The sequence below is a fragment of the Legionella drancourtii LLAP12 genome (genome assembly GCF_000162755.2).
Taxonomy (GTDB): Bacteria; Pseudomonadota; Gammaproteobacteria; order Legionellales; family Legionellaceae; genus Legionella; species Legionella drancourtii.
Map to the genome: position 1 here is coordinate 20,633 of NZ_JH413832.1, position 50,609 is coordinate 71,241.

A 50,609-nucleotide genomic window follows, 5' to 3' on the forward strand; every position below is an offset into this window, starting at 1 on the left:
AAAATTATAGAACTCGTGTTAGGGTGCTCTGTTGTTAACTGGTGAGTGCCCCCGTAATTGGGAAAGACCCAATTATAGAACTCGTGTTAGGGTGCTCTGTTGTTAACTGGTGAGTGCCCCCGTAATTGGGAAAGACCCACATTTTGGCTCTATTGATTTTGGAGCGCCACCATATAATTCATTGATTTACATGGTGGCCAGAGACGGAATCGAACCGCCGACACGAGGATTTTCAATCCTCTGCTCTACCGACTGAGCTATCTGGCCCCAATGGGGTGGTATTAAACTCCTATATGCGTTTTGAGTCAAGCATTGATTGCATTTTTTTTTAAAATACTTGAATTTACTTGATAAATTGGTTGCTTAATTGTCAAAACGGTTTAATTTGGAGTATATCCAGAGGGTTTTTCTGAGCCTTCGCCGAAAAAAAACTTTTGCATTTCTTCTTTTAAAAATTCTCGCGACTTGGGTTCGAGTAAATTTAGACGGTATTCATTAATCAGCATGGTCTGATGGGATAACCACATTTCCCAGGCTTGTTGAGATACTTCATTAAAAATGCGTTCACCTAAGGCTCCGGGGAAGGGTTGTCTTGCCATGCCCTCGGCATCTTGTTTTAATTTACAACAATGTACTATTCTGCTCATCGATTACCTCTTTAGTGCGTGCATCAAAAATAGTACATAGTTTACGAGTTATTTAGCAATTATGTAACCATGTCTCAGACATTAGTCAGAGCGAGTTTTTACCTGGCCCAATAAAATATGCTGGGAAAGGATTTGTTCTTGTTCATCGGTCAAACCGTTAAAGGCAACTGCCGTACGGTAATGATGTTCGCTTTGATATTGGCTATAAACTACAGTCGCTTCCAAAATAATGGGGATCATTTTAGGTTTGGTATAAATGACCATTTTTAAATTGGTTTTTTCCTTAATAAGCTCCATTGTTTTAAATGCCATGCCGCCTAAACTAATATTTACCTTGCGCATTTGAATGGTATTGGTCATGAGCATTTGTCGCGACAAATAGTCTATTTTGGTGTTGAGCAAATTTAAGTAATGCGCTAAAGCGGGATCTTTTAGAGCTATGGCTTGAGTTAGCTCGGCTAATTCATAGTCAATGTTTTGAAAATAGTGTGATGCTTCTAGATATCGTTGGCCATTTTTTCCCAGTAATTCATCCACTACTGCTCTATCAGAGCACATTTCTCCTGGTTCCATAACGCGATAATTAAAATATAAATAATCTTCGATACGAAAATGTTGGCGTCTTTCATGTATTGGCATAATAACTCCGTTTATCTAATTATCTTCCCGTTGCACACCCGGGGTAGCTATTGGTTACAGTTATCCCTTCTTGTAGCGGCTCAAGTGCCATTACGGTGGTTGGGGGCGGTACAGTTCTAGTTACTTCTGCTTGATCTATCAGCGCATTATATTCCTCTGACCACTCATCTTCCAGCTCGGCTAATAGATTAATCAAACTTAATCTATCTTCTTGAGCGTGTAGTACACGTAATTGAACAGGTATGGGGGCAATTTTAAATTGACGCTGCGTTTCTTTTAGATAGCGTTTTATAATCGGCTTCTTTTGTGCTAGGTCCATTAGCCATTCCTCAAAAAAAAACAACTAAACTTATGTTTAAATATAGACAAATTTTGTACTAGTGGGAAGAAAAATAAATGTGAAGAAGGCATATTTGAGAAATAATTGGCACATTTATTTAATGATAGAAGCCCATCCTTGAGCTTTTTCATTTATTTCAAGGGACTCGGAGTCTTTGATGTTTTTTGTTGCTCTTGTTTCATTGATGGTGGGGTTGCAAAAAAACTTGCCCCATGTTCTCCCTTATTAATCAGGTCATGGAGAATGCCTACCTCTCCTATACGCCATGAACCATATCTTACGCCTTTTTTCATTGGCTTCTCTTCAGGGAATTGCGGACCATTCTTCTTGGCTTCTGCAAAGAATTTTTGTGCGCTTTGAGCAATTTTAGACGCCTTATTAATTTTCTTATTCTTGGCAAAAGTGGCTGGTGTTTTCGGAGTTTCATCGTCTTGCTCGGTAGTCTTATAAACTACAGTACCTGAGGGCGATTCTGAAACCTTATCTTTTTTAATTACTACAGTACCTGAGGGGGATTCCGAATCTTCATCTTTTTTGATATAAACTACGGAGCCAGTCGGTGACTCGGAATCTTTATCGGCTCCTGTATAAACTACAGAACCACTAGGTGATTCGGAATCGGTTTTAGTTTGAACACTTTTTGTTTCGTCTTTTGTCCTATCTTCCGGAGATTGTTGAAATTTCTCGGGGGTGATCTCTTCTAAATGAACGTTTAGAAATTCAGTTAAATGCTCTAATTTAACTGGGCCAAAGCTTTCCATTTCGAGCGGTGCCAAGAAATCAAGTTGGTGAAAATGAGATAAAAATTCTGGTTCTTTAAAATCTACAATTTTTAGTTCGGAAGCGTCAGTTACCTGAGCAACATTAAAAAAACTAAAGGATAAATAATAAGCTAATTTTCTGTACCAGGGGGCTTTTGCCCAATTTTGATTTGCTAGCTCCTGTTCCATTTTGTCGGTAAATCGTGTCCAATATTCCTTGGAGCATTCGTTATAACATTTGCTGGCTAGTTTTTCAGCAAACCAAGCCAACCGCGGTTCTTGCGGAACTCGAGTGGATATGGACATAAACATAGGATTTGCTTTAGCTAGAAAATCAGCACCTTTGAGTCCTTGTTCGTTCCTAATGAGGGCTTGGACTTGCTCTATTTCTGTATTAATTTCAGGCGATATGGGGTGAAGCTCCTGAAGTTTGGTGTAGAAATTAGGGGGCGATTGAATAATATACGGAATTAATTGTTGGAATTTTTCGATTGAAAGTCGTTTTCCTTCTTCTTCATGGGTCATTTCACGAATGATTAACGCAATATTGGTAACTTGAGCTGAAGGCTTTTTAGTAAAGGAGGAAATATTAGCATGAGGATGCCAATATTCTTCTTTCTTTTCATCAAATAGGCTTAGGAGCATGAATTCTTTTAGAGCCATACCAATTTCATAAGCCATGAATTGTTCCATGTCAAAGCGAACCTTCCCGGCTATTGGCAAATAGCCATCCTGCTCCTCGTTGAGGCAATCTTTATATTGTGGTGGCGCATAATGCGGCGTTGAACGGATTTTGCTGGCCAAAGGATTAGGATCATGAAGAAAGGTTTTGCGATCGCAAACTAATATTTTTTCCTTATCAACTAAGAAATTACTTAATTTCATATCTGGATGGTAGGCCCCTGCTTTTTTTAATTTAATACAAAAATCATTAATTTGCTTAAAGTAATGTTTCAGAGCACCGACAATTTTATCTTCAGGGCTTCCTTTTAAGCTTCGGGCAACACTACGTAAATCACCTTGCCTTGCAAGTTGACCTAAAACAAGGGGTTTATAGACAACATCGCCATCTTTTTCTTCTTTGAATTCTATCATAAAGACAATGGCATCATCACTAAAATAGTCATGCGCTACTTCATGGGCATGGAGTTTTTGTTCCTCACTTAAGTCACCGCGATCTTCGACGCGAACAACGAGTTTCTCTTCGAGTCCCTTCATTTTAAATGTAAAGTTAAAATTATTGATATGCTTTTTACCTAAACGTTCTGTTAAGTAGGCAGATGTTTTTTCATCAGTATAGCCCTTGAGCGCATTAATTTTACGGCGTGCTAAATTTAAAATCTTTTCATGTCGTTCGATAATATCTTTATATCTCTTGTGTGTTGCTGCGATCTGGCTTATTTCATGAGATATCGCAAGGTATTGTTTTTGAGCCAGAGCTAATTCTGTTTGCTCCTCTTTAAAACTAACTGTTTTTTCGAGTAGCTCATCACGCTGCTGCATTAACAGATAGATGCGTTTCTCATCTTCTTGTGGTTCTTTTTCAGGAAGGAGCTCATCTTGCGATTTATCGGATTTCAGTTCATCTGCGGGTAGCGGCTTATCGTGTACATGCTTTGCCACGGCCTTGGCAAATTGTACGCCTTTTAAAAAGAATGATGCATCAGGATTAATACCATAATAGGCTAAAAGTGATTGCCAGCTTCCTTTTTTGTCTGCTTTTGATTGGATCCAATTAAATAGGAATGTATCGTAGGTGGTTTGGTTTAACGCGTAATTGATTTTTTGCAGATAAAATAATCGGTTCGCGTGATCCTCTTCAGCGCAGCTATTAAATCGATCAATAAGTGTTTTAAGCTTAGAGCGATTATATACCGGAAAAGGATTGTTAAGTAATGCCATGGGGTGCTCCAATACAAACTGAAAGGATATTAAAATTAGTTACAAAATGTTTTTAAATTGAACCAATGAAAAAATTGGGTAAAAATAACACATGGTGGTTTATTTTTCAAGCTATTTACCCTGTCTTTGGGTTGATTAATCGCACATAATGTTAAATTATTCACTATTGAGTTAATTTAGATAATAACGAACCAAATACTATCTTCATTGGTCTGTTTTATGCTTTAATACCCTACATCTTCCTTGTCTAAAATTGAAAGGTTTATCATGACTTTTGTAGTAACAGAAAGTTGTATTCGTTGTAAATACACAGATTGCGTTGAAGTATGTCCCGTAGATTGTTTTTATGAAGGACCTAATTTTTTAGTTATTCATCCTGACGAGTGCATTGATTGCGCTTTATGCGAACCGGAGTGCCCGGTAAATGCAATTGTCTCTGAAGATGATTTAACCGACGAGCAGCAGCAATTTAAGGAATTAAATGCTGAACTTGCTCAAAAATGGTCTAATATCACGGCTAAAAAAGATGCGCCACCTGATGCGAAAGATTGGGAAGACGTGAAGGACAAACTCCAATATTTGCAGAAAGAGTGGTAGAAATCACCGCACTAGCAGAATCATGTCGACGTATTCTTAGTGAAAAAGGCCGGCTCTCTACTGCTATTCCTGGATTTGCTCCACGTGCGCCCCAATCAGATTTAGCTGAAGCAATTGCTACAGCAATTGAGGAAAAATCAACCTTAGTTGCGGAAGCAGGGACTGGCACCGGTAAGACTTTTGCTTATTTGTTGCCTTGCCTTTTAAGCGGAAAGAAGGCACTGATTTCCACCGCCACAAAAACATTGCAAGATCAACTTTATCAAAAAGATTTACCTACCTTAGTACGTGCTTTAGGTTTGTCGGCGCGTATACAAAATTTAAAAGGCCGGGCTAATTATATTTGCCAGCATCGCGTGGAATTACATGCTGAAGAAGGTCAATTTCAAAGTCCTCAATGTGCCCATGAAGTGGCGCATGTCCGTAGCAAATTATCACAAATGAAATCAGGTGATCGCTCCGAATTACCGGAACTTAGTGAAGACTCTCAGGTTTGGCCTTATGTGACCTCAACAGTTGATAATTGCCTGGGAGCTGAGTGTCCAAGTTACGAAACCTGCTTTTTAGTTAAAGCACGTAAGCGCGCGATGGAGGCGGATGTGGTGGTGATTAACCATCATTTGTTCTTTGCTGATTCACGCTTGAAAGAAGAAGGGTTTGGCGAGTTATTGCCGGGTGTGGATGTGGTTATTTTTGATGAGGCACACCAACTTGCGGAAATAGCGACTCATTTTAATGGCGATCGGGTGAGCACGCGCCAATTTCGTGATTTGGTTGATGACATCATTAATGAATGGCCTAGTCTGGATTTGGCCAATCAGCCTTTAAAAGCCTTAAGTCATAAAGCGGATAAGCTTATGGATGAATTATTGAATAGTTTATCTCTCTTTGATGAGCGAATTAGCTGGGATGAGGTGCGTCGTAATAAAACGTTCATGAAAATTTGGGATGATTGGCTGAATTTACACGATGAACTTGTACAATGTTTTGCTGAAGAACATCTTGCTGAAGTTCCTGGTCTTTTACGTTGTAAGGAGCGTTTGGATGAATTTGCTAAAAACCTCTTATTTTTCACTCAAGATAATAATGAAACTATTCGTTGGTTAGAACGCTTTAAACATACTTTGATTTTTCACGCGACGCCTTATGTTGTTGCTGAATCGTTTAGTGAGCTGCTAAAACGACAAGCCAGCGCTTATGTCTTTACGTCAGCAACCTTGACCATGGCTGATTCGTTTGATTGTTTTTGTAAACCTTTAGGACTTAATGAGGCCAAGACTTTGCTGTTGCCTAGTCCTTTCGATTACCAACAACAAGCTTTACTTTATTTGCCGCGTGGCTTACCCGACCCCAAGGATCAGGCTTATTATGAATTATTGCTAAAGCGAGTCGTGCCAATAATCGAAGCGTTTGGTGGACGTTGCTTCTTTCTTTTTACCAGTCATAAAGCGTTGAAACAGGTTGCCCAAATGATGGGGGCTATTTTAAACTACCCCTTATTAATTCAAGGAAGTGAAGCCAAACCCATCCTGCTGGAGCGTTTCCGGCAATTAGGTAATGCGGTTTTATTAGGTACGGCGACCTTTTGGGAAGGGGTGGATGTTAAAGGGGAGGCACTTTCTTGCGTTATTATTGATAAATTGCCTTTTTCCAGTCCAGCTGATCCGGTAACACGTGGTAAAATGGCTTATTTAAAGGAAAAAGGTTTATCAGGTTTTGATGAATTATCTTTACCTAATGCCGTAATTGCCTTAAAACAAGGGGTAGGGCGCTTAATTCGTGATAATACGGATAAAGGCGTATTGATTATCGCAGATCCTCGTCTTACCAGTAGAGAATATGGCCAACGTATATTGGCCAGTTTACCGAAATTACCAAAAACCCGTGATGAAGGGACTGTTTTAAAATTTATTAGAGAGTTGGCACTGGATTATGAACCTGTTAGCGATTGATACATCTACTGAACTAGCCAGTGTGGCTTTATTGCGTGGCGAAGAACTGTTTTGTAAAGAACAGGGAAGCCAAAGAACGCACGCACAATTTTTGTTGCCAATGATTGATGCGTTAATGCTAGAAGCAAGCATGCCGATGAATCAACTTGATGCGGTTGTTTTTGGTTGTGGTCCAGGAAGCTTTACCGGATTACGTATTGCCTGCAGTGTTGCCAAAGGTTTGGCTTATGCTCATGATTTAGATTTGATTCCTGTAAGTAGCCTGTCTGCCATCGCTTGGGCCGCTCGAAAGCAGGCAGCGAGTGCTGATTTACCATTATTGGCTGTATTGGATGCGCGCATGCATGAAATGTATTGGGCTTATTATCCACCGGGGCAATTTAGTGCTGAAGAACGCGTTAATGCGGTAGCCGATATTTCTTTAGCGAATACTCAACCGATAATACTTGCTGGCGCTGGTATCGAGGAGTATTGGGCTGATTTTCCTGAGGCAATAAAATCACAAATAAGTATTCAGTTACCTATCTATCCCAGCGCAGTGGCAATGATTGAACTCGCGAGAGTCACCGGAATACAACCCGTTTCAGTTGCAGACGCACAGCCGGTATATGTGCGTAATCAAGTAACATATGATAAAAAGTTATAATTGAGCTTCAGGAGATTTTTGTGGATAAACGATTATTGGAACTATTGGTGTGTCCTTTATGTAAAGGAAAATTAATCATTAAAAAGCAAGAGCTTATCTGTAAATTTGATCGCTTGGCTTTTCCGATACATGATGGTATTCCGGTGATGCTAGAGCATGAAGCTCGGGTTATTTCTTTGGAAGAAAAGGATAAATTGTAGTTTTAAGGGATCTTTAGTTTGAGTCTATGTTGAGAATGAAATGAAGTAGGGGAGCTGTGCAGGAAGGTACGAAATTTCCCATGCCCCCTTACAGACTCGATTGCAGCTTCTAAATTTATACTGCTAGTCGTGTAATCATCGTAATATTTTCACCCCAGCTTTTCTTTAAAGCATAATGTTAGCGATCTAAATTTTGGTCATCTATGGAACTGATCTTGCCTCGAAATTCCGGATACCAATCACTCAAATTCATCTGCTGTCTCATATCCCAGAGCTGAATGTAGCCGCTGACGATTATAAAACACGTCAATGTAATCGAATACAAGCACTTGAGTTTCTGCTCTGGTGGGCTTTAAAGGGGGGCGATAATGCGCGAATTCTTTGTTTCTTGCCCTGCTTTCTTGTGTTTTTCATTCTTAAGTGATTTAATTGCCGCCTTATTTTTTGAGTGTTCTTTGGGCATAATTAAAGATTTATTTTAGATTATACCCTGTGATTTCAACAGGAAATTATAAAGAGGCATCAGATTCAATTGCAGTACAAGGAATTTTGTATATGGGAAAAGAAGTGCTACGAAGCACAGTGTTAATGGTTGCCTCAATTACAACAGCACATGCTCTTGAAGGAGATTTTAAAGGATTTAAATACGCATTCCATGGTTTTATAAGTGCAACGGGATATACACAAACGACACCGGGATTTGTACTTAATGGTCAGGGCCCTCTGATCCTTTTGTTTACCCCAAGTACAAGTAGCACTACTACCGGTTTTGATGTTCGACAAACACGTTTAACTTTTTCCGCCAGTGGGCCATCAGTCATGGGAGGAGCAACTCCCAAGGGCTTAATTGAAATTGATTTTTTTGGTTTGAATTCGCCTGGAGGATATGGAGAGGTTTCAGTTTATCCCCGTTTACGTCTTGCTTATACTGAATTAGATTGGTATGGCAGAAACAAAATTAGAGCAGGCCAAGATTGGGAACTGCTAATGGTTGACTTACCTACTTCTCTTTCTCATCTAGCCTATCCTGTCACCTATTTTGCGGGTCTAGTCGGTTGGCGAGAGCCTGGAGTTAGTTTTTTTCATACCGATACTATGGAAAACTCCAATCTTGAATTTGCTTTACAAGTATTAAAATCTGATTGGCAAAATCCTCTGGATTTTGGGCAATCAACAGTGCAGAATCTGAATGTTGATGCAGGACAACTTTCAGGTCTTCCTGGAATTGAAATGCGTACGAAATGGACATCTGCAAATCAAGATTATGCGGTATATGTGGTTGGACATGTAAGTAAAGTCGATGGTACTCGGGTTCGCAATTTACCCATCTCGGGAGGAATATTTGTAACAACGCCAACAAGAAATTGGACCGTAGCAGTTGCAAAGATTGGGGGTAAAGCTAAAGTATCAGCATTTACTCTCAAAGGTGAAGTATATACAGGAAAAAACACAGGGCCACTGATAGGTGAGCAACTACAATTTATCACAGCAAATGATGTTCATGAGTCTGGTGGATGGATTCAACTTGGATATGATCTTCCTAATAATTTTAGTATTTATGGCACTTATGGAATAGCAGCTGATAATAAATCAGACGTCGTTTCAGGAGGTGGTGTTCGGTACCAAAACCAAGTTTATGGCGGAATGATTCAGTATCGCTCTAAGACCTTTGCTGTAGGTCCAGAAATATATCATGTAACAACAAGCACTGTTTCAGGTTCTCCTTTACAAGGGATTACTTATCTTTTAAGTGCGAATTATGGCTTTTAACTAGGCAATATTCTTCGACTAAATGGTTATATGATGAGCATGATGTGGTCAAGAAAGTAGTTAAGGTCCCGTTGCAAAACGAGCGATAGTTTATACTTTAATCTAAAACTATTAAATAACGAATAACAGCATGTGTTCAACGGTTTAAATGGCATCATTTTTATGGCGAAGTGATGTGCGTTGGTATTGTAAATACAGCATTGGTTATAGATGTTTGGAGTAAATGATGATTGAGTGTGGGCTAAAAATAGAGCATACCACTCTGTATCGCTGGGTTCTGCAGTACGTACCAGAATTAAAAAAACGATGATTAGGAAACATCAAGGCCGGATTTTGAACAGACGCAACTGTCTTAAATTTTTAACTTAAGACAGCGGCTATGTTGGTACTACTACTGGTTTGTAATTCGTCGTTTACGCCAATACAGTAAGATCGCGGGGAGTAGCATCAAGAATATTCCTAAGGAAAATACCAGCCGAAAATGTGATGCACTACCAAAATTCATGAATTCAACGGGCGGGATAAAACCGACAATTAAGGTCATAGTACAGCCACATAAACCCAAGAAACAGGTGAAGTAATAACCTATTTTACCGCCCGGTATGGCAAAAGGCCGTTTTAAGTGTGCAAATTTTCCTTTTAGATTCCATGCGGCAATAAACATCAATACATACATCATGATGTACAGTTCAGTACTTAAATCAGTAAATAACCAATAAATGGCATTAACACTGGGAAATAAAAGAAAGCCACTGCACAACACAGTAACGAGAAGCGCTTGGGTAATGAGAATTCGTGAAGCAACACCATGTTTGTTTAGTCGACACATGGATTGAGGCAGAAAATTATGATTAGCTGCCATCAGCAGGCCTTTAGCAGGAGAAATAATCCAGTTAATCATACTTCCCAAGCTGCCTAATAGTAATAAGACAATCAATACGGGCATTAACCAGGTGAGATGGTAGGCTTGGAAAAAGTTACTAAAGGCTTGCATCACGCCATCGACCAGACTAATTTGCTCTTTAGGCAAGACAAAGGCAATGGCTAAAGAACCCAGGATCATGGTCGTTAGGATCAATAATACTGAGAAAAACATTGCCCGCGGAAAATTAGTTTGTGGATTTTTTACATTACGCACATGCACTGCTGCCAGTTCCATGCCCAGAAATGAAGTCATAATTGCGGTTAATGATACCCAGGATTGACTGTCTTTCCAATGCGGCAATAGTTGGGAAGGGCTTAAATCAATAGCAATAGGATTGCCTTTTATTACCCAGATAATCGCTAGGAAAATAATGAACCCCATCGGAATGATCATGCCGAAGATGGCGCAAAGACCAGCAAATTTAGCCGATGTGCGCAATCCTGAGAGGCCAACTAGCGTTAATGACCAGAAAATCGTAAGAATTACCGTAATTAAATAATATTTATTTTGTGCTAGTTCAGGGTTTACCAGATAGGCTAAGGCCCCAGCAATAAATGATAAAATGGTTGGATACCAAACTAAGGTATTAATCCATTGCAGCCAAATGGTAAAAAAGGCGACATTCTCGCCATAGGCATGGTTAACCCAACTGTATATGCCCCCTTCTTCTTCGGACCAGGTTGAGGACAATTCGGCTGAAACCAGGGCTACAGGGATTAAGAAAACAATCGCTGAAAAAATAAAAAAGAATATTAATGACGAGCCGAATAAGGCGGTGCCGGGCAAATTTCTAATACTGTCAATTGCTCCCGTAATAAGCAAAATTAAAGCAAAGACAGATATTTTTTCGGAAGACCAATGGTTCATTAATTCATTCGATTTGTTAAAAGGATAAGCATTATATAGGAAGTTGCCGTTCAGCGTTAATATTTTATTTATCAAGAGCAGATACAGGGGCCGATACTGGTATGAATTTAGGTTGCGCCTCATGGGCGTCAACCTACTTATTACCTGTTTTTATAGCCATCGCGACAAGAAGGGGACTGTAAAACTGTTTTATTTTTTTCCCACTCATCGGGTGTATATAAATGCATGCTTAAGGCATGTAAGCTAAGTTCAAATTCTTTACTGAGGAAATGATTTAATAATCGGTGGCGGGCTATGCGGGTTAAATCAATAAATCGTGAAGACACGGCGGTAATTTTAAAGTGTGTTTCTGCTCCTTGCGGAACATGATGATTCCCTGATTCATCTTCAATATTTAAATAAACAGGAGCTAATTCTTGATTTAGTAGTTGTGCTATACGTTCTTTACGGGACATATTGTTGTTCTCTTCAATTAGGGTCTGTTAAGTCTGGATTTAAAACAAAAAAAGCCGCTAAAAAAGCGGCTTTTAAAAGGATAGCATTATATTCTGCAGTTTGCAGGGACGTAGCGGTCATTGTTGGCATCACTTACGGCACAAGTCCAGGTAATCGGCTCGGTTGGTGGTGTACCTGCAACAAGTGCCTTTTGACTTGATTGAGGCGTCATCGTGAGCACAATGCCTTGCGCAAGCGCGGTGTACGTAATGGTTATTACGCCGCTACCGGCAGCAACGGCAACACTTTGTACAATGGATGTTGATGCTGGCGGTGTCCAGCCCAAGCTCAAGTCAGCATTTCCTGTCATGGCATTTTCAGAAATAGTGGTTTGTGCTGAAGAAGCAAGACTTAAACCTTCGGTAACGCGTGCTCTAATAATGTAATCCTGATAAGCAGGGATAGCAATTGCAGCAAGAACGCCAATAATTGCGACAACAATCATTAATTCGATTAATGTAAAGCCCTTCTGTTTCATGCTTTGCTCCTAATATTTTTAAGTTACCCTGAAATTTATGCAAGTAAAATGCCAAATTATCAATGGGGTTAGGTAGAGCGATAGCGATATCTCTCTACCAAAATGCCAATAAATTCTGAGTATTAAACCACTTTTTGCCGGCAATTTTTGTCAATTAAAGTTTTTTATCCACTAATTGATTTTTTAAGCGAACATAATCAGGTAAACCATTCACATATTCAGGATAAGCTTCACCTTGAATTAAGGGGGCTAAATAGCGTTTGCAGGCATCTGTAATTCCCATGCCGTCTGCCGCAATATATTCTGCAGGCATTGGTTTTTCTTGATTCGCTACATCAGCTAAAGGCACATGGCTTATAGACCATTGATAAGGTTCATCTTGTTCACGTACAATAATAGGCATAATGGCATTATGACCTTTTACAGCATATTCTACAGCTGCTTTACCTAAGGCATAGGCTTGTTCTACGTCAACTTTTGAAGCAATGTGGCGTGCCGCACGTTGGAGGTAATCGGCTACTGCCCAGTGGTATTTATAGCCTAGCTCAGATTTAACTAATTGTGCAATAACGGGGGCAACACCACCTAATTGCGCATGGCCAAAGGCATCGCGTAATCCAGCATCACTTAAAAATTTGCCTTCACTAGTGCGAATACCTTCTGAAACAACCACAACACAATAACCATGTGTTTTAACACACGAGTCTACTTTGCTGATAAATTTAGCCTGTTCAAATGCTACTTCAGGCAATAAAATAATGTGCGGTGGTTCGCTTTCATTTTGACTCGCTAATCCGCTGGCTGCAGCAATCCAGCCCGCATGACGTCCCATGACTTCAAGAATAAATACTTTCGTTGACGAGGCGGCCATGGAGGCAACATCAAATCCTGCTTCTTTTGTAGAAACAGCGACATATTTGGCAACTGAACCAAATCCAGGACAAGCATCAGTAAAGGGTAGATCATTATCAACGGTTTTGGGGATGCCTATACAGGTAATGGGATAACCCATAGTCGCGCCTAATTGAGATACTTTATGGGCTGTATCTTGGGAATCACCACCGCCATTATAGAAAAAATAACCAATGTTGTGGGCTTTAAATACTTCAATTAAGCGTTTGTATTCATCACCATCGCTTTTTAATTTATAGCGGCAAGAACCAAATGCACCAGAAGGCGTTTGCATTAATTTGGCAATGTCGGCATCGCTTTCAAGGGATGTATCAATTAATTCTTCATTCAGTGCCCCTATAATTCCATTTTTAGCGGCATAGACTTTTCCTATGTGTTCTGGAAATAACTTAGCAGTTTGGATTACTGCACAAGCTGAAGCGTTAATTACGGCAGTTACTCCACCTGATTGGGCATATATTGCATTTTTTACGGTCATTTTTACTCCTGCTCTTTTTTTGGAGCTGTTAACAGCTCCTAATTATTTTTTTCAAGTTGATTTTCATACTCGCTAATTACTGCATCAATGCTTTGAATTAACTCGGCAAACGGAATTGTCAACTCCTCTGCTGAGGCAGAACGAGCAGCCATTTTTTCCACTTGGATTACATTCTTCTGTAAGGTGGGCACGCCAGTAAAACAACAGGCGCCATGTAGTCTATGCGCTGATTCACCTAGTTTTTGTATATCTTTTTGATGCATTAAGTGGATGAATTCTTCACGATTTTTATGTAGCTCCTCCACGAATTGCCTCAAAAAATCCTCTGCAAGTTCTTGATTTCCCGAAACTTTCTGGACACATAATTGCCAGTCGATTGCCGCATGTTTTGCCTTATTTGCAATGCGTAGTATGTGCATCAGCAATTGTTTTTCATCGATTGGCTTTTGCAGACAAAAATCAACACCTGAATTTTTGAGATCAATGTTGTTTACATCACCACTATTTGCACTGATTAAAACAATGGGGGTATGTCTATTTAGTTGCGATTTTTGGCGAATCATACGTGCAGCTTCCAGGCCGTTTAATTTGGGCATTTGCAGATCAAGCAGAATAATATCATATTTACGCTCATTGCATGCAGATACGGCCATCTCGCCATCATCTACGGCACTAATTGTCGCATGTGTACCAAGCAGTGAATCTAAGAGCATTTTATTGACAGGATTGTCTTCGGCAATCAGTAGATCCGGATGCATAAAACGTAATTGCTCGCGTAACCCATCCAGCTCATGATTGTCATATTTTTCGCTGTTCTGTTCATTACTGAGTAATTCAATGATGTCTTGGAGTTTTTGGATACTGATTGGCTTGAATAAAAATCCACGTGCTCCAAGAGCTGCATAATCGTTAATATGCCATTTAGAAATAAGTACGTATGGAAAATAATTATGCGCGGATATGATTTTTGCAATCTGTTGTTCACAGCCTTGGTTGACATTAATAAATGCCATTTTGCAATCCTGATTCTCTTCTAGGATTTGCGGTAACTGATGAAAAGAATTAACCGCAACACATTTTATTCCCCAATAGCCTAAGCCATTGCACAAGGCTTCCAAATGCAATGGGTTATCGTCAAAACACAGCATTTTTAAATGAGCAAAACGGTGTGTTTGATTTTTTTCTATTTCATAGGCTGCTAATTTTTCAACTTTTACATGGGCGGTAAATGCCGAGCCTTTATTTAATTCACTCGTCATGCTCAGGCGACCACTCATGGCTTCACATAGTTTTTTACAAATAACCAAGCCTAAGCCTGACCCGCCATAACGACGGGTAATGCTAGTGTCTGCCTGATTAAAGGCAGTAAACAATTTGTTTTGATCTTCAGGTGAAATGCCAAGACCGGTGTCTGAAATGGTGATGCATAAGGTGTAATCTTTATCTGTTTCCTGTTCAACTTTAGTCCGTACCAAAACATAGCCATGATCCGTAAATTTGATGGCATTTGTTACCAAGTTACTAATAAATTGTTTAATGCGAAATGAATCACCTAAAACAGTCTTCGGAACATTAATGTCTGTAATAGGAATTAAATCGATGCCTTTTTTATGTGCATTAGGTGCGGCAAGGGTCAATACTTCATCAATGCAATTACGAATATTGAGTGGAATGCAATCCAGATGTAGTTTTCCGGCATCAATTTTGGAGAAATCAAGAATATCATTAATGATACCTAATAAATCTTGAGCGGACGTTTTAATGGTTTTTACATAATCTAACTGTAGAGGATCCAGCTTGCTTTCTAACAATACGTTAGTAAAACCAATCACTCCGTTCATTGGTGTGCGGATTTCATGACTCATGTTGGCAATAAATTCAGATTTTTGCCTGCTTTTTTCTTCAGTTTTTTTCTTGTCTAAAGACAGCTCAATATTTTTTTCTTCTAAAAGCTCCAGGCTTTGCTGTAAGTCAGCCGTGGCAACTTCTATATGTTGATTGAGTTCTTTGATGGTATCTAAGTAGCGCTTTTGTAAATGGTTACATCCTTTTTCGATGATGCCTAATTCGCCTTTACTGGTCATTTTTATTTCTGTTTCAAATTCATTTCGTAAAATTTGTTTCATGCTGCGGCGTAAACGAGAAATAGGTAAATAAATACGCTTGGAGAGAAAATAATGACAACTTAATCCAACAAGTAAACCAAATAAGGTGATGAAAATAGTCACAATCAACATTTGATAGCGCTTAATCAACATTGAACGTGTATCGATGTCAATCGAAAGCCAACCAAGGATATCATCGGCTTGGTATAGGGTAGGATTTGTTATATTGCTGCTGAATGTTGTATTGGAATAAAGATTAAATTTAGGAATAGTAACTGGGGCTATGAAGTTAATAGTGAAGGGATTAATTTGTTTGCTTTCAATGTAATCACCAGTGAAATCAGGGGGGGTAAATGGTTTATGAATCGAATGTTTCCCACCGCGATAAGCAATCAGTTGTCCTTCACTATTATAAAATGCCAAGGCTTTTACTTCTGGGTTAATAGTTGAAGCATTGATTAAGCCTTGTAATGTACGGTTATCACGACGGAGCATCGCATATTGTGCCGCAGGTATTAATTGACGAATATAGGCTTCTCCAAGGCGCGACATATGTTGTTTCAAGTCATTACCAAAGAGGCCATTATAAAAAACCGCAAATAGTAGCGCGACGAGAAAGGCAGGAATAAGGGTCGTAATTCTTAGTTGATATTTAATACCAATACTTTTCAAGATGACTCCGGGAGTAGACTAAGTAGCGTTATAAACAAAGTCTTATCTTTGCGTTGTAGCTAAAGTCGGCTATTATAGCCCGATTATTTTATTCCTTACAACGGAAGAGATTATGACTGTTAGAACACGATTTGCACCCAGTCCAACTGGGTTTTTACATGTGGGTGGTGTGCGCACTGCTTTATTTTCATGGCTTTATGCAAAACGGCATCAAGGCCAGTTTATTTTAAGAATCGAAGATACTGATAGGGAGCGCTCTACTCAAGAATCAGTGCAAGCTATATTAGATGGCATGGCTTGGCTCGGATTAGATTATAATGAAGGACCATTTTATCAAACAGACCGTTATGAACGTTACAAACAAGTTGCACAGCAATTTTTAGATGAAGACAAAGCATACCGTTGCGAATGCAGTAAAGAGCGTTTAGAAGCTTTGCGTGAGGCGCAACTAGCCGCTAAAGAAAAACCTCGCTACGATGGGCATTGTCGTAATAAAAACTTAGCATTAACGGATAAGCCTTATGTTATTCGCTTTAAAAATCCTGAACAGGGCACGGTCTCTTTTACTGATGAGGTTTATGGCGAAATCCATGTTGATAATGGTGAATTGGATGATTTGATTCTCGTACGTTCAGATGGTCATCCTACATATAATTTTGCTGTAGTTATTGATGATTTGGATATGAAGATTACCCATGTGATTCGTGGTGATGATCATATCAATAATACGCCAAGACAAATTAATTTGTTTAAGGCCTTAAATGCACCAATTCCTGTTTTTGCTCATTTACCTATGATTTTAGGTGAGGATGGTAAGCGCTTATCAAAAAGGCATGGCGCAGTGAGTGTGTTGCAATTTAAAGAACTTGGCGTTTTACCGCACGCCTTATTGAATTATTTAGTACGTTTAGGTTGGTCACATGGCGATCAGGAAATCTTTAGTGTGGATGAGATGATTGCTTGTTTTGATTTAAAGCATGTAAGCCGTGGGGTTTCAAGTTTTAACTATGATAAATTGTATTGGTTAAACCAGCACTATCAAAAATGTGATTCGGCTGATGAGGTTGCTAAAGCCCTCCGCTGGCATTTTGAATCTGCAGGTGTTGATTTGACCCAAGGTCCTGATTTAAAAGACTTAGTTGCTACTCAGGCGGAGCGTTGTAAGACGCTTGCTGAAATGTGTCAGATGAGCATGTATTTCTTTACCGATGCTCTGGAATACGATCAAGATGCCGTGAAAAAACATTTGCGCCCAGTAGTTTTAGAGCCACTCCTGGACCTTTATGAGCGTTTTAAATCAGTTGCTGATTGGCAAAAAGATGTATTACAAGAGTGTATCAATGATGTATGTGCACAATTTGATATTAATATGGGAAAAATAGCGCAACCTTTACGTGTTGCAGTGACAGGTTCTAGTATGTCGCCTTCTATTGATATGACGCTGGTTTTATTAGGTAAAAAGAGGGTGCTGAAACGTCTTGAAGATGCATTGGAGCAGCTGAAAATTCGCGCTAATTCACAAAGTCAGTGATTGTGGGATGAGGTATTTGTGTGTGTAGATTGGGTTTTACCGCCAATCTACAGGTGCACGAACTAATTGCATAGGGATAATGTATTATGAAAATAAAATCAAATTTATTTGCTTTAACGGTAACTGCTTTTTTAATTTCCCCTCTCATTCAAGCTAATCCCACTACTTCACCTGAATTCACTACATTCCTGCAAAAAGCGGCGAATGATTATTACCAAAAATACAGTAAAAAAGAAAAATTTACCGCAATGCAAGTGACGGTGTTGATTCCCCAGCATCGAATGACTGATCAAAAAGAAATCAAAACAGTGGTTGTGGGTACTGTAGGAGAATCTCCTTTTTTGCAGCCAATTACAGCGAATAGCTTGTTTGAAATCGGCAGTATCACTAAATCCTTCACGGCGTTGCTGTTGTTGCAATTACAAACAGAAGGAAAATTATCGTTGGACGATAAGTTAGGAAAATGGCTTCCTCAATATTCACAGTGGAAAGATGTCACGTTAAGGCAGCTGTTGAATATGACTAGTGGTATTCCAAATTATTCTGAAGATAAAGAATTTAATAAAAAAATGGAGTCTAATTTAAGTCGGGTATGGACTGATGAAGAGTTATTAACCTATGCTCATCCAGACAAGCCGCTCCCTAAAGAGCGGGAGAATCTTTATGAATATTGTAATTCTAATTATATTCTTGCTGCAATGGTGATTGAAAAGGCGACCAAGGATACTTATGCAAATCAATTAAAAAAACGTTTTATTAATACAAAAACCGGCTTAAATAATACATATTATCCTGCAGGGCCTGACGGCAAAGCCGTGCAAAAAGCGATTTCTGCACGCAAGGTGCATGGTTATTCTTATAATGAAAAAAAACATAAGCTCGATGATATGGTTCATAGTGATTTGTCTTGGGCTGGTGCAGCAGGCGCCATCGTCGCTACTTCTGAAGATGTAGCGCGTTGGGTGCAATTACTTTATCACGGTTTACTTTTTACTCCCCCTAATCGAGAACATGCTTTAGCTGAGTTAGAGTCAGTAGTGTCAATGAAAACAGGTCGATCTATTCTCACGGTTTCCGAAGCAGAACCGTCAGGATTTGGATTGGGTGTGGGGTATTACTATGATAAAGAATTAAAACAAAAATTTTGGGTTTATAAGGGCAGTACTTTAGGTTTCAGAGTCATGTATTTTTGGCAACCTTGTAATAATGTAACTACGGTTGTGGCCTTAAATAGCAAGGGGGGCGAAGGCAATCCTCACTCAGAATTAGGCGATGAGATAATGAGCGCTAATCTTAATTTATATAAGCTGATTTTGGCGCATTACCCAGAGTTAAACTGTGTGATTTAATTGTACTAAATAATACTTTATTGTGTAATAATTTATTCTTTGCGGTTTTTTAGTGAGCAGAAATGGCACTTGACTCTATAAATATCAATAAAAAAAGGATAAATATTTTATTGATATTTATAAAAGTGGCGCGCGCTTATTTATTATGCTGGTACCCAGTATTTTTTTTTCAGAGTTTGCCTTAAAGCATTATACAATCAAATAACAGGACCACAACAGAAATTGTTTCTTGAGGCGTTATTGCAAGTATCCGACAGTAGAAATAAGAAAATCAATCCATATTAGCGGTTTTAAGAAAAACTTATCTTTGGGATTTCTTTTGTACCCTGTAATTCGCTACTATGAAAACAGTACAGCAAATTGAAGAGTATCTTCAGCATAGCCCCTAGGACTTGCTGACATTTATTCTATTTTGGCTAAAATGCAGTCCAAGGATAAGGACTGTTCTTTTTTGATTAATAAGGAGTTTATTGTGTTTGAGAAAATTTCTTTTACAGCAGAGTTAGAGTTAAAATTTTTTGCACAAGAAGAATTTGAGCCAGTTTCAGGGCTTTGCATTTCAGAACAAGCTCCTATTCTTACACGCAATTTGTTACGTGTTTTAATGATGGGCTGGACGGAATCCTGGAAGGAATTATTAACCTTTGATGTTATTCATGCTGTTTTTATTGCACGCAACCCACTGTTCTTAAAAGAAATGCGCCGTGCTTTTCAAGATGGTTTTGAAGAAATTTTCAAGCAATTAGATGGTCACTATTTAAATGAAGAACAAAGTGAACAAGTACAACTTTACTTAAGTAACTGCTTGAGTTTATTGCCTTACAGCGATTTAACTGCCTATGAATCCATTAAAGTGCCGCAATGTATTGATGGAGTATGGGAGTTAGTAGAATACCAGGTGAAACCAATTGAATTAACTAAAGGCGATGAGCGGGATGTTGATCGTGTTTTTGCCTATGGTCTTGAACCCTTATTTCAAAGAAAGGCTGAATCTCATTTTATCTTTATGGGGACTACATATCCTGCAGGTCAAGGTTTTTTAACGCAGATAAATGCGAATACCAAAGGCTTTGAATCGGTGGGTGAATCATTATATCGAACTGGACGTGCACGCATTCAAGCATGGTTGGAGCAGCAAGAAAATAAAATTCATGTTTGTGGAACAAGCCTTGGTGGCTCTTTAAGTTTGTTGCTCGCTATAGATAAGGGCAATTATCAATTATCGCGCGTTGATGCTTTAAATCCACCAGGACTTCATAACGCCCATTTCAAAAGTCAATTTGATCATTGGGATGAATTACTCAATAAACCTAAGGTTGTCGTGCAGAAACAAGGCGACGATCCGGTGTCCTTTTTTGGTGTATGGGCTAGTGATTGGCAGATTTTGCAGGTAAATCCACCTGCCGCAAAACGAGGTCCCAATGGTGTTTTGGATCATGGTTTAAATTATGCGGGTTTAAAAGGCACCTGTTTTACCTATGTTGATGCAAAAGAAGATAATAACAAACGAGATACGCGTAATTTTTGGGTTTTTTCTTTAGGTCGAAGTCTTATTTATTATGGGCTGATCGCTCCCTATACTTATATTGTACGTCCTGTAGGGTACTTCTTGGCGAAAAATTGGCCACTGTTAGTGCCTCTGATCCCTACTATTGGGTTGGCTATTTATCTTGCAGGAATGGGCGCGTTAACAGGCTTTCCTGCAGTCGCGTTATTTGTAACTTTAGGACTGATAACGAGCTTGCTTTTATATAAGTCTTTTCAGACTAACCCAACAACAGCTTATGTAGAAATGCATAATCCTAGACTTCCTAGAAATCAGCATATGGATATTTATGACCACGCTCATGCGGTGAAAATTGAGTTAACCTATCAACAGATAAACACTTATTATCGTGTCATGCGTTGCTTGGTAAAAGGCAAAGCGTTTTTGCCTTCTGAGCAATGCCCATCAAAATGTACGACGGGAATCACTAAAAAAGAATTACTAATCGCCAGTGAAAATGCGGAAAATGCAGATGAAGTAATTCCTTTGCAGATTACGAAAGCTAAAGTAGGCTTGATACGACATACCCTACTTTTGACTCATAAGATAATAGGGGATAATCAAGAAGAGTTAAAACAGGCGTTGGAGGATAACTATAGAGAATACTGTCTCGGTAAACTGAAATAACAAGGTCCACCTCATCCATCGAACGGCCGTATTTGCACTTAAATCCGCCCGTTCGCCAAGATTATGATATTTCTCAGGCCTAAGACCCGTTACCTTTTATTTTTCAATGAAGAACATCCCTTTTTAGTTTCTTCACCAACGAAATCTATAAAATGACGTACTGCAGGGGTTAGCCCACGCCTTGATGGATAGATTAGGTATAAGCTTGCGGTAGATAAAGACCACTCTGGGAGAATACGAACTAATGTCCCTGCATTAATTTCTTGTTGGCAGTATTCTATTGGTAGTAGTGTAATTCCTAAATCAGCAAGAGCTGCTTGCTTTAAGATAGTCCATTCAGTGCTTTCAAGACGTGGCGCCAATGGAATAGTTATCTTCTGGCCATTGGCATTGCTCAATTGGAGCTGATTTGTTCCATCGCTTCTTGTCTTGCCTAACCAAGAAAAACCAGTTAATTCGGTAGGAGATTTTAATGGAAAATGACCTTGTAAATAGCTTGGCGTTCCCACCAGGCAATGGGCGCTTTCGCCTAATTTTCTTACTACTAAAGTAGAGTCGTCTAATTCATTCGTTTGAAAACGTAATGCCAGATCAAATCCTTCCTCAATTAAATCTACTTTGCGATCGCTGGCATAAAGATTAATGCGGACATCAGGATATTGGCGCATAAAATCAATAATAATGTGATTAAAATCTGATTGGGCAAATAGAGTGGGACAGGTTACATAAATACGGCCCTTAGGCTTAGATTGGGCTTGAATCGCAACTTCTTGAGCAAAAATTGCTTGATTCACCATGGTCTTGCTGTATTCATATACTAAATGCCCTACATCCGTTAAGCTGAGTTTGCGAGTGGAACGATTCAGTAGACGTACACCTAAATGATTTTCTAATTCAGCAATACGACGACTTAATTTTGATTTGGTCATTTCTAGCTTTAGGCTTGCTTGAGTAAAGCTACCTTCATCAACAACACGGCAAAAAAAGTATAAATCATTTAAGTCAGGTAATAGATTGTGTCGAGGCATAATAAATACAGAAAAAATTATTGTTGTTAATTATAGGACAATCTTTCATGAAATAGCTATCTTGTTAATTATTGTTTTAATTGTATGCTTAATAAAAGACATATTATTGGAGATCATTATGAAGTTGTTAGCTATTGATAGCAGTATTTTGGAAGATTATTCTGTTTCACGCCAACTGATGGGGCAATTTCTTGATCATTGGCAGCATGTCTATCCTGAGTCAGAAATAATTTATCGGGATTTAAATGTGCAAATGGTGAATCATTTATCAAGTGAATTAATTAAGGCGAAGCAAAAGTCAGTAGAGGAGCTGTCTCCTGCGTTAAAAAGTGAATTGGAATTATCAGAGCAACTCGTGGTTGAATTTTTAAGCGCTGATGAAATTATTATTGCCGCCCCTATGTATAATTTCACTATTCCCACCCAGTTAAAATCCTGGATTGATCGAATTTTAGTTGCTGGTCGTACATTTAAGTATACTGAACAAGGAGCCATTGGCTTGGCTGGTGATAAAAAGATAACGATTATTTCTACTCGTGGAAATCATTATTCCAATGATGAGGTGTTGAAAGCCTATGATTTTCAGGAAAACTATCTAAAAACCATATTTAACTTTATTGGCTTGACGCAAATAAACATTATTCGTGCAGAAGGTTTACACCTTAGCGAATCAATGAAAATAAAGGCAATTGCAGGGGCTGAACAAGAAATCAATGCGTTGTTTCTTAAAGCCGCTTAATTAAATCAGACAGGTAAGTTGGGGATAAAGCGTTTAGGTTGAGTCTTCGCTCCAACTTGCCTGTAATATAAATTATTAAAAACGATAAGCTATTCGCGCTGTAATAGAATAAAGGAACGGAAAATAAGAGTCTGCCGGGCTTAATTGTGACTCACCAAAGCCAGCCGTATAATTTCCTGCAATTTCACCCATTAAATGTTCTGTGAAGTTATAATTTACGCCAACGCCGAAAGTAGGGCTCACGCGCCAATCATCAACGAGCATATCTCTACGATAAAGAGTAGTTGCTCCAGCACTAGAATACACTTTAAAATTGCTGTGCGGTATTAATAGCATAATTTTACCGATTAAACTGATTCCGTCAGTTTTAGTCGTTAACTGAAGTTCACCATCATGCTCGAAAGTGAAAATGCTCGTCCCATCAAAATAAACAGTGGAGTCAGCATAGCGCATGTAGTTTGCTTCAACAGCAAAATAAGGAGAAAACTCATATCCTGCGAACACTCCCCAAGTTGCTCCTCCCTCTTCAACATCAATGGGGGTAGACATACTTAAAGCCATGTTTTGATTTTTTGTCTGCGGTACTAAACCTTGCCATGTAGTAGAACCATAACCACCTATAAGTCCAACGTAGAGCGGATGTTGCACTTGGTTCGTTATTTCTGCCTGACATAAGGTAGTAGAAAGAAATAAAAATGAAAATAAATATAATTTTGATTTTTGATGAATCACAATAAAATACTCTTTGCTAAATCTGACTCGAGTTAAAAATAGTTGGGCAATTAATTGCCCAACTTGCTCAAGTATACCTATTGGCAGGCTAGTCGAGTAGAACTACATATTCTTCCACGCGAGTCTACCCCACCTAGACGGTAACAATTCCAGTTATCCATACAGTCTTGTGGGCTGGTATATCTTTGATATTCACAGGCTTTTTGTAATGAACCAAAGACACTGATTAAGCGTGCATAAAGCATATTCATGTCTTGACACATCATGGGAGGCAGGCCAGAAACGGCACAGTAACATGTCGCTGCGGTTTTAAATGAAGCGCAAAAAGCTGGATTATCTGTAGGAACAGCATTGGTACATGCTGCAAAGGCTGACAAACTAAAAAAACACATCAGAACTGCAAAAATTCTTCGTATCATTTTTAACACCTTAATTAGACTGAACATTACTTAAGTAATGTACCAGAAAATAAATCAAGCTGCAAAACGGATAAATGCAATTTACGATAAATAAAAAATTAGAGAGAAAATTATTGTGCGCGCCTGAGTATTGCTGATTCATAGCTGCCAAATTAAGGGATGATAGCTTAAAAAAAATCACCCCGGATTTTTCTCTAAATGGAAAAAGGGTAGGATCACGGTCAATAAATTAAAAATTTATTTTTCTCTTTAGGGCGATGGATGTGCCTGTTGGCGAAAAAAGAGTTAAATAGTTAATTGACAATCTTGATGGCTCAATTTCATCCTGTCTTTTTCAACTAAGGCCGCATCCATAATTTTAATTACTTCATGCGCAATCCGTTCTCTAAACTCAGGTTGCAAATTCGCCGAAATTACTAAATAACGTGTTTTTTGATTGTCATCATAGATAAAACACACTTCAAAAACATAATCTATAGCTAATAATTCTTCTTGATGATGCTTAATTGATTTTCTTTTTAAGCCAAATAGATTCGTGTTCTTATGGGATCCAGAAATAAAATTACTTCGGACATTTAGATTAATAATAAAATGAGTATCACGTTTAAAGAACATTAGGCGAGCAATGCTGCGTTGCAAAATTTTGCGATAAACAGGGGTTATGCAAAGTATTTTAGTGCAAAGAGGTATCAGTAAGTCAATAAAAAAGTTTCTCACTTTTCTTGGGGGGCGTTTAATGTACTGCTGGCGCTGAATTTAATTAGTGTAGGGCAGTGTTGATAGTCACTGGTATCTGTGGTTGATTGCCATATTTGTTTGGATAGTGCTGTTAAAGTAGAGTTATTATTCAAGTCAACTTTAATTGACTCTACGTTGAGAAAACAGCCAAGCGAATGATCATAAATCGGCTTGTCACGTGTTGACTTGATAATATTCATTACGGTGAAGGGTGTGTCACTTTGGTAGCCGTCACAGCAATTGCGTAAAGCCAGCGCCAATATAGCGCATAGACCGTTATTGATGCTGATGTGATTTTGTCCACAAAAATGTTTTAGCCTATTTAGTGCGTGTTTGGGAATTTCTGTGTAGGTAGAGTAGGGCAGTTTTGCTGTCTTCATATCGTCTACAACATAGCTTTTTGGAAATGAAAAGAAAGAAGCATCTTTTAAATAGTCTTCCCAAAATAGAATATTTTTATCTAAAGATTGTTCAATAAGCTGGTGTTCTGCAAAAACATATTTCTTATAGTGCGTATCGGTTTCTATGATCAGTTTTTCATTGTAGTGCAAATAAAATTGAGATAAATCATCAAATAAAATATCAATTGATGCATCATCAGAAATTAGATGTGGCATGCAAATTTGTATTTCTACCGAATCTTCTCTTAGGTAAAATAATTTGCTGATAATGAGTGGAGAATCTTTAGCCCATGCATGAAAATTACTTAATTCAGTCAAGGAATGTTCTAGAGTTTGTTCACTTTCTTGCTTAGATAACGATTCAATATTTTTTTCAATCAGCCGCCAAGACAGTTTTTTTTGCACTTGCTGCGCGGGTTTTAACTTTAAAATACGATAAATTAACACCTGATGTTTTTTTAGAACCGCTTGAAATGCGCGTTCTAAAATAGCTTTATCCAAATGACCTTGGAATCGTTTTCTAGCAACAATATTTAATCTTTTGGCTTTGGGTTCAAATGTATCTGCCATCCAGAGTACGAATTGGAAATCGCTTAGTGGTGTATCGGTGATTTCATTATATTGAATTTCATTGGCCAAGTCTTTTTTGGCTTTTGCAGTGCGGTGAATCACCGGAATTAAATTGGCGATGCATGCTGCTTGATAGAAGTCATTCAAGGTAATGCTTTTTTCCAATAGATGGTTTATTTTTGAAACCAGACGCGCTGCGGATAAAGAATGTCCGCCAAGCTCAAAAAAATTATCATTGAGTCCAATGAGGCGAATCCCCAACTCTTCTGACCAGAGTTGCGATAGTTTTATTTCTAAGTCAGTAGTAGGTCCTATATAATGCTGGCTGGCTTCTAATCGTGGTTGAGGCAATGCTAATTTATCTAATTTACCATTGGCGGTAAGTGGCAAGAAATCAACTTTAATAAAGGCAGTTGGCATCATATATTCGGGAATTTGAGCCTGCAAAAACTCACGTATATCATTTGCTGTGGGTGTGGAGTGAAAATTTTTTATCATGTAATAGGCAACCAATCGATGTTCTTGCAACGAATTTTTTTGCGTTACTACCGCTACTGTTTTAATTAGCGGATGTGCTGCTAAGCGTTTTTCTATTTCTCCAGGCTCAATCCGAAAACCGCGTATTTTTACCTGATCATCCATTCGGCCCAGATATTCAAGCATACCATCAGTACGTTTACGGCATAAATCGCCCGTTTTATACAAACGGGCGTTTTTATCGGTACTAAATGGGTTTTTAATAAATTGTCGCTGCGTTAATTCGGGTTGATTTAGGTAACCGCGAGCCAAACACCTTCCTCCAATAAGTAATTCACCCTCTTCGCCATCAAGAACAGGCATATTTTGTTGATCGACAACATGATAATGCATGTGCGCGCCGGTCTTACCAATAGGAACATTCGCTGCAAAATCAGAAAAACTAGTATTGCTTACTTTGTATGTAGAAATGGCAACAGTGGTTTCTGTTGGGCCATATTCGTTAAATAATACATGAGTCGGATAAAGCTCAAGCCATGCCTTGCACTCTACAGCGGATAAATTTTCGCCACCTAAGATAATTGATTTTAAGGAGGGGAGGGCAATAAAGTTATTTTGTGTCTCCTGTAAAAGAATTTTAAAATAACTCGGAGTAAGCTTAATGGTGTCGATGGAGTTATTGGCAATATGGTGCAGGTAATTTCTTGTATCTTTTTTGATCTTGTCGGTGCAAATCACAACCGTTAGACCCAACATTAATGGCGCAAGCGTAACAGATACTGCCATATCAAAAATAGGATTAGATGAAAAATCAATACGTTGCTGTGCTTGGCAACCCGTATATTCTGCAAACCAGTGACAGTAATTAATTACTGAATGATGTTCAATTAATACACCTTTAGGGTTTCCTGTAGAGCCGGAAGTGTAAATAATATAAGCTAGATGTTCCGGAGAAATGGCTGGCTGTGGATTTTCAGTGGCTTGCTTGGTAATATTTTTCTCATCACTATCAAGGAGGATTATTTCTCCTTGATAGTGATTTAATTTATCTTTTAAAACCGATTCAGTGATTAAAATAGGTGCATTGCTGTCATTTAACAGAAATAATAAACGCTCTACTGGTTGCGATGAATCAATGGGCAAATAGGCTCCACCGGCTTTTAAAATAGCAATAATTGCAATTAGAAAATCAAATGAACGCGGTAAACATAGGGCAATTGGCATATCTGGTTTAATGGCCCTTTCTTGCAAATAATGTGCAAGTTGATTTGCTTTTCTATTTAACTCGCTATAGGTTAACGATTGTTTCTCATTGAGCACAGCAATATGATCAGGAAACTGACGCACATGTTGTTCAAATAACCCCGATATTGTATTTTTATTATCCATTTTATTGTTTACAATTTTGGTAAAAGGCGATCTAGCCATTTAGGGAGATACCAATTCCATGTTTTAAAAAGCGCCATAGTAGCTGGAACTAAGAAGCTTCGAATGAAAAAGGCATCCATAAAAATTGCAACAGCAATGCCGAGTCCAAACGCCTTAACCATCAATACATCGGCGACCAAAAACGAACCGCAAATAACAATTACGATAAGCGCAGCACTGGTAATAATGCGACTGCTTTTTTCAATTCCAAAAATAATACTTTGATTATTATCTTTGCTGTGTTGATGTGCCTCTTTGATTCGGGAAAGTAAAAAGACTTCATAGTCCATCGAGAAGCCAAATAACGCACAGAAAATAATGACTAATAAACTTATATCCAACATCCCTTGGGGTTCAAAATTAAGCAGCTTAGATAAATACCCCTCCTGGAATACAAACACTAAGGCACCGTATGAAGCACAAAGGCTCAATAAATTCATTAAAATTGCTTTTAAAGGTAAGAAAATCGATCTAAGCAATATTAGTAGTATAAGATAGGAAAAGGCCATTATCCATAAAACAGCATAAGGAAGCATGTGGTAGATCGTATGTAAGACATCAATATTCGCAACGGCTGTACCCGTTAATTGCAAATCTAATCCATGAATAGGTTGCAGATTACGTAGTTCAGCAATGAGTTTTTTAGTCTCAGGTGAATTCATCGGATACTTGCTGACAATATTCAGGACTGTCAAATGCTTGAGCGTCGTGATCGTTAACAATTGTTTGACGTGTGTATCTGCTAAGCTTTTATCGGTATGATACAGCATATAGTATTGTTTTTTGGTCAGATCGGAATCACTGCTGATAATGCCGTTAATTTTTTTAATGCGTGGATTGTCTTTGAGTTTATCCACTAAATCATAGATCTTATTCAGATTGCTACGCGATAAAATTGGCGAGGAAGGCGAGTGAATCACCAGTTGAATAGGATTTAATTCTTGAATATTAAACTTTTCGGCATAGGTATCATAAAAACTTCGGCTGGGCGAATTTTCCGGGAAAATGCGATAATCCGAGATGCTAAATTTTGCCGATAAAAATGGATAACCCAGTACTAACAATAAAACAAGAATCGTGGTGAAAAACAAATAAGGTCTATGAACAACGCGTTCGGCCAGCCAACGCCAGCAACTGAAACCATTTTGATGATCTCGTTTAATAATGTGAACGGACAGGAAATTAATTTTTGTTTTTATGACCGCAAGAATTGCCGGCAGTAGAATGGTGGAAATCAGAACCGCAAAAAATACGGCCGCAAGCCCACCTACGGCGACAGAAAACAGGATATTAATTGGAAATAAAAACAGGGCGCTAAGACTAACAAAAACAGCTAAACCACTAAAGAAAATCGCTTTCCCAGCATTGCCTTGGGTCACGGCAATAGCTTCTTCGCTGCTTAATCCATTTTGTAATTCATCGCGAAAACGACTAATAAAAAACAGTGAATAATCAAGACACAGGCAAAGGCCTAATAATAAAGCAATATTGATCGTAAATACGGAAAGCGTAAAGTAATGACCAATGAAATATAATGTGGTGAGAATAATTAAGGCACATCCCCCACCTAAAATAATCGGCAATGTTGCCGCAACTACGGAACCAAAAACAAAGAGCAAGGTGATAATGGCAACTGGCGTTGCAATAAAGTCAGCTTTATAAAGGTCAACTTGAGTTTGGTGAGTGACATTATCCACAAATTGTGGCTCACCACCAATCTCTATGGTCATATTTGCAGGTTTTTTTATTGAATCTTTAAATTGCCGTAATAATTTATCGCTAATTGGTTTTGGGGTTTTGACGATTACCACAACATAAGCGGTGTGTTTATCCTTGGATATTTGTTGCTTTTTATAGGGCAAAAGAATATCGTGCTTAATCGGAAAATCATCTAAATCCGCCAAGGATTTCTTTATTTTCGCTATATATTCCGGATTTGTCGCCTTTAGTTTGGAACTGTGGTACATAATAAGAAATTTGTTATTACTGTTATAACCAAATTTTTTATTTAAGTATTGGGTTACGGCTGTACTGGAAGAACGATCATCCACAAAGCCGGTGGTTTTAAATGGTTCCATAATGTGAGGCAAAAATGGAATACATCCTAAAATAATCAGCATCCACAGGATAATGATCGGCCAACGAAATCTATTGATAACTTTTCCTACTTGGTAAAAAACCATATTCTTCTCATTCTTTTTAGTAGAAACGCATAAATTAAAACAATACAAAAAATGATGACTCATTAAACATATTAGTATAAATTAGACATTATTGTTTGGATTTAGCTACTGAAAAGGTATTTTGTGCATCACTACGAGGATTTGATAACCATTTTTCACGCTTGTTTCGGCACGGATTATAACGCCAGATTGGTAAAAGGCGATAATGAGCCGATTTATTTGCCTGCAAATAATCAGCAAAATTACCATGCTATATGCTTTGCCCACGGTTTTTTCAGTAGTGCTTTACATGAGTGTGCGCATTGGCTGATTGCTGGAGAGGAACGGAGAAAGCTGGTTGACTTTGGTTATTGGTATGCGCCTGATGGGCGTACGGCAGAACAACAGGCACTATTTCAGCGTGTAGAAGTCAAGCCACAAGCTTTGGAATGGATACTTTCTAAAGCGGCAGGGCATAAATTTCGCGTCAGTATTGATAATTTAAATGGTGAAGAATCGGATACTGAAACCTTTAAACAGGCTGTTTATGAGCAAGTAAAGCATTATTGCTCGGTAGGTTTACCTGCGCGTGCCCAGACATTTCGTGATGCTTTAAGTGTTTTTTATGGCCAGGCGGCGCTTTTATGTGTGGACGATTTTTCGTTAGCTGAGTTGTAATTATTTAAAAGGAAAATCTTCGATTTTGATACGCTTCGAAGCCTTGCGCCAAAACTAGCTAGGCTTCGAGACAGTGCCAACGTGCTCCTCAGTCCGAATGGAGCGAGAGTAGACAATGTTAAATTTCTTAACCTGGCAGCCTATTCTCCAGTGGGATAAGGGAATTCCAGGTTAATGATGTAACACGACTCCCATTGTCCAGTCTAAATTCTCTGCAGAAGGCACATAATTGACTTTCTGGTTAGGAGAAAATCCATAGCCATTTACCATTAGCGCGTAGTAAAAAGCAGGTAAGAGGCAGTAGGCATCCAGATATTCATTGTTAGGATATTGATGACTTAATTCATCCCATTGTTGATGGCAAGCCAGATTATTGGCCTGTTGCAGGAAATCTTGGGTTGTCAATTGGCTCTTGGGGAATTGAAAGGGTTTGCTTTCTGCAAGGTTGGCAATTCCACCAATTGCATACCAAGATGTTACTGGATTATTAGCCAGAATAGGTTGGACAACGTTGTTCGCCTTGTGCACCCCATTAATTAATGCCGCGATTTCATCTGCGCAGTCAGGGGCATTGCCTTGTCCTGCTTCACCATTAGGAAGAGGGTAATTATTCGAAAAACAGGAAGTAGAATCAAGGAGTTGGTGGGTCATTTCATTTTGTCCAAGGCCAAGAAAACTATAGACAAACAGGTTGATTTGCTGGCCATAAAGAGTTAATTCAATCAGGGTGCTTTTACTCAGATTAGGTGTGGCATTATTTTGGAGGGGAAACGCAATTTGTGTCGAGGCCCCGCCAATATCCAATACGCCTATGGGTTGTTGTGACGCAGATTTAAGTGTGCCTAAATGGTAATTTACAGAAAGCCAGTCATAGAGCGCTTCATCATCGCCGGTGATGGTTTTGGCATCCCTAAGTTGCCATTGTGATTGTTGGTCGAACCAATTTTTCAGGTTTTGATAATAAATTTTTTGTTTGGCTTGCGGAACTAAACGCATGCCTGCAGTTGCATAAAAATAGACTGGCATTTTCTGTGCGGGTGCACCAGAGAATAGAATAGCCATGTATGCATCTAGAGTATTTTGGTTGGTTTCAAGACTGGCAAAGGCTGGCTGGATTTTTTTTAACCATATTTCATCGATGTTAATGGGGGTATTGGTTTCATCCATATCGTAGGAAAAAACATGTAATCTTGAGCCGGTGCTGCCTGCATCAATTACCGCAATACATTGATGTTCAGTACAGGACGTTGTTTTAACATAACCTGTGCCAGTAATTAAAAATAAGCAAGAGATAAAAATCAACAAACGCACCATTGCACAGATCCCGTATAAGTTTAGTTCTCAAATAATACACTATGTATTTTTTATTTTCAACATGTTATCATCGTAAAAAAATGTTAGACTGCTTCTTCAGTAAGCTTTAGGGGTAATCCGCATTTTTTAAGCAACAAAATATAGTTTATTACCCTTTGTCCGACTTTTTTGGCGATTACATTATGATGACTAAAGAACATCGCGGTTCGATTTATGCCATTCTATCAGGTTTTTTATACGGTTTTATAGGTTATTTTGGTATTAGTGCCATGAATGGCCATATGTCTGCAAGTACTATGTTATTTTGGCGGTTTTTTATCTCCAGCAGCGTTATTTTAGTCGTATTATTCCCACAATTAAAAAAGCCGACTGATACTTACAAACAAATGCGCAACGCTTTTTTAACTGGTGTTGTCTATTATGGTTTGTCGACCTTGCTTTATTTTTTAGCCTGCCAATACATCAGTTCTGGCTTATCTATGGTGATTTTTTTTACCTACCCCGTATTAATTATGTTAATTAATTTTGTTGTTTATAAACAACAAATCCCAAAAATCTATTATTTGGCAATAACTGTAATTTTGTTGGGAATGACCTTTTTAGTAGATATGAATGCGTTTTCAGTTAACTTATGGGGTATCTTCTTTGGTATTATCTCTGCATTTTTCTATGCCGGTTATATTATCGCCAGTAAAAGGAATAGTCTTTCACCCAATATGTCTACGTTGATGGTGTGTTTGGGATGTATGGTGACGAGCTTGATCGTTTCACTTATTAATCACACGTTTGTTTTTCCTTCATCCTCCACGGTTTGGTTGCATTTATTTGGCATTGCGATTGTGGCAACTGTGATTCCCATTTTATTGATGTTATACAGTTTGAAGTATATTAGCTCTGAGAAAGCGTCTATTTTATCGGTTTTAGAACCGGTTTTTGTGGTTATTTTTGGTATCTTGCTTTTAGGAGAGTCGTTGCGATTTTTAAGTGCAATTGGCATTGTTTTAATATTAACTGGAGCGCTGATTACGTTATTTAGCCATAAGATTCGTTTGGATTTATTGCGGTTTAATTGGTTGCGGTCACGTGCTGAAGAATTGTAATAAGCCAAGAGATTTAAGTTAGCGTGTCCCCTGTGCTTGCCAACCAGGGGACACTTGATTTTTAGTCATACAGGAGGGCGTTGATGAATATCTTAGTACCAATTTCCAGTATAACTATTTGTGCCAGAGCAATCGCTAGGTACAGAAATCCCTGAACATGGGTTACAGTTAGAGCAGTTACTTAACATTGCAGTGGCAGTAACCATGGCGATTAGTAGTATCATCTTTTTCATGACTTATCCTTGTAATGACTTGTATCTTAAAACTATACTCTAAGATTATGAATTTAACCAATTAAAACAACCTGGGTCTATTTACATTTCTGCAATTTGCAACCATTGTAGTTTCCATAGATCAAAGAGAAATGATTGATTTCGTTCTTTACTTAAATAAGGGCTAAAACGCTCATTTGCTAAGAATCGATTATTGGCTATTTCACTTAATAAGGCGGGAGAAACCCCATCTATTTCCCATTCACAACCATTGATGTAAAACTGGTATTCAGACTCTATATCCTCATTCTGATAAGCAAAGCGACATGAGGCATCGCGAACAAGATTTAGGCCTGTTTTTAATTCTTTGATAAAGGTTGCAACATCAGTTAATTCATCTTCTTCTAACGGCATTGGTAACTGTTGTTCTGCCTGTTGATCCAGGCGTGTAGCAAAACAGCCGAACCAAGATTTCATAATGTGTTCATCATTGATTAATTGCTGTAATAATTTTTGTGCATTTTGCCAGGCTGGAGCACTAATTTCTGAGGTATTTTTTAAATGAGACCAGTCCGGATCTTGGTATAAATCTTTGAATGCGTCCTTTTCAGATAAATAATCGCCTAGACTATCCCATAGTTCTTGCCCTTGATAACTACGATAACCAAAAGAATAAGTCATGCAATTTTCTGAGCGGGATATGCCATAGTGACCAATATGTGCTGGTAGATAAAGCATATCGCCTTCTTCGAGGATGATTTTTTCCTCAACATCAAAGCGCCTCATAATGCGTAATTCAAGATCTTGGATGTAATTGTTATTATGACATTCTTTTGTTGTGAGCGACCATTCACGGCGGCCCTGGGCTTGATATAAGAATACATCATAATTATCATAATGAGGGCCGACACCGCCATTTAGGGCGGCAAAACTTATCATAATATCATCCACACGCCATTGTGGAATGAAATCAAAATGATCAAGTAACTCGCCAACCTCTGGCACTAAGCGATCTACGCCTTGAACGAGCAAGGTCCAATGCGTTTGCGGTAGCGTGTTAAAATCATTTTCAGCAAATGGCCCGCGCTGTAAGTGCCAGTAGGGTGCTTCGTTAGGCGTTTCTCGGACGATACGGCTTTCTACCTCTTCTTCAAGTGCGAGTCCTGCCAATTCATCAGCCGATAATGGATTTATAAAATCAGGTAAGGCATTGCGGATGACCAACGGTTTTTTTTGCCAATATTCGCTAAGAAAGGTTTTTAAAGAAATTTCCTGGAAATTTATCATTTTTACTGGTGCTCCCATAAGGATTAGAAGGTTACGAGGGAGCTGGTTGCTCTCCCACGTTTGCCCTGACGGATTAATTTGAATGAAGGATGCGTTCTAATTCACCTTTTGCCTGACGTGAAAAATTGATTAAATCACTTTCTTTTTCAAAGAACTCAAAAGATTGCAGCAACGTTGCCTCATCATGCTTTCTAAATGCGAGCGCCTTTTTTTCAATATCTTCATGCTTATAACCTAAAAATTTCATCACTTTTTTGGTCATCGTTAATGAGGAATCAAATACTTCTCTAATAAAATAATCAACACCTAATTTATGTAACTCATAAGCGTGGCGGCGATTACGGGCTCGTGCATATATTTTTAAATGCGGGAACTCTTGTTTGACTAACTCAACAATTCTTAAATTGACATCCGGATTACCAACAGTAACTATGATGAGTTTTGCATATTGAGCTCCTGCACTTTTTAACACATCTAAGCGACTGGCATCGCCAAAATAACCGATGTAGCCAAATTTGCGGATTAACTCTATTTGTTCTGCATTATTTTCTAATACGGTAATTTTTATTTTTTCACCATTAAGTAAACGTCCGATAATTTGGCCAAAACGTCCGTAGCCTGCAAGAATAATGTCATTTTTTTCATTAATTGAATCGTATTCTTTTTCAGGCAGCAGACTGAGAAAACGTGGTAGGATGAAACGATAATACAGCAACATTAAGAATGGGGTTGCCAGCATGGAAAGTGCGACTACTAAGGTAAAGAACCCCATAATGGTTTCATTGATTACTTTTGTGCTGAAGGCATATTGGAAGAGTACGAAGGCAAACTCACTGCCTTGTGATAAGGCAAAAGCAAAGCCTACGGTTTGAAAGTTCGTTAAGTCAAAGAAACGGCCCAATACAATCAGAATTGTTGCTTTAATAGCAATTAACGCTACTACTGCAGCAAGAATCATCAGGGTGTGTTCTGAAAAGAGTGAGAAATCCATGCCCATACCAACGGAGATAAAAAATAAGCCAAGCAATAATCCTTTAAATGGTTGAATATCTGCTTCAACAGCATGTTTATATTGAGAATTTGCTAAAACCACCCCCGAAATAAAAGCACCTAAAGCAGGTGATACACCAATGAATTCCATTAATAAGGTGATTCCTACGACTAAGGCTAACGAAAAAGCCGTAAACACTTCGCGTAAATTGGTGCGGGCTATGATGAAAAATAAATAGCGGGATAAGTAATGGCCAACGAAAATAATTGAGCCTATGGCCCCTGCAACTAAAAGGGCGTGTGCCCATTTTGGAAGTTGGATAATAAATGCGCTCTCATGGTGCATATTAATTTGAATGTTTCCATTTAATTGCAGTAATGGGATAATAATTAAAATAGGGATTACGGCAATATCTTGAAATAATAAGACCGCAAAAGAAGCTTCACCCTCAGCGGTTTTAAGCAGGTTTTTTTCTTGCAGCATTTGTAATACTAAGGCGGTGGATGAAAGAGCCAGAGCCATACTCACCGCCACTGTGGAGCGCCATTCATAACCGAGCGTGAGCCCGATTGCGATCAGAATACTGGTCGTTATAATCACTTGTAAGCTACCTAATCCTACAATAAGTTTTCTAAGTTTCCAGAGCATGGCTGGTTCAAGTTCCAGACCGATGAGAAACAACATCATGATGACGCCAAATTCTGCAAAATGCATGATTTGTTGGGAATTACCAATGAGTTTTAAGCCAAAAGGCCCGATGAGTATACCTACAGTAAGGTAGCCTAATACAGAACCTAATTTAAAACGGCTGGCAATCGGCACCATGATGCTGGCTGCAGCAAGAAAAGTAAATATATTGAGTAAAAGGTTATCAGTCATAATATTACGCCTAGAGTAATCTATTATTAAGGGGCATGGCAGTTTTTAAATTTCTTACCACTGCCGCAAGGGCAGAGAGCATTGCGTGCAACTTGCGGGTTTTTGATTTTAAGAGGTTGCAGTTTATTTACTCCACTAACGTAGAACCAAAAATCATGCTCTCTATGGAATTCACTGAGTTCATGAATGGTTTTTACTTGGCCGTGTTCAAGAAAGCGCGCAATAAATTCTACAAAACCAACATGAGTAGTGGTGGGCTCGGCTTGTAGGATTTCTAATCCCAGCCAGGTAACTTGTTTAGCCCATTGTTCTGCTGCCATAACATTAAAACCAATTAATGCATCGCCTTTCATCGTGTGTTTAATGTGATCAATTTTACCTAAGCTATAGGCAGTGTATCTTGAGCGCATCAATTGTTCTGGTGTTTGCGGTTGTTGCTGTTGTTTTATGTATGGGCCGCAGCAATTTTCATAAGTATTTGCTGATCTACAAGGACAAAGTGACATAGGATGATCTCGAGCAAATAAAAATAAGAAGTTTTCCGATTATATGCGATCTGGCCTTAAATTTTTAGGGTTTAACGCTATTTACACTATTAATTAATTCATGTCTATTTGTAATACCCTATGATTTGTAAAAAAATGCTGGCAGAATTTTATCAATCCATGCACAATTCATTTTTAATAAAACCACTTAATTCGAATCGATTGGTAAAGAAAAAATGAATACTTATTTATTGACGCAAAATATAGATCAAATCAATCAACAAGACAGTGTTAACCTTCTTGAAGAAGGTTCGGTCTTATTTTTTCCCGAATATTATTTTTCTGATGTAGATTCGGCTTTGATGTCTGAAACCATTTTAGATGGTAGTCGTAAAAATATTAGTTATGATTCGCAACGCAAGACCTTGAGCGCTTATAGAAAAGGTATTGATGGCTTGGACAGTAAACTGGCGCAAATGATGGCAGGTTATGCTGATTTTGCCTATCAATTAATTCGGGCTACTTTACCGTCTTATATACCGCACTTACAATGGGGGCGTACCAGTTTTAGACCAGCGCAGGTTAGTGGCCGCGCTAGTTCAAAACGTAAAGACGATACGCGTTTGCATGTTGATTCATTTTCAGCAAGCCCTGTGCATGGATTAAGAATTTTACGTGTTTTTTGTAATATCAATCCGTACAATGAGCCACGTGTATGGAATCTTGGCGAACCATTCCCCCATGTTCTTGAGCGTTTTGCGCCGCACATTGCGCCCTATAGTAAATTCAAGGCAAGAGTATTGAAATTAGTTAAAACTACGAAAACATTACGTTCGGCTTATGATCATTATATGTTGCATTTGCATGATACGATGAAATTGGATGATGTCTACCAATCGCAAGTTAAAAAAATACAAGTTGATTTTCCTGCACAAAGCAGCTGGATTGTTTTTACTGATCATGTGTCGCATGCAGCACTTAGTGGTCAGCATTTGCTGGAACAGACTTTTTATCTTCCCGTTGATAAAATGACAAATCCAGAGTGTTCTCCGTTAAGGCAATGGCAAAAAATTAGACCAGAAGTCCATGCAAAATTAGCCTGATTTAAATTAAGTGCAAAATTCTCTTCCTCGATCCGTTCGGGCTGAGGAAGTGCGTTAGCATTATCTCGAAGCCTTGCCAGTCTTGGCGCAAGACTTCGAGATGGTATAAATGCCTTCTCTCAGCCCGGACAGTTTTGGAGTATACAAAAGCCCTTTTTCTTTTAGCTTTACAGCTTTGCCTCGGTTGTGTAATCGAATAATACTGAAAAAACCAAGTCCAGTCAGCACTTAGCTCATAAAAATCCTTTACGAATGAATTAAATGCACGTTATTATGAATCCCATTAATTTTGGGCAAGGATTGTCGTATTTATGCAAGGAGCTACATCACCTAAAGAAAATAAAAAAAAATTGGTGATTCCTCATCATTGGAAAAAACATTTTCCCTCAGAGAATTTTTGGGGATTGTCCATTCTTATTGTGGTATTAATTGGTTTGCTGTGGTTTTATTTTGCCAACAAAAAACCAAAAATTAATGGTGTAAAAGCTCTTCCTGTTGTCACGGCAATTTCTACCGCACGTGATGTTCCTGTTTATCTTCCTGCTTTAGGGACTGTTACTCCTGTTTATACGGTTACGATTCAATCGCAAATTAATGGCCTCTTAATGAAGGTCTTGTTTAAAGAGGGCGAGTTGGTTAAAAAAGGTCAGTTATTGGCGCAAATCGATGAGCGTCCTTATCAGGCTTTGTTAATTCAGTATGAGGGGGATTTAAAGCGTGATACCGCTCTTTTAGAAAATGCTAGAATTGACCTTAAGCGTTATCAAAAATTATGGAAAGAAGATTCTGTTTCACAACAAGTTCTAGCAACGCAACAAGCATTAGTAAAACAGTATGAGGGTAATGTCGAAACAGATTTAGGTTTAATTCAGAGTACCAAAGTCAATCTGATTTATTGTAATATCATCTCACCTATTGATGGACGCATAGGCTTGCGCTTAGTTGATCCAGGCAACTTCGTACAAACTACGAATACTGGGGGTATCGCGGTTGTTACAACCAATGATCCGATGACGGTAATTTTTCCCATTGCAGAAGATTATGTTCCGCAAATTATTCCTCAAGCATATGCCAATAAAGCATTGGTAGTAAAAGCTTATGATCGTCAGCAAACAAAATTACTGGCAACAGGGAAACTGCTGGCATCGGGTAATCAAATTGATCCAACCACTGGTACTGTAAAACTAAGGGCTGTATTTGATAATAAAGAAAATAAATTATTTCCTAACCAGTTCGTGAATATAAAAATTCTGGTAAATACGTTGCACAATGCCACTCTAGTTCCTTCTTCAGCAGTGCAACATACCACAACGGAGGATTTTGTTTATGTCTTCAATGCGGATAATACCGTAACCGCCAAAAAAATTATCATGGGACCTGCCAGTGGAGATGATACCGTGATTACAAGTGGTTTAGCGCCCGGCCAACACGTAATTGTTGATGGTGCTGATAAATTAATGAATGGCTCAAGGGTTGTGGTACAAGCTTCATATACTATTAAAAAAGCCCACGTTTCCCAGTATGCTCTTCGCAGCACAATGAATCATGATGGCAAGGTGCATAGTGTCACATGAGTATTTCCGGCCCATTTATAGCAAGAGCAATTGCAACTTCATTATTAATGTTTGCCATTTTCCTCAGTGGAGTGCTTTCTTATAAATTATTACCTGTTTCTGCTTTACCCGATGTAGAATACCCTACAATCCAGGTTTCAACTTTTTATCCAGGCGCCAGTCCCGATGTAATGAGTACTACGGTAACTGCGCCACTGGAACGGCAATTTGGACAAATGCCAGGCTTGGAGCAAATGACTTCAAATAGTTCTAACGGTTCCTCTATTATTACGTTGCAATTTAATCTGGAGGTGGGGTTAGATGTTGCTGAACAAGAAGTACAACAATCCATTAATGCAGGCAGTAGTTATCTGCCTAAAGATCTGCCTAATCCTCCTGTTTACAGTAAAGTAAATCCAGCAGATACCCCCATTATTACTTTGGCTTTAACATCAAAAAACATGCCTTTGACCAAAGTAGAAGACTATGCAGAAACGCGCTTGGTACCTAAAATCTCCCAGTTAACCGGCGTTGGTTTGGTTAGTATTGGTGGCGGACAGCGCCCGGCTGTTCGTATTCAAGCCAATCCAAACGCATTATCTTCTTATGGTTTAACAATGGAGGATGTGCGCACTCTGGTTGTTGCTTCCAACGTGAATGCGGCTAAAGGAAATTTTGATGGTCCACGCTTAGCCTACACGATTAATGCAAATGACCAGCTTTTATCTGCATCCGCTTATCGTCCCTTAATTGTGGCCTATCAAAATAGTGCTCCGGTGCGTTTATCTGATGTCGCTCAAGTGATTGATGGGGCAGAAAATACCATGCAAGCTGCATGGATGGATAAAGAGCCGGCAATTATTCTTAATATTCAACGTCAGCCTGGTGCCAATGTTATTGAAGTTGCCGAGCGTGTTAAACGTTTATTGGCGCAAATGAGGGCAGCTATTCCTGCTCAAATAAATGTGGAAGTGCTTACCGACCGTACCACCAGTATTCGTGCCTCAGTAGAAAATGTGCAACTTGAATTGCTCCTTTCTGTAGCCTTGGTCGTTATGGTGATTTTTCTGTTTTTACGAAAATTACCGGCAACAATTATTCCCAGCATATCGGTTCCGTTGGCGCTCGTGGGCACTTTAGGTTTAATGTACTTGCTTGGATTTAGTCTGAATAACCTGACGCTAATGGGTTTAACCATTGCTGCCGGCTTTGTGGTTGATGATGCGATTGTTATGATTGAAAACATCATGCGTTATATCGAACTGGGTGAAGCACCATTAGACGCTGCACATAAAGGAGCTGCCCAAATTGGCTTTACCATTATTTCCTTGTCGATTTCATTGGTTGCGGTATTAATTCCTTTATTGTTTATGGGGGATGTCGTTGGGCGATTATTTCGTGAGTTTGCATTGACCTTAACTATAACTATTGCAATCTCAGCTTTTGTCTCTCTAACCTTAACTCCCATGTTGTGTTCACGAATATTAAAACCTGAAAGCGAACGGAAAACGAATAAGTTTGAACAGTTTCTAGAGAATAATTTAAATTATGTGATTGAACGTTATAAAGGTTCCTTAGGCTGGGTACTTGCACGTCAACCGTTTATTTTATTGGTTTTTTTCATTACGGTATTGATCACGGCAATTTTGTTGTACCTCATTCCTAAAGGATTTTTTCCCATCCAGGATACCGGCGTAATTCAAGGAATTTCTGTTGCGGCAGATTCTCTTTCTTTTCCCGCTATGGCTGAGCGTCAGCAAGCTTTGGCTGATGTTGTGCTTACCGATCCTGCCGTTGAAAATCTTTCATCATTTATTGGTATAGATGGTACCAATGCAACATTAAACAGCGGGCGTATCCTTATTAATTTAAAACCATTAGATGAGCGTCTTGATGCCAGTGAAGTGATTAATCGTTTGCAATCCAAACTTAAAAAAGTTGTTGGTGCAACGCTGTATATGCAGCCAGTACAGGATTTAACGATTGATACGTTAACTAGTCGTACACAATTCCAATACAGCGTGAGTGCTCCAGATAGTGCTGATGTAACAAAATGGTCGCAGTTAATGTTAGAGAAAATGCGGAAAATTCCTATTTTGAAGGACGTGAATAGTGATCAACAAAATAAGGGTTTAGTGACCACCATTAATATCGATCGCGATACAGCTTCCAGGCTGGGTATTACCATGCAAATGATTGACGATACCTTATATGATTCCTTTGGTCAGCGGCAAATATCGATTATGTTTACTCAACGTAATCAGTATCGAGTAGTACTTGAAGTCGTACCTTTATTGCAAAAAGCAGCAGTTGCCTTTGAAAATTTATATATTAATTCAACAGTTACTAATTCACAAAGCCCCGGTTCCGCAACTCTGGTTACTAGCAGTGGCTCCGTGCCTTTCAAAACTTTTGCCAATCTTTCGCAAACCTTAGGGCCGTTAGTGATTGCACATAAGGATCAGTTTCCAGCGGCAACCCTTTCTTTTAATCTTGCCGCAAATGCTTCTTTAGGGGATGCCATCACTGAAGTTAATGCAGCAAAAAAAAGCCTTAACATGCCGATTAATGTCGAGGCGGGATTTCAAGGGACCGCAAAAAGTTTTGAAAACGCACTGGCGAATGAAGGTTGGTTAGTTGTTGCGGCAATTGTGGTGGTTTATATTATTTTAGGGTGCTCTATGAAAGTTATATTCATCCGTTAACTATTCTCTCTACTTTGCCTTCTGCTTCTATGGGGGCATTATTGGCTTTATATTTGACGAATAATGAACTCAGTATTATTGCCTTGATTGCGATTATTTTGTTGATTGGTATTGTGTTGAAAAATGCCATTATGATGATCGACTTTGCTTTGGAACAGGAGCGCGAATATAAAAAAAATCCTTTCGATGCAATTTATGAGGCGGCCTTACTGCGTTTTCGTCCAATTCTCATGACGACTATGGCTTCGATGTTAGGCGCTATACCCTTGGCTTTAAGTAGCGGCATGGGTGGGGAATTGCGGCGCCCATTGGGTATTGCCATTATTGGTGGTTTGATTGTTAGTCAATTAGTGACGCTCTATACCACGCCCGTTATTTACCTGACTTTTGATCGTATTTCACGACGGGTGATGGAGTATGGTCGGAAGAATCACGGCTCGCAAGAGGTTGAAACGTGAATCTATCTGCATTGTTTATTCGCAAACCAATAGCAACAATTTTATTGGCTTTAGGTCTAAGCTTTGCTGGTATTCTCGCTTTTAATTTATTACCTGTGGCACCATTGCCACAAATTGATTTCCCAACCATTACCGTTCAAGCTTCTTTGCCTGGTGGCAGTCCCGAGGTTATGGCAACTTCTGTAGCAACTCCTTTGGAACGCCAGTTAGGTCGTATTGCTGGCATTACGCAAATTACCTCATCCAGTACGTTGGGGCAATCAAGTATTACGATTCAATTTGATTTATCACGTGATATTGATGGTGCTGCTCGGGATGTACAGGCAGCCATCAATGCGGCGTTGAGCCAATTACCCACGAATTTGACGAATAATCCTACTTATCGCAAAGTTAATCCAGCCGATGCACCAATCATGATTATTGGCCTGACTTCTGATAAGTATACCCCCGGGAAAATGTACGATGTCGCATCGACAATACTCCAGCAAAAAATCCTACGTATTGAAGGAGTTGGGCAAGTAAACGTAGGCGGTGGTTCATTGCCGGCTGTGCGCGTGGAAATTAATCCAACAACACTCAATAAATATGGAATAGGACTAAATCAGCTGGCAACAACCATTGCCGCAGCAAATGTGAATCAAGCCAAGGGACAAGTTGTTAATAACGATGGCACGTTGTCAACAATTAAAAGTAATGATCAAATGCTCAAAGCCGCGCACTATGCGCCGCTTATTATTTCTTATAATAATAATAATCCGGTGCGGCTTTCTGATATAGCCAATGTAATCGACTCGGTGGCCGATGTACATAATGCGGGACTCGCAAATGGAAAACCGGCTGTTCTGCTGGTTTTATTCAAGCAACCTGGGGCAAACGTAATTAAGACGGTGGATTATGTGAAAAAAATATTGCCGCAATTGGAAGCTTCGATTCCTAGTGAGATTAACTTAAATATTTTAATGGATCGCACCACCACAATTCGGACCTCCTTGCATGATGTGGAGTTAACCTTATTAATCGCCATGTTCTTGGTAATTTTTGTAACCTATCTTTTTCTCGGCAGTGTGCGTGCTATGTTGATTCCTGGGATTGCCGTCCCCTTATCGTTGTTAGGTACCTTTGCGGTAATGAAATTATTAAATTACAGTTTGGATAATTTATCATTGATGGCTTTAACTATTTCAACTGGCTTTGTAGTTGATGATGCTGTAGTGGTTTTGGAAAATATTTCACGTCATATTGCTCTGGGTAAAAAGCCACTGCAAGCGGCTTATGATGGTTCTAAAGAAATTGGCTTTACCGTATTATCTATGAGTATATCTTTAATTGCCGTTTTTATTCCTATTTTGCTGATGACGGGTATTGTCGGGCGCTTATTTCGTGAATTTGTGGTCACGCTTTCAGTCGCTATTCTTATTTCATTAGTGATTTCTTTAACCTTAACACCCATGATGTGCTCGCGATTATTGCGTGGAAATGAAGGGGAACAAACGAATCATTTTATGAATTTTATGGAGCGTGTTAAATTGCGCTATAGCAAAGGTTTGCGTTGGGCTTTAGTGCATCCAACAATGATGTTAGTGCTTACTGTTGGTGCTATTTTTCTTACCATTTATCTATTTGTCGCGATCCCTAAAGGATTTTTCCCCCAACAAAAAACAGACCGTATTGCTGGCTCTTTACGGGCGGATCAAAATATTTCATTCCAAGCGATGAAGGAAAAATTGATCCAATGTGTTTCCATTATTAAACAAGATCCTGCCGTAGCGAATATTGCCGCTTTTATTGGTACTGGTCCAGGTGGTAATACCTCGAATACAGGGTCTGTATTTATTATGCTCAAAGTTCCTAAGCATCAAAATATTCCTACGGAGCAGGTCTTAGCACGTTTACGCAGTAAATTAACGGCAATCAAGGGGGCTACTTTGTACATGCAATCCGCGCAGGATTTAACCATTGGGGGTAGAATAAGCGCGGCACAATTTCAGTACACCATGTCCTCTGACAGTTTGCAAGATCTTGCAAACTGGACCCCACGTATTATGGAACAATTGGCTAAGATTCCGGGTATTTCTGATTTGAATAATGACCAGCTCAATCACGGTTTGCAGCTTTTTGTGAATGTGGATCATGACACTGCTTCGCGTTTTGGTATTACCCCAGCGCAAATCGATCAAGTACTCTATCATGCTTTTGGGCAAAGTCAGATTTCAGTGATGTATATGCCGATGAACCAATATTTTGTGGTGATGAATGTGGCGCAAAAATATTGGCAATATCCTAAGGTATTGGATGAGATTTATGTGTTGTCGGCAGCAGGAAATGAGGTTCCACTATCTGCATTTGCCAGCTTTAAACCCGGTTCTACCTTATTGTCGGTCAATCATCAAAGCCAAACACCGGCAGCTACTTTTTCATTTAATTTAGCTCCAGGAACCTCGCTTGGAGGAGTGGTAAATACGATTACCGATATGATCAGTAACATGGGATTGCCACCCACCATGCGTGGGGCATTTCAAGGCACCGCGCAAGCATTTCAAGAATCTTTTGCTAATGAAAAATATTTGATTATGGCAGCATTATTGGCAGTATATATTGTGTTGGGTATGCTGTATGAAAGCTTGATTCATCCCCTTACTATTTTATCTACGTTGCCATCGGCCGGCGTTGGTGCTTTATTGGCTTTAATATTATGTCGTACGGATCTGAGTATTATTGCGTTTATTGGCATTATTTTGTTGATTGGTATTGTGAAAAAGAATGCAATTATGATGATTGATTTTGCCTTGGATGCTGAACGCCAAGAAAATAAATCGCCGCGAGAGGCAATTTATGAAGCTGCCTTATTACGTTTTCGTCCAATTATGATGACGACTATGGCTGCTTTGTTAGGTGCTTTGCCCTTAGTGATTGGTTTTGGGGTCGGCTCTGAATTAAGACGTCCATTGGGTATTGCTATTGTTGGTGGTTTAATCCTTAGTCAATTACTTACTCTGTATACCACGCCCGTGATTTATTTAGCATTGGATACAGCAAGCATACGTTTACGCCGATTCATGGCGCAAATTAAATCTACACGAGGTGCCTATGGTCACTCATCCTAATCGATTACTTAGATGGTCAATAGTACCTCTAATAACCTGTTTGCTTTCATCCTGTCTGGTCGGCCCTAATTATGTACGCCCAAAGGTAGTCGGTTCGCCTGAATTTAAAGAGGCTAAGGGCAAAATGGTGGCAGGACCTAAAAATAAAAACTGGAAGCCTATAAAGCCCCAAGATGACCTGGATCGTGGTGAGTGGTGGAAAATATTTAAGGATCCGGTTTTAAATGATTTAGAGGAGCAGTTGAATCATTACAATCAAAACATCGCTAACGCACAAGCAACTTATCATCAATCCCTTGCCATCGTTGATGAAGCTCGTGCCAGTTTTTTTCCGACAATAAGTAGTACATTTAGTCTTCTTCGTCAGCGTCAGGGTGGTGGTGCAACATCCTTTATCAGCTCATCCGGGGGCTCAACTTCAGTTGGTACCGCAGCAACGGGTTCGCAATCAACAGCAAGGACATCAACCAGTTATACCGGGATCCTAAATGCAAGTTGGGAACCTGATATTTGGGGTTTGGTTCGTCGCACGGTGGAGGCAGATCGTTCTTTAGCCGAATCCAACGCCGCTTTAATTGGCGTAACGCGATTGTCAGCCCAAGGCTCTTTAGCGCAATATTATTTTGAATTACGCACTTTGGATAAGAATCAACGATTTTTAGATAATACGGTCAAGTCATATAAAGGCATATTACAATTAACTATTAATCAATATAAATCAGGGGTTGCTTCGCAAGCGGATGTAGTGCAAGCACGAAGTCAATTGGAAACAGCACAAGCGTCGGCATTGAATAATGGTATTTTACGTGGTCAGTATGAGCATGCAATTGCGGTGTTAATTGGTCGTCCACCAGCGTATTTATCCTTAAAGTTTATGCCATTGCAAACAAAGCCACCAACCATCCCGTTAACAGTACCTTCAGTGTGGTTGGAGCGCAGACCAGACATTGCACAGTCGGAACGTTTATTGCAACAATACAGCGCCTTAATAGGTGTTGCGGTGGCAGCTTATTTTCCATCACTAAGTTTAACAGGTTCCGCCACCGCTTCAGGTAATAGTTTTCATAAACTGATTCATACACCTTCCGTAGGTTGGTCTGCTGGTTTGCAATTGGCGGAAACTATTTTTGATGGTGGTTTGCGTGCCGCGACAGTACGCGCCGCAAAAAATGCTTATGTTGCGCAACTTGCAGCATACCGCCAAGTAGTTCTTACTGCCTTTCAGGATGTCGAGGATAATTTGATTTCCTTACGTATTTTACGTGAGCAAAGTGTAGTACAAAATAAAGCTGCCGCCAGTGCTCGCTTAGCACTTAAATTAGTGCTTAATCAATACAAAGCGGGAACGGTGAATTATAGCAGTGTGCTTACGGCGCAAATTACTGCTTTTGCCGCAGAGCAGGCTGCTAATAATGTGGATGGTTTACTCATGACCTCTGCGGTGGGTTTGATAAAAGCTTTAGGCGGTGGTTGGGTGAGCGAGGTTAGCAAGTAGCGATTACTGCTTTTTATCTGGTATTGCCCCCAAACTCTGCATCCCGCGAACAGGTCCCTGGATGCAGAGTTTGGAAGGGCAGGCGTAAAAGATATAATAAAGTGTCATTCGCAACAGTCCTTTGAGAACGTCTAAATTTTGTGAAATAAAAATGCGTTGATGCTTAAGTGAGAACAGCTCAAATTAATAATCAAAATTCGCAAAATCACCTAAAGCTTCATTTGGTGTTGTTGGCGTATTTTTGTAGGTGCTCGTAGCAAATAACCCAACTCCAGCAAGAACAGAAGCTACTCCTAAACCGGCGACTACTAATCCTACTGTGCCCAAAGTTGCAGCATTAAGCACCGTAAATGCAATGGCTATGGCGGTAATCCCTAGGGCTGCAATAAAACCACCTAAAACCTGCGTGCTAATATTCATGGGCGCAGAAGAGTTATTTAATGGGCCGTTATTATTATCTAATGATGCATGTTGATCTGTAGTCATTGCTTTATACTCTTTCTCGCTCAAATAAACGGTTTGCATACTAGGAGGAAAGATGTTCAGTTGGTTTGATTTTCTGAAAAAATTTGGAACGAAATTGTCGCTCAAATTAAGTGAAGTTACGCTAGGTGGTAGTGCGGCGAATGCCTGGGCTAACTCAGCTTCGGTTTTACCGCCAAGGTAATTGTAGTTTAAATGAAGTGAAGTCACATTGGGTGGTATTGCGGCGAATGCCTGGGCTAACTCAGCTCCGGTTTTGCTGCCAAGGTAATTGCCGCTTAAATCAAGTGAGGTCACGCCAGTTGGTATTGCGGCGAATGTCTGGGCTAACTCAGCTCCGGTTTTTTGGCTAAGGTTATTGTTGCTTAAATTAAGTGAGGTCAGGTTGGGTGGTAGTGCGGCGAATGCTTGGGCTAACTCAGCTCCGGTTTTGCTGCCAAGGTCATTGCTACTTAAATTAAGTGAGGTCACGCTGCGCGGTATTGCGGCGAACGCCTGGGCTAACTCAGCTCCGGTTTTGTCGCCAAGACGATTGTGGCTTAAATCAAGTGAGGTCACGCTGGCCGGTATTGCGGCAAATGCCTGAGCTAACTCAGCTCCGGGGTGGATACTAAGAAACTCATTGCTCACAAGGTGATTGCGGCTTAAATTAAGTGAGGTCACGCTGGTTGGTATTGCGGCGAATGCCTTGGCTAACTCAGCTCCAGTTTTTCTATCAAGGTCATTGCGGCTTAAATCAAGTGAGGTCACGCTGCGCGGTATTGCGGCGAATGCCTGGGTTAATTCAGTTTCGGTTTGGAGGCCGAGGTGATTGTTGCTTAAATCAAGTGAGCTCACACTGGGCGGTATTGCGGCGAATACTTGGGCTACTTTAACTCCTTTTTTTTCATCAAGGCTATTGCGGCTTAAATTAAGTGAGGTTACGTTGGCTGGTATTGCGGTGAATGCCTGGATTAACTCAGCTTCTGTTTTTCTGTAAAGGTCATTGCTACTTAAATTAAGTGAGGTCACGTTGGCTGGTATTGCGGCGAATATCTGGGCTAACTTAGTTCTGGTTTTTCTGCCAAGTTGCTTGAAGCTCAAATCAAGAGAGGTCACACTAGTCGGTCTTACTGTGAATATTTGGACTAATTCAGCTCCTCTTTTTTGGTAACGGTCATTTTGCGTGCCCAATTGTTGCTGCATAGAAAACCTTTGTACTCGTCATTAATATAATGTCATTCATTTTACAAATAGAGTTTTATTATGTCAATTTAAAAGGTTTTTAACATAGATTTAATTCCGTTTTAAGGGCTTGTGATTTCATTAATTGTTCTGCTGATTGGAGAGATAAAGCTTGAAAAGCATTTTTCAGGGTAAGGGGAATGGCATTTACTTAAGGAACTATTATCTTTTACACCTGAAAATACCCAGCCCCTACTTCCCGCAGACAAGCCGCGGGAAGTAGGTAGCGGATTTTTCCTTAACTTGACGCTTATGGCCATCACAGGGAGAAGGGCGTTTTGAGCTGGGAGCGGTAACAAACAACAATTGTTTTTGTTAATGAAACTGTGTTGTACCTTGCATATCTTCAATAATAAACGCTAATTTTTCACTGGCAGGCACTTTAGTATTTTTCAAGGCGTTAACTAAATGCTCTTTTGCTTTCAGCGGATTTTTATGATTAAAGTAAATTGATTCGGCAATTTCAGCAAGGAAACAATCTGAATTTAAGTCTTTAGATTTTTGTATTAACCGCTCCGCGTTTAAGAAGTCTTCATTTAATGCCGCGACTAAAGCCAAACCACCCCAAGAATCAGCTAATTCAGGAACAATTCCTGCAGCAGCTTGATAAATAATTAACGCATCATCTACATTATCGAGCAGTAATAGGCACCATCCCAGGGCAATATAGGCATCATAGAATTCAGGGTAAATTTCAATTGCTTTTCTTAAACTGTGCTCTGCTAAATCAAGAGCGCCCTGACTCATGTGAACATTGCCTAAAGCAAACCAAAGGCGGCAATCATCAGGATTGAGCTGCAGTAATTTTTCTAGTTCTTCTACACTTGTTTCTTGCGTAGTTAAGCGTGACAGCGCATCAATTAATTGTGCATCATAATTATCAGGATTTAATGCCAAAGCACGAGCAGATGCTTGGGCGGCGCGCTCTATTTCATCCAGGTCAAAATACACTAAGGCCAGTAATCCTAATGCTTCTGAATCATCTGCATCATGGGCTAATACATCATTGATTAAATCACGCGCTTGTTCTAAATCTCCTTGTCCATGCAGTATGCGTGCCATGAGCAGCTTGGCCTCTGGATGATGTTCTCCCTTAATTAGGGGCGACAATACTTGGGCGGCATTTTCTAAATCAGAAGCAATAAAATGGGTGAACCCTAAATTGTAACGCAGAGCAGGTGTTTCTTCATGATTTAATGCTTCAATAAAATACTCTTTCGCTTGCGCAAATTGTCCTTGATTTAAATGAAGCAAACCTTGATGACCAAGACATGCTATACGATCAAGGGCACTGGCTTTATTTAGATATTCTTGAGCTGAATCTAAATCATCCAATTCAAGATAAAGATCGCTGATTTTCACTAATAGTGTGAGATTATTTTCATCTTGTGCTAAAAAAGAGAGA

Annotated in this window: 38 protein-coding genes, 1 tRNA gene and 1 pseudogene; 17 read left to right on the top strand and 23 right to left on the bottom strand. The window is 39.2% G+C overall.

The annotated features are described in order from the left end of the window. Window positions 1–191: 191 nt before the first annotated feature. From LDG_RS11430 to LDG_RS11450, 5 genes are all read right to left on the bottom strand, one after another. Window positions 192–267: transfer RNA gene (locus tag LDG_RS11430), tRNA-Phe, on the bottom strand. A gap of 113 nt (window positions 268–380) precedes the next feature. Then, window positions 381–647, bottom strand: a complete 267-nt coding sequence (locus tag LDG_RS11435) for an oxidative damage protection protein (protein WP_006871531.1) — start codon at window positions 645–647, stop codon at window positions 381–383. A gap of 81 nt (window positions 648–728) precedes the next feature. Beyond that, on the bottom strand, window positions 729–1,286 hold the full coding sequence (locus tag LDG_RS11440) for a PilZ domain-containing protein (protein ID WP_006871532.1): 558 nt from the start codon (window positions 1,284–1,286) through the stop codon (window positions 729–731). A gap of 19 nt (window positions 1,287–1,305) precedes the next feature. Then, entirely contained in the window at window positions 1,306–1,605 is a 300-nt protein-coding gene (locus LDG_RS11445; RefSeq protein WP_006871533.1) for a hypothetical protein, read from the bottom strand. 152 nt (window positions 1,606–1,757) lie between these two features. Beyond that, window positions 1,758–4,289, bottom strand: a complete 2,532-nt coding sequence (locus LDG_RS11450) for a hypothetical protein (protein ID WP_006871534.1) — start codon at window positions 4,287–4,289, stop codon at window positions 1,758–1,760. 267 nt (window positions 4,290–4,556) lie between these two features. Here LDG_RS11450 and fdxA point away from each other — a divergent pair, with 267 nt between their 5' ends. Genes fdxA through LDG_RS11470 form a run of 4 tightly spaced genes read left to right on the top strand, consistent with a single transcriptional unit; the run spans window position 4,557 to window position 7,684 of the window. Further along, entirely contained in the window at window positions 4,557–4,886 is a 330-nt protein-coding gene (fdxA, locus tag LDG_RS11455; protein WP_006871536.1) for a ferredoxin FdxA, read from the top strand. Then, complete coding sequence (locus LDG_RS11460; RefSeq protein ID WP_040535591.1) at window positions 4,880–6,838, top strand: ATP-dependent DNA helicase; 1,959 nt, start codon at window positions 4,880–4,882, stop codon at window positions 6,836–6,838. Before fdxA ends, LDG_RS11460 begins: the two co-directional genes overlap by 7 nt. Beyond that, window positions 6,819–7,484 (top strand): tRNA (adenosine(37)-N6)-threonylcarbamoyltransferase complex dimerization subunit type 1 TsaB, encoded by a 666-nt coding sequence (gene tsaB, locus LDG_RS11465; RefSeq protein WP_006871538.1) that lies wholly within the window; start codon window positions 6,819–6,821, stop codon window positions 7,482–7,484. Before LDG_RS11460 ends, tsaB begins: the two co-directional genes overlap by 20 nt. Before the next feature lie 20 nt (window positions 7,485–7,504). Beyond that, the gene (locus LDG_RS11470; protein WP_006871539.1) at window positions 7,505–7,684 is read left to right on the top strand and encodes a Trm112 family protein; all 180 of its coding nucleotides are present in this window, start codon (window positions 7,505–7,507) and stop codon (window positions 7,682–7,684) included. 239 nt (window positions 7,685–7,923) lie between these two features. On the opposite strand, the pseudogene LDG_RS20300 reads toward LDG_RS11470, so the two are convergent. Then, window positions 7,924–8,019: pseudogene (locus LDG_RS20300) on the bottom strand (IS3 family transposase); the annotation flags it as partial. Window positions 8,020–8,239: 220 nt separating this feature from the next. On the opposite strand from LDG_RS20300, the gene LDG_RS18580 reads away from it, so the two are divergent. Continuing rightward, the gene (locus LDG_RS18580; protein ID WP_006871540.1) at window positions 8,240–9,454 is read left to right on the top strand and encodes a hypothetical protein; all 1,215 of its coding nucleotides are present in this window, start codon (window positions 8,240–8,242) and stop codon (window positions 9,452–9,454) included. 391 nt (window positions 9,455–9,845) lie between these two features. Here the strand turns inward: LDG_RS18580 and LDG_RS11480 are convergent, their stop codons facing one another. The 5 genes from LDG_RS11480 to letS all read right to left on the bottom strand — a co-directional run bounded on the left by LDG_RS11480 (window position 9,846) and on the right by letS (window position 16,389). Beyond that, on the bottom strand, window positions 9,846–11,246 hold the full coding sequence (locus LDG_RS11480) for an APC family permease (protein WP_040535593.1): 1,401 nt from the start codon (window positions 11,244–11,246) through the stop codon (window positions 9,846–9,848). A gap of 140 nt (window positions 11,247–11,386) precedes the next feature. Beyond that, window positions 11,387–11,701, bottom strand: a complete 315-nt coding sequence (locus tag LDG_RS11485) for a BolA family protein (protein ID WP_006871542.1) — start codon at window positions 11,699–11,701, stop codon at window positions 11,387–11,389. A gap of 86 nt (window positions 11,702–11,787) precedes the next feature. After that, entirely contained in the window at window positions 11,788–12,219 is a 432-nt protein-coding gene (locus LDG_RS11490; RefSeq protein WP_006871544.1) for a pilin, read from the bottom strand. A 154-nt stretch (window positions 12,220–12,373) separates the two neighbouring features. Further along, complete coding sequence (locus tag LDG_RS11495) at window positions 12,374–13,609, bottom strand: 6-phosphofructokinase (RefSeq protein ID WP_006871545.1); 1,236 nt, start codon at window positions 13,607–13,609, stop codon at window positions 12,374–12,376. 38 nt (window positions 13,610–13,647) lie between these two features. Beyond that, window positions 13,648–16,389 carry a two-component system sensor histidine kinase LetS gene (gene letS / locus LDG_RS11500; RefSeq protein WP_085955943.1) on the bottom strand — a complete coding sequence of 914 codons (2,742 nt, stop codon included), beginning with the start codon at window positions 16,387–16,389 and terminating at the stop codon, window positions 13,648–13,650. Window positions 16,390–16,498: 109 nt separating this feature from the next. Between letS and gltX the strand changes: the two genes are divergently transcribed. From gltX to LDG_RS11515, 3 genes are all read left to right on the top strand, one after another. Then, the gene (gltX, locus tag LDG_RS11505; RefSeq protein ID WP_040535596.1) at window positions 16,499–17,917 is read left to right on the top strand and encodes a glutamate--tRNA ligase; all 1,419 of its coding nucleotides are present in this window, start codon (window positions 16,499–16,501) and stop codon (window positions 17,915–17,917) included. A gap of 86 nt (window positions 17,918–18,003) precedes the next feature. Beyond that, window positions 18,004–19,266 carry a serine hydrolase domain-containing protein gene (locus LDG_RS11510; RefSeq protein WP_006871548.1) on the top strand — a complete coding sequence of 421 codons (1,263 nt, stop codon included), beginning with the start codon at window positions 18,004–18,006 and terminating at the stop codon, window positions 19,264–19,266. A 472-nt stretch (window positions 19,267–19,738) separates the two neighbouring features. Further along, window positions 19,739–21,439, top strand: coding sequence for a hypothetical protein (locus LDG_RS11515; protein ID WP_006871550.1), 1,701 nt, complete (start codon window positions 19,739–19,741; stop codon window positions 21,437–21,439). Window positions 21,440–21,528: 89 nt separating this feature from the next. Here the strand turns inward: LDG_RS11515 and LDG_RS11520 are convergent, their stop codons facing one another. Further along, complete coding sequence (locus LDG_RS11520) at window positions 21,529–22,467, bottom strand: LysR substrate-binding domain-containing protein (RefSeq protein WP_006871551.1); 939 nt, start codon at window positions 22,465–22,467, stop codon at window positions 21,529–21,531. Window positions 22,468–22,585: 118 nt separating this feature from the next. Between LDG_RS11520 and LDG_RS11525 the strand changes: the two genes are divergently transcribed. Further along, window positions 22,586–23,206: an FMN-dependent NADH-azoreductase gene (locus tag LDG_RS11525; protein ID WP_006871552.1), complete on the top strand. Its 621-nt coding sequence runs from the start codon at window positions 22,586–22,588 to the stop codon at window positions 23,204–23,206. A 75-nt stretch (window positions 23,207–23,281) separates the two neighbouring features. Here the strand turns inward: LDG_RS11525 and LDG_RS11530 are convergent, their stop codons facing one another. The 5 genes from LDG_RS11530 to LDG_RS11545 form a co-directional block, all read right to left on the bottom strand. Then, window positions 23,282–23,938 carry an outer membrane beta-barrel protein gene (locus LDG_RS11530; protein ID WP_006871553.1) on the bottom strand — a complete coding sequence of 219 codons (657 nt, stop codon included), beginning with the start codon at window positions 23,936–23,938 and terminating at the stop codon, window positions 23,282–23,284. 77 nt (window positions 23,939–24,015) lie between these two features. Continuing rightward, window positions 24,016–24,357 carry a hypothetical protein gene (locus tag LDG_RS11535; RefSeq protein ID WP_006871554.1) on the bottom strand — a complete coding sequence of 114 codons (342 nt, stop codon included), beginning with the start codon at window positions 24,355–24,357 and terminating at the stop codon, window positions 24,016–24,018. 285 nt (window positions 24,358–24,642) lie between these two features. After that, a complete protein-coding gene (locus LDG_RS20310; protein WP_006871556.1) occupies window positions 24,643–24,972 on the bottom strand; it encodes a hypothetical protein in 330 nt (109 codons plus the stop codon). A 98-nt stretch (window positions 24,973–25,070) separates the two neighbouring features. Next, entirely contained in the window at window positions 25,071–27,932 is a 2,862-nt protein-coding gene (locus LDG_RS11540) for a non-ribosomal peptide synthetase (RefSeq protein ID WP_233491512.1), read from the bottom strand. 8 nt (window positions 27,933–27,940) lie between these two features. Beyond that, window positions 27,941–30,154: an MMPL family transporter gene (locus tag LDG_RS11545; protein ID WP_050805560.1), complete on the bottom strand. Its 2,214-nt coding sequence runs from the start codon at window positions 30,152–30,154 to the stop codon at window positions 27,941–27,943. A gap of 123 nt (window positions 30,155–30,277) precedes the next feature. Between LDG_RS11545 and LDG_RS11550 the strand changes: the two genes are divergently transcribed. Next, window positions 30,278–30,811: an elongation factor P hydroxylase gene (locus LDG_RS11550; RefSeq protein WP_040535598.1), complete on the top strand. Its 534-nt coding sequence runs from the start codon at window positions 30,278–30,280 to the stop codon at window positions 30,809–30,811. 171 nt (window positions 30,812–30,982) lie between these two features. On the opposite strand, the gene LDG_RS11555 is transcribed toward LDG_RS11550, so the two are convergent. After that, window positions 30,983–32,125: an acetate and sugar kinases/Hsc70/actin family protein gene (locus LDG_RS11555; protein WP_006871560.1), complete on the bottom strand. Its 1,143-nt coding sequence runs from the start codon at window positions 32,123–32,125 to the stop codon at window positions 30,983–30,985. Between the two features lie 182 nt (window positions 32,126–32,307). Here LDG_RS11555 and LDG_RS11560 point away from each other — a divergent pair, with 182 nt between their 5' ends. Next, on the top strand, window positions 32,308–33,225 hold the full coding sequence (locus LDG_RS11560; RefSeq protein ID WP_006871561.1) for a DMT family transporter: 918 nt from the start codon (window positions 32,308–32,310) through the stop codon (window positions 33,223–33,225). Between the two features lie 314 nt (window positions 33,226–33,539). On the opposite strand, the gene LDG_RS11565 is transcribed toward LDG_RS11560, so the two are convergent. From LDG_RS11565 to LDG_RS11575, 3 genes are all read right to left on the bottom strand, one after another. After that, on the bottom strand, window positions 33,540–34,724 hold the full coding sequence (locus LDG_RS11565) for a JmjC domain-containing protein (protein ID WP_006871562.1): 1,185 nt from the start codon (window positions 34,722–34,724) through the stop codon (window positions 33,540–33,542). A 73-nt stretch (window positions 34,725–34,797) separates the two neighbouring features. Further along, window positions 34,798–36,594, bottom strand: coding sequence for a monovalent cation:proton antiporter-2 (CPA2) family protein (locus LDG_RS11570; protein WP_006871563.1), 1,797 nt, complete (start codon window positions 36,592–36,594; stop codon window positions 34,798–34,800). A 26-nt stretch (window positions 36,595–36,620) separates the two neighbouring features. After that, complete coding sequence (locus tag LDG_RS11575) at window positions 36,621–37,100, bottom strand: YchJ family protein (protein WP_006871564.1); 480 nt, start codon at window positions 37,098–37,100, stop codon at window positions 36,621–36,623. A gap of 215 nt (window positions 37,101–37,315) precedes the next feature. Between LDG_RS11575 and LDG_RS11580 the strand changes: the two genes are divergently transcribed. From LDG_RS11580 to LDG_RS11600, 6 genes are all read left to right on the top strand, one after another. Then, window positions 37,316–38,182 (top strand): Kdo hydroxylase family protein, encoded by an 867-nt coding sequence (locus tag LDG_RS11580; protein ID WP_006871565.1) that lies wholly within the window; start codon window positions 37,316–37,318, stop codon window positions 38,180–38,182. 311 nt (window positions 38,183–38,493) lie between these two features. Beyond that, window positions 38,494–39,756 carry an efflux RND transporter periplasmic adaptor subunit gene (locus LDG_RS11585; protein WP_006871566.1) on the top strand — a complete coding sequence of 421 codons (1,263 nt, stop codon included), beginning with the start codon at window positions 38,494–38,496 and terminating at the stop codon, window positions 39,754–39,756. Beyond that, window positions 39,753–42,440: an efflux RND transporter permease subunit gene (locus tag LDG_RS11590; protein WP_006871567.1), complete on the top strand. Its 2,688-nt coding sequence runs from the start codon at window positions 39,753–39,755 to the stop codon at window positions 42,438–42,440. Before LDG_RS11585 ends, LDG_RS11590 begins: the two co-directional genes overlap by 4 nt. Next, window positions 42,410–42,898: an efflux RND transporter permease subunit gene (locus LDG_RS20625; protein ID WP_324602964.1), complete on the top strand. Its 489-nt coding sequence runs from the start codon at window positions 42,410–42,412 to the stop codon at window positions 42,896–42,898. The genes LDG_RS11590 and LDG_RS20625 overlap by 31 nt, the downstream gene beginning before the upstream one ends. Beyond that, a complete protein-coding gene (locus LDG_RS11595) occupies window positions 42,895–46,002 on the top strand; it encodes an efflux RND transporter permease subunit (protein WP_040535601.1) in 3,108 nt (1,035 codons plus the stop codon). Before LDG_RS20625 ends, LDG_RS11595 begins: the two co-directional genes overlap by 4 nt. Further along, window positions 45,986–47,497, top strand: a complete 1,512-nt coding sequence (locus LDG_RS11600; RefSeq protein ID WP_040535604.1) for an efflux transporter outer membrane subunit — start codon at window positions 45,986–45,988, stop codon at window positions 47,495–47,497. Before LDG_RS11595 ends, LDG_RS11600 begins: the two co-directional genes overlap by 17 nt. A 183-nt stretch (window positions 47,498–47,680) precedes the next feature. Here LDG_RS11600 and LDG_RS20630 read toward each other — a convergent pair whose 3' ends face one another. Then, complete coding sequence (locus LDG_RS20630; protein WP_006871571.1) at window positions 47,681–49,165, bottom strand: leucine-rich repeat domain-containing protein; 1,485 nt, start codon at window positions 49,163–49,165, stop codon at window positions 47,681–47,683. Between the two features lie 354 nt (window positions 49,166–49,519). Continuing rightward, window positions 49,520–50,609 (bottom strand): tetratricopeptide repeat protein (locus LDG_RS11610; protein WP_040535607.1); only part of this gene is annotated, 1,090 nt, incomplete at its 5' end.

Bases quoted from the DNA above. Each gene is read 5' to 3' on its own strand.
- LDG_RS11435 (WP_006871531.1), bottom strand. From the start codon at position 647: ATGAGCAGAATAGTACATTGTTGTAAATTAAAACAAGATGCCGAGGGC.
- LDG_RS11440 (WP_006871532.1), bottom strand. From the start codon at position 1,286: ATGCCAATACATGAAAGACGCCAACATTTTCGTATCGAAGATTATTTA.
- LDG_RS11445 (WP_006871533.1), bottom strand. From the start codon at position 1,605: ATGGACCTAGCACAAAAGAAGCCGATTATAAAACGCTATCTAAAAGAA.
- LDG_RS11450 (WP_006871534.1), bottom strand. From the start codon at position 4,289: ATGGCATTACTTAACAATCCTTTTCCGGTATATAATCGCTCTAAGCTT.
- fdxA (WP_006871536.1), top strand. From the start codon at position 4,557: ATGACTTTTGTAGTAACAGAAAGTTGTATTCGTTGTAAATACACAGAT.
- tsaB (WP_006871538.1), top strand. From the start codon at position 6,819: ATGAACCTGTTAGCGATTGATACATCTACTGAACTAGCCAGTGTGGCT.
- LDG_RS18580 (WP_006871540.1), top strand. From the start codon at position 8,240: ATGGGAAAAGAAGTGCTACGAAGCACAGTGTTAATGGTTGCCTCAATT.
- LDG_RS11480 (WP_040535593.1), bottom strand. From the start codon at position 11,246: ATGAACCATTGGTCTTCCGAAAAAATATCTGTCTTTGCTTTAATTTTG.
- LDG_RS11485 (WP_006871542.1), bottom strand. From the start codon at position 11,701: ATGTCCCGTAAAGAACGTATAGCACAACTACTAAATCAAGAATTAGCT.
- LDG_RS11490 (WP_006871544.1), bottom strand. From the start codon at position 12,219: ATGAAACAGAAGGGCTTTACATTAATCGAATTAATGATTGTTGTCGCA.
- LDG_RS11495 (WP_006871545.1), bottom strand. From the start codon at position 13,609: ATGACCGTAAAAAATGCAATATATGCCCAATCAGGTGGAGTAACTGCC.
- gltX (WP_040535596.1), top strand. From the start codon at position 16,499: ATGACTGTTAGAACACGATTTGCACCCAGTCCAACTGGGTTTTTACAT.
- LDG_RS11510 (WP_006871548.1), top strand. From the start codon at position 18,004: ATGAAAATAAAATCAAATTTATTTGCTTTAACGGTAACTGCTTTTTTA.
- LDG_RS11520 (WP_006871551.1), bottom strand. From the start codon at position 22,467: ATGCCTCGACACAATCTATTACCTGACTTAAATGATTTATACTTTTTT.
- LDG_RS11525 (WP_006871552.1), top strand. From the start codon at position 22,586: ATGAAGTTGTTAGCTATTGATAGCAGTATTTTGGAAGATTATTCTGTT.
- LDG_RS11535 (WP_006871554.1), bottom strand. From the start codon at position 24,357: ATGATACGAAGAATTTTTGCAGTTCTGATGTGTTTTTTTAGTTTGTCA.
- LDG_RS20310 (WP_006871556.1), bottom strand. From the start codon at position 24,972: ATGTTCTTTAAACGTGATACTCATTTTATTATTAATCTAAATGTCCGA.
- LDG_RS11540 (WP_233491512.1), bottom strand. From the start codon at position 27,932: ATGGATAATAAAAATACAATATCGGGGTTATTTGAACAACATGTGCGT.
- LDG_RS11545 (WP_050805560.1), bottom strand. From the start codon at position 30,154: ATGGTTTTTTACCAAGTAGGAAAAGTTATCAATAGATTTCGTTGGCCG.
- LDG_RS11555 (WP_006871560.1), bottom strand. From the start codon at position 32,125: ATGGTGCGTTTGTTGATTTTTATCTCTTGCTTATTTTTAATTACTGGC.
- LDG_RS11560 (WP_006871561.1), top strand. From the start codon at position 32,308: ATGATGACTAAAGAACATCGCGGTTCGATTTATGCCATTCTATCAGGT.
- LDG_RS11565 (WP_006871562.1), bottom strand. From the start codon at position 34,724: ATGATAAATTTCCAGGAAATTTCTTTAAAAACCTTTCTTAGCGAATAT.
- LDG_RS11570 (WP_006871563.1), bottom strand. From the start codon at position 36,594: ATGACTGATAACCTTTTACTCAATATATTTACTTTTCTTGCTGCAGCC.
- LDG_RS11575 (WP_006871564.1), bottom strand. From the start codon at position 37,100: ATGTCACTTTGTCCTTGTAGATCAGCAAATACTTATGAAAATTGCTGC.
- LDG_RS11580 (WP_006871565.1), top strand. From the start codon at position 37,316: ATGAATACTTATTTATTGACGCAAAATATAGATCAAATCAATCAACAA.
- LDG_RS11585 (WP_006871566.1), top strand. From the start codon at position 38,494: ATGCAAGGAGCTACATCACCTAAAGAAAATAAAAAAAAATTGGTGATT.
- LDG_RS11590 (WP_006871567.1), top strand. From the start codon at position 39,753: ATGAGTATTTCCGGCCCATTTATAGCAAGAGCAATTGCAACTTCATTA.
- LDG_RS11600 (WP_040535604.1), top strand. From the start codon at position 45,986: ATGGTCACTCATCCTAATCGATTACTTAGATGGTCAATAGTACCTCTA.
- LDG_RS20630 (WP_006871571.1), bottom strand. From the start codon at position 49,165: ATGCAGCAACAATTGGGCACGCAAAATGACCGTTACCAAAAAAGAGGA.